Source organism: Streptomyces sp. NPDC051578, assembly GCF_044454045.1.
GTDB lineage: Bacteria > Actinomycetota > Actinomycetes > Streptomycetales > Streptomycetaceae > Streptomyces.
Genome location: NZ_JBITDH010000004.1, coordinates 307,642 through 363,790, shown reverse-complemented (window position 1 = coordinate 363,790; position 56,149 = coordinate 307,642). Strand labels below are relative to the sequence as shown.

50 protein-coding genes, 1 tRNA gene and 2 pseudogenes (2 of these 53 running past the window's edge) are annotated in these 56,149 nt (G+C 72.1%); 26 read left to right on the top strand and 27 right to left on the bottom strand.

The window, feature by feature from the left end; genetic code table 11:
• A protein-coding gene (locus tag ACIA6C_RS20805) for a transposase (RefSeq protein WP_399277786.1) crosses the window boundary here: on the top strand, positions 1–46 show its 3' portion. It extends 1,139 nt beyond the left edge of the window; the window shows 46 of its 1,185 coding nt (coding positions 1,140–1,185); its start codon lies beyond the left edge, outside the window; it ends in the stop codon at positions 44–46.
• Positions 47–133: 87 nt separating this feature from the next.
• Here ACIA6C_RS20805 and ACIA6C_RS20800 read toward each other — a convergent pair whose 3' ends face one another.
• From ACIA6C_RS20800 to ACIA6C_RS20755, 10 genes are all read right to left on the bottom strand, one after another.
• A complete protein-coding gene (locus tag ACIA6C_RS20800) occupies positions 134–2,086 on the bottom strand; it encodes a helix-turn-helix domain-containing protein (RefSeq protein WP_399277784.1) in 1,953 nt (650 codons plus the stop codon).
• Positions 2,087–2,156: 70 nt separating this feature from the next.
• Positions 2,157–2,858, bottom strand: a complete 702-nt coding sequence (locus ACIA6C_RS20795) for a BTAD domain-containing putative transcriptional regulator (protein ID WP_399277782.1) — start codon at positions 2,856–2,858, stop codon at positions 2,157–2,159.
• 124 nt (positions 2,859–2,982) lie between these two features.
• Positions 2,983–3,732, bottom strand: a complete 750-nt coding sequence (locus ACIA6C_RS20790; RefSeq protein ID WP_399277780.1) for a ScbR family autoregulator-binding transcription factor — start codon at positions 3,730–3,732, stop codon at positions 2,983–2,985.
• A 275-nt stretch (positions 3,733–4,007) separates the two neighbouring features.
• Entirely contained in the window at positions 4,008–5,030 is a 1,023-nt protein-coding gene (gene fbaA / locus ACIA6C_RS20785) for a class II fructose-bisphosphate aldolase (RefSeq protein WP_399277778.1), read from the bottom strand.
• A gap of 252 nt (positions 5,031–5,282) precedes the next feature.
• Positions 5,283–5,822, bottom strand: a complete 540-nt coding sequence (gene pyrE, locus ACIA6C_RS20780) for an orotate phosphoribosyltransferase (protein ID WP_361130365.1) — start codon at positions 5,820–5,822, stop codon at positions 5,283–5,285.
• Positions 5,823–5,843: 21 nt separating this feature from the next.
• Positions 5,844–6,632, bottom strand: coding sequence for an aldose 1-epimerase (locus tag ACIA6C_RS20775; RefSeq protein ID WP_399277776.1), 789 nt, complete (start codon positions 6,630–6,632; stop codon positions 5,844–5,846).
• A gap of 91 nt (positions 6,633–6,723) precedes the next feature.
• Positions 6,724–7,602, bottom strand: a complete 879-nt coding sequence (locus ACIA6C_RS20770) for an SRPBCC domain-containing protein (RefSeq protein WP_399277774.1) — start codon at positions 7,600–7,602, stop codon at positions 6,724–6,726.
• Positions 7,603–7,660: 58 nt separating this feature from the next.
• Positions 7,661–9,301: a polyamine aminopropyltransferase gene (locus ACIA6C_RS20765; RefSeq protein ID WP_399277772.1), complete on the bottom strand. Its 1,641-nt coding sequence runs from the start codon at positions 9,299–9,301 to the stop codon at positions 7,661–7,663.
• A gap of 109 nt (positions 9,302–9,410) precedes the next feature.
• The gene (locus ACIA6C_RS20760) at positions 9,411–9,962 is read right to left on the bottom strand and encodes a DUF2617 family protein (protein ID WP_366081555.1); all 552 of its coding nucleotides are present in this window, start codon (positions 9,960–9,962) and stop codon (positions 9,411–9,413) included.
• Positions 9,963–10,273: 311 nt separating this feature from the next.
• Positions 10,274–10,414, bottom strand: a complete 141-nt coding sequence (locus ACIA6C_RS20755) for a hypothetical protein (RefSeq protein ID WP_399277770.1) — start codon at positions 10,412–10,414, stop codon at positions 10,274–10,276.
• Between the two features lie 274 nt (positions 10,415–10,688).
• On the opposite strand from ACIA6C_RS20755, the gene ACIA6C_RS20750 reads away from it, so the two are divergent.
• Positions 10,689–11,873, top strand: coding sequence for a pyridoxal phosphate-dependent aminotransferase (locus ACIA6C_RS20750; protein WP_399277768.1), 1,185 nt, complete (start codon positions 10,689–10,691; stop codon positions 11,871–11,873).
• 303 nt (positions 11,874–12,176) lie between these two features.
• On the top strand, positions 12,177–13,328 hold the full coding sequence (locus ACIA6C_RS20745; RefSeq protein ID WP_399277766.1) for a hypothetical protein: 1,152 nt from the start codon (positions 12,177–12,179) through the stop codon (positions 13,326–13,328).
• A gap of 4 nt (positions 13,329–13,332) precedes the next feature.
• Here ACIA6C_RS20745 and ACIA6C_RS20740 read toward each other — a convergent pair whose 3' ends face one another.
• Entirely contained in the window at positions 13,333–13,875 is a 543-nt protein-coding gene (locus ACIA6C_RS20740; protein WP_361130389.1) for a YbjN domain-containing protein, read from the bottom strand.
• A 232-nt stretch (positions 13,876–14,107) separates the two neighbouring features.
• Positions 14,108–16,723 (bottom strand): ATP-dependent chaperone ClpB, encoded by a 2,616-nt coding sequence (gene clpB / locus ACIA6C_RS20735; RefSeq protein WP_361130392.1) that lies wholly within the window; start codon positions 16,721–16,723, stop codon positions 14,108–14,110.
• A gap of 148 nt (positions 16,724–16,871) precedes the next feature.
• Between clpB and ACIA6C_RS20730 the strand changes: the two genes are divergently transcribed.
• Positions 16,872–17,276: a TIGR03618 family F420-dependent PPOX class oxidoreductase gene (locus tag ACIA6C_RS20730; RefSeq protein ID WP_361130394.1), complete on the top strand. Its 405-nt coding sequence runs from the start codon at positions 16,872–16,874 to the stop codon at positions 17,274–17,276.
• A gap of 160 nt (positions 17,277–17,436) precedes the next feature.
• Here ACIA6C_RS20730 and ACIA6C_RS20725 read toward each other — a convergent pair whose 3' ends face one another.
• The gene (locus ACIA6C_RS20725) at positions 17,437–17,718 is read right to left on the bottom strand and encodes a (2Fe-2S)-binding protein (protein ID WP_136210630.1); all 282 of its coding nucleotides are present in this window, start codon (positions 17,716–17,718) and stop codon (positions 17,437–17,439) included.
• A 342-nt stretch (positions 17,719–18,060) separates the two neighbouring features.
• Between ACIA6C_RS20725 and ACIA6C_RS20720 the strand changes: the two genes are divergently transcribed.
• The gene (locus ACIA6C_RS20720; RefSeq protein ID WP_366081551.1) at positions 18,061–19,095 is read left to right on the top strand and encodes a helix-turn-helix transcriptional regulator; all 1,035 of its coding nucleotides are present in this window, start codon (positions 18,061–18,063) and stop codon (positions 19,093–19,095) included.
• Positions 19,096–19,175: 80 nt separating this feature from the next.
• Here the strand turns inward: ACIA6C_RS20720 and ACIA6C_RS20715 are convergent, their stop codons facing one another.
• From ACIA6C_RS20715 to dnaK, 4 genes are read right to left on the bottom strand one after another with little or no spacing between them, the layout of a single operon-like run.
• Positions 19,176–19,622: a heat shock protein transcriptional repressor HspR gene (locus tag ACIA6C_RS20715; RefSeq protein WP_361130400.1), complete on the bottom strand. Its 447-nt coding sequence runs from the start codon at positions 19,620–19,622 to the stop codon at positions 19,176–19,178.
• A gap of 1 nt (position 19,623) precedes the next feature.
• Positions 19,624–20,808 carry a molecular chaperone DnaJ gene (dnaJ, locus tag ACIA6C_RS20710; protein ID WP_399277762.1) on the bottom strand — a complete coding sequence of 395 codons (1,185 nt, stop codon included), beginning with the start codon at positions 20,806–20,808 and terminating at the stop codon, positions 19,624–19,626.
• A gap of 39 nt (positions 20,809–20,847) precedes the next feature.
• On the bottom strand, positions 20,848–21,531 hold the full coding sequence (grpE, locus tag ACIA6C_RS20705) for a nucleotide exchange factor GrpE (RefSeq protein WP_366081548.1): 684 nt from the start codon (positions 21,529–21,531) through the stop codon (positions 20,848–20,850).
• Complete coding sequence (gene dnaK, locus ACIA6C_RS20700) at positions 21,531–23,390, bottom strand: molecular chaperone DnaK (RefSeq protein ID WP_361130409.1); 1,860 nt, start codon at positions 23,388–23,390, stop codon at positions 21,531–21,533. Before dnaK ends, grpE begins: the two co-directional genes overlap by 1 nt.
• Before the next feature lie 208 nt (positions 23,391–23,598).
• On the opposite strand from dnaK, the gene ACIA6C_RS20695 reads away from it, so the two are divergent.
• The 3 genes and pseudogenes from ACIA6C_RS20695 (at position 23,599) to ACIA6C_RS20685 (ending at position 28,288) form a co-directional block, all read left to right on the top strand.
• Positions 23,599–24,171, top strand: a complete 573-nt coding sequence (locus ACIA6C_RS20695) for a sugar transferase (protein WP_399277760.1) — start codon at positions 23,599–23,601, stop codon at positions 24,169–24,171.
• Positions 24,172–24,281: 110 nt separating this feature from the next.
• Positions 24,282–26,546 (top strand): annotated as a pseudogene (locus ACIA6C_RS20690) ((Fe-S)-binding protein); the annotation flags it as partial.
• Between the two features lie 806 nt (positions 26,547–27,352).
• Complete coding sequence (locus ACIA6C_RS20685) at positions 27,353–28,288, top strand: Yip1 family protein (protein ID WP_399277758.1); 936 nt, start codon at positions 27,353–27,355, stop codon at positions 28,286–28,288.
• Positions 28,289–28,360: 72 nt separating this feature from the next.
• Here the strand turns inward: ACIA6C_RS20685 and ACIA6C_RS20680 are convergent, their stop codons facing one another.
• Together ACIA6C_RS20680 and dcd are read right to left on the bottom strand one after the other, a co-directional pair.
• On the bottom strand, positions 28,361–28,858 hold the full coding sequence (locus tag ACIA6C_RS20680) for a phosphoribosyltransferase (RefSeq protein WP_366082846.1): 498 nt from the start codon (positions 28,856–28,858) through the stop codon (positions 28,361–28,363).
• The gene (dcd, locus tag ACIA6C_RS20675; protein WP_125603638.1) at positions 28,855–29,442 is read right to left on the bottom strand and encodes a dCTP deaminase; all 588 of its coding nucleotides are present in this window, start codon (positions 29,440–29,442) and stop codon (positions 28,855–28,857) included. The genes ACIA6C_RS20680 and dcd overlap by 4 nt, the downstream gene beginning before the upstream one ends.
• 467 nt (positions 29,443–29,909) lie before the next feature.
• On the opposite strand from dcd, the gene ACIA6C_RS20670 reads away from it, so the two are divergent.
• Positions 29,910–29,980, top strand: a tRNA-Gly gene (locus ACIA6C_RS20670).
• Between the two features lie 430 nt (positions 29,981–30,410).
• Positions 30,411–30,614: an alpha/beta fold hydrolase gene (locus ACIA6C_RS20665; RefSeq protein WP_399277755.1), complete on the top strand. Its 204-nt coding sequence runs from the start codon at positions 30,411–30,413 to the stop codon at positions 30,612–30,614.
• Between the two features lie 104 nt (positions 30,615–30,718).
• Here ACIA6C_RS20665 and ACIA6C_RS20660 read toward each other — a convergent pair whose 3' ends face one another.
• The gene (locus tag ACIA6C_RS20660) at positions 30,719–31,342 is read right to left on the bottom strand and encodes a TetR/AcrR family transcriptional regulator (RefSeq protein WP_361130469.1); all 624 of its coding nucleotides are present in this window, start codon (positions 31,340–31,342) and stop codon (positions 30,719–30,721) included.
• Between the two features lie 187 nt (positions 31,343–31,529).
• Here ACIA6C_RS20660 and ACIA6C_RS20655 point away from each other — a divergent pair, with 187 nt between their 5' ends.
• The 3 genes from ACIA6C_RS20655 to ACIA6C_RS20645 all read left to right on the top strand — a co-directional run bounded on the left by ACIA6C_RS20655 (position 31,530) and on the right by ACIA6C_RS20645 (position 34,722).
• Positions 31,530–32,444: an alpha/beta fold hydrolase gene (locus ACIA6C_RS20655; protein ID WP_399277753.1), complete on the top strand. Its 915-nt coding sequence runs from the start codon at positions 31,530–31,532 to the stop codon at positions 32,442–32,444.
• 136 nt (positions 32,445–32,580) lie between these two features.
• Complete coding sequence (locus ACIA6C_RS20650; RefSeq protein ID WP_399277751.1) at positions 32,581–34,116, top strand: alkaline phosphatase; 1,536 nt, start codon at positions 32,581–32,583, stop codon at positions 34,114–34,116.
• Between the two features lie 66 nt (positions 34,117–34,182).
• Positions 34,183–34,722, top strand: a complete 540-nt coding sequence (locus ACIA6C_RS20645) for a hypothetical protein (protein WP_399277749.1) — start codon at positions 34,183–34,185, stop codon at positions 34,720–34,722.
• Positions 34,723–34,783: 61 nt separating this feature from the next.
• On the opposite strand, the gene ACIA6C_RS20640 is transcribed toward ACIA6C_RS20645, so the two are convergent.
• From ACIA6C_RS20640 to ACIA6C_RS20630, 3 genes are all read right to left on the bottom strand, one after another.
• The gene (locus ACIA6C_RS20640; protein WP_399278019.1) at positions 34,784–35,713 is read right to left on the bottom strand and encodes an MASE1 domain-containing protein; all 930 of its coding nucleotides are present in this window, start codon (positions 35,711–35,713) and stop codon (positions 34,784–34,786) included.
• A 94-nt stretch (positions 35,714–35,807) separates the two neighbouring features.
• A complete protein-coding gene (locus ACIA6C_RS20635; protein WP_361130480.1) occupies positions 35,808–36,635 on the bottom strand; it encodes a PP2C family protein-serine/threonine phosphatase in 828 nt (275 codons plus the stop codon).
• A 59-nt stretch (positions 36,636–36,694) separates the two neighbouring features.
• Positions 36,695–38,227: an alpha/beta hydrolase gene (locus ACIA6C_RS20630; protein ID WP_399277746.1), complete on the bottom strand. Its 1,533-nt coding sequence runs from the start codon at positions 38,225–38,227 to the stop codon at positions 36,695–36,697.
• Positions 38,228–38,541: 314 nt separating this feature from the next.
• On the opposite strand from ACIA6C_RS20630, the pseudogene ACIA6C_RS20625 reads away from it, so the two are divergent.
• Positions 38,542–39,333 (top strand): annotated as a pseudogene (locus tag ACIA6C_RS20625) (SigB/SigF/SigG family RNA polymerase sigma factor); the annotation flags it as partial.
• 82 nt (positions 39,334–39,415) lie between these two features.
• On the opposite strand, the gene ACIA6C_RS20620 reads toward ACIA6C_RS20625, so the two are convergent.
• On the bottom strand, positions 39,416–39,760 hold the full coding sequence (locus ACIA6C_RS20620; RefSeq protein WP_399278017.1) for an ATP-binding protein: 345 nt from the start codon (positions 39,758–39,760) through the stop codon (positions 39,416–39,418).
• A gap of 511 nt (positions 39,761–40,271) precedes the next feature.
• Here ACIA6C_RS20620 and ACIA6C_RS20615 point away from each other — a divergent pair.
• A complete protein-coding gene (locus ACIA6C_RS20615; protein WP_399277744.1) occupies positions 40,272–41,633 on the top strand; it encodes an aspartate aminotransferase family protein in 1,362 nt (453 codons plus the stop codon).
• Positions 41,634–41,937: 304 nt separating this feature from the next.
• Positions 41,938–42,855, top strand: coding sequence for a factor-independent urate hydroxylase (gene pucL, locus ACIA6C_RS20610; RefSeq protein ID WP_399277742.1), 918 nt, complete (start codon positions 41,938–41,940; stop codon positions 42,853–42,855).
• A gap of 60 nt (positions 42,856–42,915) precedes the next feature.
• On the opposite strand, the gene ACIA6C_RS20605 is transcribed toward pucL, so the two are convergent.
• A complete protein-coding gene (locus ACIA6C_RS20605) occupies positions 42,916–43,392 on the bottom strand; it encodes a histidine phosphatase family protein (RefSeq protein ID WP_399277740.1) in 477 nt (158 codons plus the stop codon).
• A 243-nt stretch (positions 43,393–43,635) separates the two neighbouring features.
• Here ACIA6C_RS20605 and ACIA6C_RS20600 point away from each other — a divergent pair, with 243 nt between their 5' ends.
• The 6 genes from ACIA6C_RS20600 to ACIA6C_RS20575 all read left to right on the top strand — a co-directional run bounded on the left by ACIA6C_RS20600 (position 43,636) and on the right by ACIA6C_RS20575 (position 46,581).
• Positions 43,636–43,851 (top strand): CbtB-domain containing protein, encoded by a 216-nt coding sequence (locus ACIA6C_RS20600; protein ID WP_190185673.1) that lies wholly within the window; start codon positions 43,636–43,638, stop codon positions 43,849–43,851.
• Positions 43,852–43,869: 18 nt separating this feature from the next.
• Positions 43,870–44,628, top strand: coding sequence for a CbtA family protein (locus ACIA6C_RS20595; protein ID WP_361130495.1), 759 nt, complete (start codon positions 43,870–43,872; stop codon positions 44,626–44,628).
• A gap of 21 nt (positions 44,629–44,649) precedes the next feature.
• The gene (locus ACIA6C_RS20590; protein WP_361130498.1) at positions 44,650–44,895 is read left to right on the top strand and encodes a hypothetical protein; all 246 of its coding nucleotides are present in this window, start codon (positions 44,650–44,652) and stop codon (positions 44,893–44,895) included.
• A gap of 321 nt (positions 44,896–45,216) precedes the next feature.
• A complete protein-coding gene (locus tag ACIA6C_RS20585; protein WP_399277737.1) occupies positions 45,217–45,864 on the top strand; it encodes a hypothetical protein in 648 nt (215 codons plus the stop codon).
• A 111-nt stretch (positions 45,865–45,975) separates the two neighbouring features.
• Positions 45,976–46,326 (top strand): hypothetical protein, encoded by a 351-nt coding sequence (locus tag ACIA6C_RS20580; protein ID WP_399277735.1) that lies wholly within the window; start codon positions 45,976–45,978, stop codon positions 46,324–46,326.
• Between the two features lie 102 nt (positions 46,327–46,428).
• On the top strand, positions 46,429–46,581 hold the full coding sequence (locus ACIA6C_RS20575; protein ID WP_399277733.1) for a hypothetical protein: 153 nt from the start codon (positions 46,429–46,431) through the stop codon (positions 46,579–46,581).
• A gap of 58 nt (positions 46,582–46,639) precedes the next feature.
• On the opposite strand, the gene ACIA6C_RS20570 is transcribed toward ACIA6C_RS20575, so the two are convergent.
• Positions 46,640–47,050, bottom strand: coding sequence for a hypothetical protein (locus ACIA6C_RS20570; protein ID WP_399277731.1), 411 nt, complete (start codon positions 47,048–47,050; stop codon positions 46,640–46,642).
• 156 nt (positions 47,051–47,206) lie between these two features.
• Between ACIA6C_RS20570 and ACIA6C_RS20565 the strand changes: the two genes are divergently transcribed.
• The 3 genes from ACIA6C_RS20565 to ACIA6C_RS20555 all read left to right on the top strand — a co-directional run bounded on the left by ACIA6C_RS20565 (position 47,207) and on the right by ACIA6C_RS20555 (position 51,928).
• Positions 47,207–48,034 carry a hypothetical protein gene (locus ACIA6C_RS20565; protein WP_399277729.1) on the top strand — a complete coding sequence of 276 codons (828 nt, stop codon included), beginning with the start codon at positions 47,207–47,209 and terminating at the stop codon, positions 48,032–48,034.
• Between the two features lie 97 nt (positions 48,035–48,131).
• Complete coding sequence (locus ACIA6C_RS20560; protein WP_399277727.1) at positions 48,132–50,153, top strand: FUSC family protein; 2,022 nt, start codon at positions 48,132–48,134, stop codon at positions 50,151–50,153.
• Between the two features lie 272 nt (positions 50,154–50,425).
• On the top strand, positions 50,426–51,928 hold the full coding sequence (locus ACIA6C_RS20555) for a VWA domain-containing protein (RefSeq protein ID WP_399277725.1): 1,503 nt from the start codon (positions 50,426–50,428) through the stop codon (positions 51,926–51,928).
• Between the two features lie 139 nt (positions 51,929–52,067).
• On the opposite strand, the gene aspS is transcribed toward ACIA6C_RS20555, so the two are convergent.
• Positions 52,068–53,873 (bottom strand): aspartate--tRNA ligase, encoded by a 1,806-nt coding sequence (gene aspS / locus ACIA6C_RS20550; protein ID WP_361130521.1) that lies wholly within the window; start codon positions 53,871–53,873, stop codon positions 52,068–52,070.
• A 158-nt stretch (positions 53,874–54,031) separates the two neighbouring features.
• Between aspS and ACIA6C_RS20545 the strand changes: the two genes are divergently transcribed.
• On the top strand, positions 54,032–56,149 hold the 5' portion of the coding sequence (locus ACIA6C_RS20545; RefSeq protein ID WP_399277723.1) for a SpoIIE family protein phosphatase. 207 nt of this gene lie beyond the right edge of the window; 2,118 of the gene's 2,325 nt are visible here — the first part of the coding sequence; the start codon lies at positions 54,032–54,034; the stop codon falls past the right edge of the window.

The following is a 56,149-nucleotide window of genomic DNA, read 5'->3' as shown; positions in this document are numbered from 1 at the left end:
CGCCCGCCCGAACCGCCGCCCCTCCCCCGCCCTGGTGGGCTGCTGACCCGTACGGTCCCGCAGGCGGCCCCCGCGGCCGGCTGCGCTCCGCGCCCTGTCCGAACCGGGGACCCGCAGGCGGACCGGCGCCGCGTCACGGGGAGTCGGACCGGCGGGGATCCGTGGAGCGGCGGGCGTGGAGGACCGCGCGGGTCTTGCGCAGCCTCAGCGCCATCTGGATCTCCAGGGCCTGCCCCGGCTTCTGCCAGCCCTCGCCCAGCAGGTCCGTGATCCTCTCCAGCCTCCGCGAGACCGTGTTCGGGTGGACGTGCAGCGCCTCCGCCGCGTGCGTGGGGCTGCCGCCCGAGGCGAAGTACGCGTCCAGGGTCCGCGTCAGGTCCGTCAGGCGGTCCGCGTCGTACTCCAGGACCGGGCCGATCGTCGAGGCGATGTAGGCCTCCACGTCGTGGTCCGCGGACAACAGCAGTCCGAGGAAACCCAGTTCGCGCAGCGAAGCCGTCCCCCCTGCACCGTCGAGCGCGGTCAGCGCGTCCAGGCAGCGCACCGCCTCCGCGTACACGCGGGCCACCTCCCCCGGCCCCCCGGCCGGCCCGGCGGCGCCCGTCGAGACCGCGTGGCCCAGCAGCGGCGACAGTTCCCCGGAGGCCCGGTGCGCGGCGTCCGAGGCGTCCGTGCCCGGCAGGAGCAGCACGATGCAGCCGCGGCGGACGCCTTTGAGACCGCCCATGCGGTACGCGTACGAGGACGCCCAGGCCACCGCCCGGCCCAGTTCGCCGCCCTCCGGCCGGGCCACGACCACCACGTGCGGGCGGTCGAGGTCGACGCCGAGCCGCCGGGTGCGCTCCGATAGGCGCAGGTCGAACGAGTGGGGCCGCTCCAGCAGATCGGCCAGCAGTTCGTCGTGGACGGGCCCTTCGGCGGCCGCCGTGCCCCGCTGGATCAGCATCAGCGAGGCCACCGACTGCGCCGCCAGCCGCAGCAGCCGTACGTCCTCCTCCGCGAGCGGCGCGGACGCGCCGAGCAGCAACACCCCGAGGTCCTCGGCGCCCGCCAGCACCGGCGCCAGCCACACCTCCCCGGGCAGTCTGACGGGGCGCCTCCCGGTCAGCGCCTGGAGCGTCGCCTTGGTCACCGACTCCTCGTCCATCTGCGGGAGTTCGCCGGTGACGGCCAGCACCCGCCCGCCGGGGTCCCGGACCTGGAGCACGCCGTCCAGCGCGTCCGCGGTGGCCCGGGCCAAGGTCAGCAGCCCGGCTCCGTCCAGGACCAGTCCGGCCAGCCGCGCGTGGCACTCCCACAGGTAACGGACCCGGGTGAGGGCGGTGTTGGTCCGCGTGCCGAACGCGGCGAGCTCGGTGACCTCGTCGCGGGTCTGCTCCAGCAGCCGGGCCTTCTCCAGGGCGACGGCGGCGAGGTCGGCGAGGGAGAGGAGCAGGCCGATCTCGTCGGGGGTGAACCGGCGCACGCGGCGGTCGGCCCCGTAGAGCGCGCCGAGGGTGCAGTCCCCGCGCCGCAGCGGTACCGCGATGATCGCGTGCAGCCCTTCGGCACGGACGACGGCGTCGATACCGGGCTCGTGCGCGATGGTGTCGTCGTTCAGGTAGTCGGCGGTCCAGACGGGCGAGCGGTGCTCCTGGGCGATACTGCCCAGGCCGTTGCCCGTGCCCAGTTCGAGGCCGATGTTCAGGGCGGTGGTCTCGCCCTCGGAGGTCCGTACGTACGCGGATCCGTCCGGGCGGCTCAGGGACAGCCACGCCATGTCGAAGCCGAGGAGGCGCCGGGCCCGGCGGGTGATCAGGCGCAGCAGGCCGTCGATGTCGTAGGGGGAGGTCAGGTCGTGCGCGGTGTCCACGAGGGCGGTGAGCGCGGCCTCGCGCTGCTCGCGGCGGCTCGCGCTCGCCCGGACGGAACGGGCCAGCGCCACGGCGTGGGTGAGCCCGGCGAGCCGGGTGGGGTCCGCACCCCCGCGGCGGGCTTCGTCCAGCAGGGCTTCGTAGGCGCTCTGCGGTGCTTCCTCCGCGAGCAGTTCCAATACCGCGAGCACGCCGCCGTCGGCGTCCCCGTCCCGCATCCCGCTGTCCCCCATAGGACGTTTCCCCCGTCCGACCTGCTGTTATCAGCCCGGATCGTGAACTTAGGTTCCGCGCGGCGGAGGGTCAAGCGCCGCATGCCACGGGGGTGCCGAGGAGGGGGCGGGCGCAGCGCGGGGCATCGACGCGTTCCTCGGCGCGGCGGACGCCTGCCAGGAAGGCTCCCCCGGCCCGCTCGCCTCCGCCGCCGCGCAGCCCGGCCAGTTCCAGCCGCAGTTCCCGGCGCCGCCCCAGGGCGAGTTCGGCTTCGACCCACTGTTCCAGCACCGAGCACCGGTCGGCGTCGAGCACCGCGAGGCGGGACCGGAGCCAGGGCCCGGCGTCGATGCCGTCCAGGGCCGGGCCGGTCCACAGGGCGAGGGCGCGGCGCAGCCGGCGGGCGGCCTGCTCGAAGTCGCCCCGGCTCATGGCCCGGTAGCCCGCTCCGGCCTCGCGCTCGAACTGCCGCACGTCGGACCGGCCGCCGCCGGTGTCGAGAACATACCCGCCGGGCCTCGCGGAGAGCACGGTTTCGGGAGTCCGTACCGAACCGGCCCCCAGGGCCTCCGCCAGCCGTTCGCGCAGGCGGCGCACCGCGGTGTGCAGGACGGCGTGGTGGTAGCGGGCCGAAGCGCGGTGTGCGAGCTCGTCCGCGAGGACGGCCTCCGGTACGACCCGGTCGGGAGAGACGGCCAGTGCCGCGAGCAGGTGCCCCGCCTCGGGCGTGGGTGCCTTGATGGGTACGCCGTTCTCGGTGACGCGCGGCACGCCGAGCACCTGGATGTCCATAGTCTTCTCCCCCTGACCAGGAGGCTTCGCCCCCAAAAAATAGTACCCGGAAGCATCTTTTTGGGAAGGGGAGGAACGGAAACCGAGTGACTCGTGAGGCAGCTCTGGTACGGATGAAGAGCCGTCAGATCTCCAGCGTTTGACTGAGGTTGACGTCGGGCCGGGTCACCGCACCGTCCTCGGCCGGCGCCACGCCCACCGCACAGCCCTCACGGCACTCGTGGGTTCCCCGCGCGCCGAAGAGCGCCCGCGCGCCCCGCCCCGGTGCGGTGTCCAGGCGGATCGCCACGGCCGGGACGACCACGCTCGGCATGACGTGCGCGTACAGCTCCGAGACCTGCCGGTCCATGTCCAGGCCGAGCGTGTGGGACATCGTGTTGAGGCCCGCGTACGCGCCGACGATCAGCTGTGAGGGGACCGCGGGGTCGACGCCGGGGAGCAGCTCGCCGCGCCGCTTCGCCTCCGCCAGCACTTCGGTGTGCAGGGCGATCCAGGCCTCGTAGGGGGCCGCCTTGTCGAGGGCCTGCCCGGCCCGGTCCAGGGTGAGCCGGACGCTGGCCCGCATGAGCACGTCGTGCCGCAGCTGGTGGCAGAAGATCATTCCCATGTCCAGGAACTCCTGCGCCTTGTACTCCTGCGGTAGGGCCTCCGGCTGCCCCTGGTTCTGGGCGTCGATGACGGCCTGGGCCAAGGCCTCCTTCGAACCGAAGTGGAAGTACAGGGCGCCCTTGGTGACCTTGGCGATGTTGACGATGTCGGAGAGCTTGGCGGAGTCATAGCCGCACTCCTCGAACACCGTCGCGGCCGCCACCAATATGGCCTGCCGGGTTCGTACCGCCCGGTCCTGTTTCACCGGGGGGCGCTCTGTTCTCATGGGTGGGCCTCTCCTGACCCCCGGCTTTACATCCCCGGGAGTACGTTCTTGTGAGGTGATTCCACACCATCGCGCAGCCGCAGTCCACCGGCGTGTGTCACCTCCGGCCATCCGGGCGCGGCGCCGCGGACATGCGGCAGGCGCCGCGGACATGCGGCAGGCGCCGCGGACATGCGGCAGGCGCCGCGGACATGCGGCAGGGGCCTGCCCGTCCCTGATGGACGGGCAGGCCCCTGCCGGGGGCCCGGGTCACGGGCGCAGCCGTGACGGAAGGGCTACTTCAGCCTGGTACCCGTGGAGCGCAGGTTCGCGCAGGCCTCGGTGACGCGCGCGGCCATGCCGGCCTCGGCGGCCTTGCCCCAGGTACGGGGGTCGTACGTGGACTTCGTGCCGACCTCGCCGTCGACCTTGAGGACGCCGTCGTAGTTGCGGAACATGTGGTCCGCGACCGGGCGGGTGAAGGCGTACTGGGTGTCGGTGTCGAGGTTCATCTTCACGACGCCGTTCTCCAGCGCGGTGGCGATCTCCTCGGCCGTGGAGCCCGAGCCGCCGTGGAAGACGAAGTCGAACGGGGAGGGCTTGCCGTACTTCTCGCCGACACCGGCCTGGAGGTCCTTGAGGAGCTCGGGGCGCAGGACCACGTTGCCCGGCTTGTAGACGCCGTGCACGTTGCCGAAGGAAGCGGCCAGCAGGTAGCGGCCCTTTTCACCGAGGCCGAGGGCCTCGGCGGTGCGGATGGCGTCCTCGACGGTGGTGTACAGCTCGTCGTTGATCTCGTGGCTGACACCGTCCTCCTCGCCGCCGGTCGGGGTGATCTCGACCTCAAGGATGATCTTCGCGGCGGCGGCCTTGGCGAGCAGCTCCTGGCCGATGGCCAGGTTGTCGGCCAGGGTCTCGGCGGAACCGTCCCACATGTGCGACTGGAAGAGCGGGTTCAGGCCGCGGCCCACGCGCTCGGCCGAGATGTCCAGGAGCGGACGTACGTAGCCGTCCAGCTTGTCCTTCGGGCAGTGGTCCGTGTGCAGCGCGACCGTGATGTCGTACTTGGCGGCGACGACGTGCGCGAACTCCGCCAGGGCGACGGCGCCGGTAACCATGTCCTTGTTGTGCTGACCGCCCAGGAACTCGGCACCACCGGTGGAAATCTGGATGATGCCGTCGCTCTCGGCCTCCGCGAAGCCGCGAAGCGCAGCGTGCAGGGTCTGGGACGAGGTCACGTTGATGGCCGGGTAGGCGAACTTGCCTGCCTTCGCCCGGTCCAGCATCTCGTTGTAGACCTCGGGGGTTGCGATGGGCATCTGTCCGCTCCTTGGATGTGCGGGGAGTGTGCGATTGCTGGCCCTGACCTGGGGGCGACGTTGCCGTCGCGCCTATCTTTCCAGACTCGGTACCCGCCTCTACCCGGGCCGGGTGGAGGTTTCACGTGAAACATTCCGCCGGGCCCAGGGCCGAGGAGAAAACAGCAGGTCAGCGACTACGGTGGCCGGACGGCCGGATTCCGCCGGGCGTCTCGTCCCGTGGACGCCCGGCTCCCGCCATCGCGACGGCCCTCAGGAAAGGCCCAGGTCCCCGAGCTGGTAGCCGGTGAGGTAGGGCAGGCCCGCCTCGGCGATCGCCTCGGCCGCGCCGCGGTCCACGATCGTCGCCACGGCCACGACCTCGCCGCCGGCCTCGCGGACCGCCTCAACGGCGGTCAGCGGGGAGCCGCCGGTGGTGGAGGTGTCCTCGACCACCAGGCAGCGCTTGCCCTTCACGTCGGTGCCCTCGATGCGGCGCTGCATGCCGTGCGCCTTCTGCGCCTTGCGCACGACGAAGGCATCCAGGCGCGCGCCCCGCGCGGCGGAGGCGTGCAGCATCGAGGTCGCCACCGGGTCGGCGCCCAGGGTGAGACCGCCGACGCAGTCGTAGTCGAGGTCGGCGGTCAGGTCGAGCATGACCTGACCGACCAGCGGAGCGGCCTCGCCGTCGAGGGTGATCCGGCGGAGGTCGATGTAGTAGTCGGCCTCCCGCCCGGAGGAGAGGGTCACCTTGCCGTGCACGACGGCCTTGTCCTTGATCTGCTGCAGAAGCTCATCGCGTACGTCACTCATGGCTCCGAGCTTAAAGGGGGACTAGCCCAGGCGTCGCCAGGCCCAGGTCGTGGAGACCTCCAGCGGGTCCACCGGCGTGACCAGGCGCGGCAGGGTGTTCAGGCCGTTCGGCGGGCCGGACTGGGGCTCCACGCAGACCGCCTGTGGCTCCTCGTCGTAGACGACCACCCACTCGGCCCGGCTGGTGATCTTCAGTTCCAGCGCGCCCGGCCAGGTGAGGGTCACGTCGACCCCTTCGGGCATCCCGAAGCAGTCGTCCCACGGGCCGGGCTTCGGGTCGATGCGGTGGCCGGTGGGGATGTGGTCGGGGCCTCGCTCCTCCTGCCAGGCGGGGGCGAAGTCCAGCTGCGCCTCGGGGCCGCCCGGGGCGAGGCTGCGGTTGAACCAGGGGTGCCAGCCGACCTGGGCCGGGAAGGAGTCCCCGTACGTCTCCACGCCCATCGTGAGCGTCAACGCGTCCTCGCCGAGCTGGAAGACCTGCGTCACGCGGCCCGGGTAAGGCCACGGGTCGGTGAGGTCGTAGGTGAACACGGCCTCGGTGCCGGTGCTGTGGGCCGGGCTCCAGGCCGCCTCGCGGCCGAAGCCGTGGATGGCGTGCGGGGGGTGGTTGAGCGGCAGCTGGTGGACGGTCGCCCCGTCCCGGAATCGGCCGTCCGCGGTGCGCCCGCACCACGGGACCATCGGGAAGGCACCGTACTTGGGGCCCTGTCGCAGGAGCTCCGTCCCGTCGACGCGCAGACTGCTGATCCGGCAGCCGTTCTCCTGGTCGATCGTCAGCTCGGCGCCGCCGGCGCTCAGTCGCGTACTCATACGGCCGACCCTAAACCGCCGCCGGGCTCTTTCCACGACACGGACCAGGGGCGGCGGTCCACGACGCGGACCAGCGGCGGCGGTAGACGGCCTAGCGGCGGCGGCGCAGGACGCGGCCGAGCACGACGGCCGAGGCGACGGCCAGGGCGGCGGCCGGGGCGATCCAGCGCAGGCCGACCCCGGCCGTGGCGGAGGAGGGAGCCGGGACGGGGGCGTAACGCCCGCGCGGGGGTGCGTGGTCGACTTCCTCGGCGCTGCGGCCGATCATCGTGCGGCGGGCGTGGGCGGCTTCGGCGGGCGGCAGCGCGGGGCCGTCGAGCGCACCCGGTTCGCCGAGGCGCTCGAAACCGCCTTCGGCGAAGGGGTCGAGGGACGGGGGCGGGACCTCGGCCTCGAACACGGACTCGGTGATCTCGGTGATGCCGTCCTCGACGTCGTCGAAGTCCGGGCCGGAGCCGGCGCCGTCGTCACCCGCCTCCGCCGCGGCGTCCTCGGCGTCCGCGACGGGATCCGCGACCGGCCCGGCCGCCGGCTCCGGCTCCGCGGCCGCCGCGGCGAGGTTCTCGGCGGTGCGGTCCAGCAGCCGCTGCACGGCCGCGGCGGTGGCCTCCGGCGCGAACCCGGCGGCCCGCCCGTCGGCGGAGCCCCCGCCGGAGACCTCCAGCCGGGTGCCGTCCCCCTCGGAGGTGAGCCGCAGTGTCAGCGCGACCTTGACGGTCCCGCTGCCCCGCACCTCGGCGCCCTCCCCCTCGACGGCGAAGTGCTCGGGGTCCCGCTCGCTGACGGCCAGCGCCCCCCGGTAGGTCACGGTGTGCCCGCCGACCCGCACCTTGAGCCGGCCCGCCAGCGGACCCGACGCCGTGTCGGCGTCCTGCTGGAGCCCGGGTACGCAACGGGCCACCCGGGCGGGGTCGCGCAGCACGGCGCGCAGGTCGTCTGCCGGTACCGGAACGAACACCTGATGCTCCATGCGGACGAGCCTACCGACGAGACCGGTTCCTGTACCCGGTCCTGCGCCGACCCGGGCCCTACGTGTACCTCGGGTGCGGGAGCGTCGACGGCGGCAGCCCCGGCACGCGGGTGCGTTCCGCCTCCCGGGCCGCGTCCTGGAGGGCGGCCGTGGTCACCGAGCGCAGCCCCGGCGTGTCGGCGTCGACCCGCAGCGGCGGTACGGCGTCCCGGGCGGCGAGTACGAAGCCCCAGTCCCGCGGACGCGCGCCGGAGCCGCCCTGGCCGCGGTCGGGGCCGGCGGCGAAGCCGGAGAGGCGGCCGCCCGCGCTGTAGGGCGCGGTCCGCAGGCCGGCCGCCCGGAGGGTGGCCTCGACCGTCCAGTACGTGCGCGGCCGGGTGACGAGCGGCCCCGCGTGCACCGCGATCCGGCCGCCGGGCCGCAGGGCGCGCGCGGCCAGCCCGTAGAACTCCTGCGAGTACAGCTTCGTGCTGGGCGTGATCCCCGGGTCGGGCAGATCGGAGACGATGACGTCGAAGCGGTCCCGGGCGCCCGGGCCCCGCAGCCAGTTGAAGGCGTCCTGCGTGACGACGCCGAGGCGGGGGTCCGCGTACGCCGCGCCGTTCAGCTCGGACAGCATCGGGTCGGTACGGGCGAGCCGGACCACTCCGGGGTCGAGCTCGACGACGGTGACGGAGGCGACGTCCCGGTAGCGCAGCACCTCGCGGGCGGCGAGACCGTCACCGCCGCCGAGGACCAGGACCCGGGAGTGCGGGCCGGTCATCGCGGGGTGGACGAGGGCTTCGTGGTAGCGGTACTCGTCGTAGCCGCTGACCCGCAGCCGCCCGTCGAGGTACAGGTCCAGCGAGCGCGGCGACCCGCCGGCGGGCCCGGTCAGCACCAGTTCCTGCACCTCGCTCTGGACGGCGACCCGCACGTCCCCGCCGTAGACGGCGCTGCGGGCGATCCGCTCGAAGTCGTGGGCCAGCAGCGTCGCCGAGGCGAGGACGGCGAGGACGATCAGGTTCACGGCGATCAGCAGCCGGCGGCAGCGGCGGCTGAGGTCCCGGCGGAACAGCCACAGGACGAGTCCCCCGCCGACAGCGGCGTTGACGGTGCCCGTGAGCACCGCCCCGGTGAGCTGGCCGAGCACCGGCAGGAGCAGGAACGGGAAGGCGAGCCCGCCGACGAGGGCTCCCACGTAGTCGGCGGCGAACAGGTCCGCGACCGCGCCGCCCGCGTCCTGCCGGTGGATCCGCTGGATCAGCACCATAAGCAGCGGGATCTCGGCGCCGATGAGCACGCCGATGGTGAACGAGAACGCGACGAGCGCCGGCCGCGACTCCCCCAGCCAGGCGAAGCTCGCGTACAGGGCCATGGCGGAGAGCCCGCCGAGCAGGGCCAGGGCCGCTTCGACGGCGGCGAAACCGAACGCGGGCCGTCTGCGGAGACGTTTGGCCAGCAGGGAGCCGACGCCCATGGCGAAAACCATGACGGACAGCACCACCGACGCCTGGGTGACGGAGTCCCCGATGAGGTAGGAGCCGAGGGCGAGCAGCTCCAGTTCGTACACGAGACCGCAGGCGGCGCAGACGAAGACGGTGGCCAGCACGAGGAGTCGCCCGGTCCGGGGCCGTACGGGCAGGGCGGCCGGGACGGTCGCCACGCCCCGCGGCCCCGGAGCCGGCAACACCCGGCGCGGTACGGAACGGTCGATCATGCAGCGAACCGTACGTCACCGCCCACGGGCGCCCCGTCACTCACATGGGTGCAAGTGGTGTACCGATCGAGCCAATTGGAGTAACCATGGGACCGCCCGGCACCACCCGTTACAGCGATGCCACGGCCACCGATTCCGGCGTCTGCGCGCCCGCGCCCATCCGTACGCCCACCCGCGTCCGGGTGGCGACCAACTGGCCTTCCTGCGGATACGCGTGCCAGGTCCGCCACCGCACCTGGCCCTCGTGACGCTGCGCCAGCAGCGCGGTGAAGGCGTGCGGGCTGCCCGGGAAGGTCCCGGCGAGCCCGTTCGGGTGATCCGCGACCAGCGCGAGCAGTTCCTGGGCGCGCCCGGCGAACGAGCCGCGCGAGAGGGTCTCGACGCGCGCTGCGAACTCGTACTCCCACTCGCCCCACCGCTCGGCCACGCCCAGCGGCAGCGGAGTGCTGCTGCCGGGCATGCAGGCGACCGTCTCCGAGCAGAGGACCTCGCCTTCCTCCAGGAGCACCTGGTGGGAGGCTCCGAGCAGGCGCAGCTCCACCTTCGCGCCCGCGAGCTGGAGGTTCAGTACGGCGAGGGCGGGCAGCCGGTCCCGTCCCAGGGCCCAGGCGAGATCGGCGGCACGCGTGTCGGTATAGGTGGTCTGGAGGGTCGTGAGCATGAGTCGGCTCCGCAAACGCGCGAGGAAGGTGGGCCGGGGAACCGCCAGCGGTTGGTCAACGGGTGGGGGGACACCGGCACGGGTCCGCAGGGAGTCCAGGGAGGTCCGAGGACTGGTCTACTCAACCGAGGGAATCATGAAAGGCACGGCACTCACAGCGTTTTTACCCAACTTGAAAGGGTTTACATCCCCCCGGGGGCCACCCGGTTCACGTGTTCAACCGCATGCCGCCCGTACGTCGTAACGCGCAGGCGGATGTGGGTGCTAACGAGGTGTCGTCCAAGGGAAGTTGTCCCCGCCGGACACCCCGTTTACGCGGTGCCGGACGTACTGATACTCAACTGGATCCGCACCCGCCGCCACCGCACGAGGACCCGCACGACGACGAGGACCCGCACGACGACGAGGAGCCGCAGGAGGACGAGGACCCGCAGGACGAGCTGCCGGAGCACCCGCCGGAGGAACCGTCCCCTCCCCCGGCCCACCAGCTGCCGCCGCTGCGGCTTCCGCTGCCGCCGCTCGCGCCGGAGGCGGCCTTGACGGCCACGACGACGACCCCGACGACGAAAACGATCAAGAGAACCACGGCAAGAACCATCTCCTCGCCCCTCTCTGAACCCCCGGATCCCCGGGGTGCCGGGACCCCCGTGTCCCGTGTGCGGGGGAGATGCCCGCAGGCCACCCGCGCCAAAGCACACTTGAGCAACTCCAGAGGTTGCCCGCAGGATGGCCGCCATGAACGCACCCGCGGGCGGCAGCCGCCCCTTCCTGAACCGCCGTCTGGCGGCCTTCGGCACCACCATCTTCGCGGAGATGTCGGCGCTGGCCACCGCCACCGGGTCGATCAACCTGGGTCAGGGGTTCCCCGACACCGACGGGCCCGCCGAGATCGCCGAAGCGGCCGTACGGGCGATCCGGGACGGCAGGGGCAACCAGTACCCGCCGGGCCCCGGCGTCCCGGAGCTCCGGCTGGCGATCAGCGAGCACCAGCGGCGCTTCTACGGACTGACGTACGACCCCGACACGGAGGTCCTGGTCACGGCCGGGGCCACGGAGGCCATCGCGGCCAGTCTCCTCGCGCTGCTCGAACCGGGTGACGAGGTCATCGCCCTGGAGCCCTACTACGACTCCTACGCCGCCTGCATCGCCATGGCCGGCGCGGTCCGCGTCCCGCTGACGCTGCGCGCCCCGGACTTCCGCCTCGACGCGGACGCCCTGCGCGCCGCCGTCACCCCCCGCACCCGGCTGCTCCTGCTGAACACCCCGCACAACCCCACGGGCACGGTCCTCACGCCGGCGGAGCTGGCGGCCGTCGCCGAGCTGGCGGTCGAGCGGGACCTGCTGGTGGTCACCGACGAGGTCTACGAGCACCTGGTCTTCGAGGGCTCGCACACCCCGCTGGCCTCCCTGCCCGGCATGCGCGAGCGCACGGTCACCATCTCCTCCGCCGGCAAGACGTTCTCGTTCACCGGGTGGAAGGTCGGCTGGATCACCGCCCCGCCCGCGCTGCTCTCGGCCATCCGCTCGACGAAGCAGTTCCTCACGTACGTCTCCTCGGGCCCCTTCCAGCACGCGATCGCCGAGGCCCTGGCCCTGCCGGACGACTTCTACGAGACCTTCCGCGCCGAGCACCTCGCCAAGCGCGACCTCCTCGCCGACGGCCTGGCGGCGGCGGGCTTCGAGGTGTTCCGCCCGCAGGGCACCTACTTCATCACCACCGACATCACCCCCCTCGGCGAGAAGGACGGCCTCGCCTTCTGCCGCGCCCTGCCCACCCGCTGCGGCGTCGTCGCCATCCCGAACCAGGTCTTCTACGACGACCGATCGGCCGGCGCACCCCAGGTCCGCTGGGCCTTCTGCAAACGCGACGAGGTCCTCCACGAGGCCGTCGCCCGCCTCGGCCGGCTCTAGGCCGGGCGCCTGCGCAGGCCTCGGCCGGCGGTGGGCCGTGGCCTCGCGCAGGCGCCCGAACGGGTGTGTGCGGGTCCCCCGAAAGACTTTGTCGCGGGGATGACCTTCACGGGTGCCACCTGGGGAAACGGTGGTCGGGCGGGTGTCGGGCGCACGCCGGGGCGGGGGCCGGGCTCGTAGGGTTTGCCCCGTCGTGGGGAGGCCGGCCGGGAGCCCGTTCCACCGCGGGCTCCGGGTATCGGCGCCGGAGTGAGGCTGACGAACGCGAACGCGCCGGAAGCGCCGGCGGGAAGACCGGGAGACATGGCTGCGGTTTCTACGGGTCCGACGGTGTCCCTGGAGCCGCCGCAGACGCGCGCGGACGGCCCGTCGCCGGCCCTCCTCGCGCTCGGGGTCTTCGCCGTCGTGCGCGGGGCCGGGGTGCTGGTCATCGCCGCCGGCGCCTGGTGGGCCGGCCGGGACCCGGTGCGGGTGCTCGGCGGGTCCTGGGACTCCGTCTGGTACCTCGGCATCGCCGCCCACGGGTACGGGCGGACCCAGATGTGGGCGAACGGCTCCGTCCAGAGCGACTACGCCTTCTTCCCGCTCTACCCCCTGCTGGTGCGCCTCGCCGGCGGCACCGCCCTCGCCGCACTGGCCGTCGCGTGGGCCGCCGCCGCGGCGGGCGCCCTCGGGGTGCACCGGGTCGGGGAGCGGCTGCTGGGGCCCCGGGGCGGGGTGCTGCTGGTCGCGCTGTGGGCTGCGCTGCCGCACTCCGTGGTGCTGAGCGCCGGCTACACCGAGGCGCTGCTCGCCGCGCTCGCCGCCTGGTCCCTGTACGCGCTGCTGCGGGAGCGCTGGCTGTGGGCAGCCGCCCTGGCGGTCCTGGCCGGGCTGACCCGGCCCACGGGGATCGCCGTCGCCGCCGCGGTGTCGCTGACCGCCCTGCACGCGCTGGCGATACGGGGCTCCCGCGCGCCCGAGGTAGGGGCCGCCGCGCTGCTGGCCCCGGCCGGCTGGGCCGCGTACGTCCTGGCGGTGGGGGCGCGCACGGGGCATCCCGTCGGCGGGTACTTCACCGTCCAGCGGCGGTGGGGGTCCCGCTTCGACTTCGGCGTGGGCACGCTGCGCGACGCGGAGAAGGTGCTGACCGGCAGTCCCGTACCGCTCGCCACCACCGTCACCGTGGCGGTGCTGGTCGTCGCGGCGCTGCTGGCGGTGCCGCTGGTGCTGGACCGGGCCCCGCTGGCGCTGCTCGCCTACACCGGGGTGCTCATGCTGATCACCTACGGCGGGAGCGGCTTCTTCGAGTCGAAGCCACGCTTCCTGCTGCCCGCGTTCCCGCTGCTGCTGGCGCCCGCCGCGGTGATGGCCAGAGCCCGGCCGCGCACCGCGGTCGTGGTGACCGCGGTGCTGGCCGGGCTCTCGTACGGCTATGGGGTGTACCTGCTCCTCGTGGCGCGGGTACCGCTGTGACGGGTCAGTTGTCCTCGTCGCCCTTGTCGTCCCCGCCCTCGGCGGATTCGACGTCCTGCTCCAGGCCGAGCTGCTCGACGAGCCACTTGTCGAACTCGATCGAGGCGCGGACCCAGCTGACGGTGGAGGACACGAAGTGCTCCAGGCTGACGCCGGTGCCGACCAGCATCTGCGCTTCGCCGATCAGGCGGACGGAGCCGTCGTCGTGCGTGTGGCTGTAGACCTTCGGCCACAGGGTGCGGCGGTTCCAGTCGTCGATCGTCTCCAGGAGCTGCGGCTTGTCTTCGATGCCGTGCGGACGGTCGTAGAAGGTCCGCACCGAGAAGACCTGCTGCTCGCCGTCGCCGCGGAACATGAAGTAGGTGCGGAACTCCTCCCACGGCGCCGCGAGGTCACCCTCGTCGTCGACGACGTACTTGAGCTCCATCTGCTCCAGCAGCTGCTTGACCAGGTCCTGGTCGGGGACGACGGGGCCCGCCGGTCCTGTGGCCTGCGGATCGGGCTGCTGCCCTCCGAAATTCGGAATCGAGGCCGGGTCGATGCTCACCGTGTTATTCCCTTCGTGCGGATGGTGTCATCCTCCCCCATCGGTCCTACCCCGTGTCCAGCCCCGCACGTGCGATCCGCTCCGGGCGGACACGAGTAGGGCTCCGGTAAGGGCCGGGGCGGACCGGGGCCCCGGCCACCCGGGGCACCGGTCCGGCCGCACGGCTCCGGCCTCCACCGCGCCGGCCGCACGGCTTCCGGCCTCACACCGCGCCGGCCGCACGGCCCCTGCCTCACATCGCCTTGCCGACCAGCAGGTCCTCACCCGCCACGTCCACCCGTACGGTGTCGCCCTCGCGGACCTCGCCCGCCAGGATCTCCTTGGCGAGGCGGTCGCCGACGGCCGTCTGGATCAGGCGGCGCAGGGGCCGGGCGCCGTACGCCGGGTCGTTGCCCTTGTCCGCCAGCCACGCCAGGGCCTCCGGCGTGACGTCCAGGGTCAGCCGGCGGTCGGCGAGCCGCTTGGCCAGGCGGCCGATCTGCAGTTCGGCGATGTGGGCCAGCTCGTCTCGGGTCAGCGCGGAGAAGACCACCAGGTCGTCCAGGCGGTTGAGGAACTCCGGCTTGAAGGAGGCCCGCACCACTTCCAAAACCTTGGCCTTCCGGTCCTCCGCGGAGGCGGAGGAGTCCGCCGAGCCGGGCCCGCTCAGGAACTGGCTGCCCAGGTTGGAGGTCAGGATCAGGATGGTGTTGCGGAAGTCCACCGTCCGGCCCTGCCCGTCCGTGAGGCGGCCGTCGTCCAGGACCTGGAGCAGCACGTCGAAGACCTCGGGGTGGGCCTTCTCCACCTCGTCCAGCAGGACGACCGAGTAGGGGCGCCGGCGCACGGCCTCGGTGAGCTGGCCGCCCTCCTCGTAACCGACGTAGCCGGGCGGCGCGCCGACCAGCCGGGCCACGGAGTGCTTCTCGCCGTACTCGGACATGTCGATGCGGACCATCGCCCGCTCGTCGTCGAAGAGGAAGTCGGCGAGCGCCTTGGCCAGCTCCGTCTTGCCCACGCCCGTCGGGCCGAGGAAGAGGAACGAGCCGGTCGGGCGGTCGGGGTCCGCGATGCCGGCCCGGGTGCGGCGAACGGCGTCGGAGACGGCCCGTACGGCCTCCTCCTGGCCGATCAGCCGGCGGCCCAGCTCGGCCTCCATGCGCAGCAGTTTCTGCGTCTCGCCTTCGAGGAGGCGGCCCGAGGGGATGCCCGTCCAGGCGCCGACCACGTCCGCGATGTCGTCCGGGCCGACCTCGTCCTTGACCATGGCGTCCTTGGACGGGCCGGCCTGGGTGGCCTCCGCCTCGGCTTCCGTGGCCTCCGCGAGCTCGCGCTCCAGCGCGGGGATCTCCCCGTACAGCAGCTTGGAGGCCGCGTCGAAGTCGCCGTCGCGCTGGGCGCGCTCGGCCTGACCGCGCAGGTCGTCCAGGCGCTCCTTGAGCTCGCCGACGCGGTTGAGGGACTGCTTCTCCTTCTCCCAGCGTGCGGTCAGGCCGCGCAGCTCCTCCTCCTTGTCCGCCAGGTCCTTGCGGATCTTCTCCAGGCGCTCGATGGAGGCCGGGTCGGACTCGTTCCTGAGCGCCAGCTCCTCCATGCGCAGCCGGTCGACCGAGCGCTGGAGCTCGTCGATCTCCACCGGGGAGGAGTCGATCTCCATGCGGAGCCGGGACGCGGCCTCGTCCACCAGGTCGATGGCCTTGTCGGGAAGGAACCGGGAGGTGATGTAGCGGTCCGAGAGGGTCGCCGCGGCGACGAGGGCGCTGTCGTTGATGACGACCTTGTGGTGGGCCTCGTAGCGGCCCTTGAGGCCGCGCAGGATGGCGATGGTGTCCTCGACGGTCGGCTCCGCGACCAGCACCTGCTGGAAGCGGCGCTCCAGCGCCGGGTCCTTCTCGATCCGCTCGCGGTACTCGTCGAGCGTGGTCGCGCCGACCATGCGCAGCTCGCCGCGGGCGAGCATGGGCTTGAGCATGTTGCCCGCGTCCATGGCCGAATCCCCGCCGGCGCCGGCTCCGACGACCGTGTGCAGCTCGTCGATGAAGGTGATGATCTGGCCGTCGCTGGACTTGATCTCGGCGAGGACGGTCTTGAGGCGTTCCTCGAACTCGCCGCGGTACTTCGCGCCGGCGACCATCGCGCCGAGGTCGAGGGCGACGAGCCGCTTGTTCTTGAGGGACTCGGGGACGTCGCCCTTGACGATGCGCTGGGCCAGGCCCTCGACCACGGCCGTCTTGCCGACGCCGGGTTCGCCGATGAGGACCGGGTTGTTCTTCGTACGGCGGGACAGGACCTGTACGACGCGGCGGATCTCGTGGTCGCGGCCGATGACCGGATCGAGCTTGCCCTCGCGGGCGGCCGCCGTGAAGTCGGTGCCGAACTTCTCCAGGGCCTTGTACTGGCCCTCGGGGTCGGGAGTGGTCACCCGCCGCCCTCCTCGTGCGTTCTCGAAGGCGTCCAGCAGCTTGCGCGCCGTCGCGCCCTGGGCGGTCAGGACCTCGCCGGCCGCGCCGCCCTTGGCGGCGAGGGCGATGAGGAGGTGTTCGGTGGAGAGGTACTCGTCGCCGAGCTTGCCGGCCTGTCCGTCGGCCTCGGCGAGGACGGCGAGCAGCTCGCGCGTGGGCTGCGGGGGCGCGACCGTGGAACCGGTGACGCTGGGCAGGGCGGCCAGCAGCCGCTCCGCGCCCGCGCGCACGGCGGCCTGGTCGGCCTCGGTCGCGGCGAGCAGGTCGACGAGGTTCTCGTTGTCCTCGCCGGCGAGGAGGGCCAGCAGCAGGTGGGCGGGGGTCAGGTCCGGGTGGCCGTCCTTCACGGCCCTGCTGGTGGCCGCGTTCAGCGCGTCCCGGCTCTTGTTCGTCAGCTCGGCGTCCACCGCCGCTCTCCTCTCCCTGGCAGTTTCTGATCCAGACCCGTTGGTCTGATAGACACAGCGTGTACAAAGTTGAGTCTATTCCACTCAAGGCGGTTTTTCGACGGGCACCGGCGAAAGACACGGCCGACCGCGGACGTACGCTCGGCCCATGCCCCACGACGTACTCCACCCCACGCCCGAATACCTCGCCTTCTGGCGGGAGCGGCACGTGTGCACCCTCACCACCCCCCGCCCGGACGGCAGCCCGCACGTGGTGCCGGTCGGCGTCACGTACGACCCCGAGGCGGGACTGGCGCGGGTGATCAGCAACAAGCACAGCAAGAAGGTGCGCAACGTGCTGGCCGCGCCGAACGGCGTCGCGAGGGTCGCGGTGTGCCAGATGGAGGGCCGGCGCTGGGCCACCCTGGAGGGGCGCGCCACGGTCCGTACGGACGAGGCGTCGGTGGCCGACGCGGTGGAGCGCTACGCGCAGCGGTACGGGCGGACGCCTTCGCCGAACCCGGACCGGGTCGTCCTGGAGATCACCCTGGACCGGGCGATGGGACGCGCCTGAGGCGCCGGCCGCTCCGTCCGCCGGACGCGGACATCACCCGCGGGACGCGGACATCAGCTGTGGGACGCGGACATCACAACGGCGCCATCGTGGTCAGGTCCACGATGGCGCCGTTGTGTGGGGGTAGCACCTGAGCGATGTGCAACGAGGGGGAATCGCTTCAGGCACTTCGGGGGGTGGCGGCGGTGATATCGGGCTCGAACAGCTGGTGGTCACGCTGGTCGAGGTTGACGAAGACCATTCCGTACCGCACTTCGCAGCGGACGGGCTGCGGTGCGCCCCGGGGGCGGCGCAGACAGCGGTAGGCCCGGACGTCTTCGTCCTCTTCTCGTACTACGACGATCGGCTGGCCGAACAGGGTGACCATCAGCGAGTCGCCGGCGTGGGGGATCGCCGTGGCGAGGTCGATGAACTGCCATCCCGACCGGTACGCCGAAGCCATCTCGCGACGGAAGTCACGGTCGTCGGGGGTCACCGGGAAACCTGCGCAGGCGCGGTGTCCCAGCCGAGGTCTTGGGGAGCCGTGTTCCAGCCGAGATCGTGCTTGCCTACCGACTCGACGGGCGCACCGGCACTGGCCTGAACGCTTCCCGCGTCCCCGTTGACGGCGACGACTGCCCCGAAGACCGCAACGGCGGAGAAAACAACGGCAAGCGCCGAGCGAAGCATTCTCTTATACATGGTCGGCTTCGTCCTCACTTGATGGAATCCTCTCCCCCGCAGTGACAGACGATGGCTCATTCAGGCACGTCAGTGCCACAGGGACGATGCATCATGTTCTTACATGTTCAGGACCCTGGGGGGTGGAGATTTGACAAGAAGCGAGACAAACCCGACACATCCCCACCCCGTCACGGCGATGTGCGCCGAGGGAGCACGGCTTTACGCGGCCGCGCTCAGCAGCGGCCGCGTCGCCCGCGGTGAGGTCAGGAACGCCCCCTGCCTGCTCGAATTCGCTCTACTGAGACCCGACCCCGATGACGCGAACCAGCTCCGCGCGGTTCCCCCGTCCGTCGCACTCGCCCAGCGGCTCCACCCCATCGAACGCGAGATCCAGGACCGCAGGCGCACCGCTGTAGATCTCACCGATGCATTCGAGCCGTTCCTCGCCATCAGCGCGCAGAGCCCCGCCAACACCCACGCCATCACGGTGCTGGAGGGTATCGACCAGATCAACGCCGCCCTGGACCTGGCCACCGCCGAGTGCCACACCGAGGCCCTGACCGTCCAGCCGGGCGGCGCCAGACCCACGTTCATCCTCAGCGAGGCCCTGGAGCGCGCCGCGCCGCTGATAGACCGCGGCGTGAGCATCCGCACGCTCTACCAGCACACGGTGCGGCACAGCCAGGGCACGCTCGCCTACGTGGACCGCATCTCCACGGGGAAGGTGGAGATCCGCACGCTCGAAGAGCTGATCGAGCGCCTCATGATCTTCGACCGCACCGTGGCCTTCATCCCCGCGAGCGACGACCGCCGGGTGGCCCTGGAGCTGCGGCATCCGGGGCTGGTCGACTACCTCATCAAGGTCTTCGAGCAACTCTGGCGCCGAGCCGTGCCGTTGGGCGACGAGGTGACGTACACGCACACGCCGGATGGTATCTCCGGCGTGCAGCGCTCCATAGCCCAGCTGCTCATAGAGGGGCACGTGGACGAGGCGATCGCACGCCGGCTGGGGATGAACGTACGCACCTGCCGCGCGCACATCGCGAAGCTGGCCACCACCCTGGGCAGCGGCAGCCGCGCCCAACTCGGCTTCCTCATCGCCCAGTCGGGCATCCTGCACAGCGCGTCCCCGCCCCTGCCCGCGGGCCACGACTGACGCCGCGCAGCACGAAGGCCCCGCCCGGAACCATCCGGGCGGGGCCTTCCCCGTTGCCGTGCGGCGGGCGCGCGGGGGCGTCAGTCCTTCGGGCGCTTGGGGCGCCAGACGACCAGCGCGTTGCCCGGCTGCGGCGGCTGGTACGGGACCAGGTCGCGCCGGTACGAGGCGTGGACCTGGGCCTCCCTGGCCCGCAGGGCGGCGGCCGCGCCGTCCACGGCGCTGGACAGCTCGGCCACGCGCTGCTGGAGCGCGGCGACCTGGTTCTCCAGTTCGATGATCCGCTTGATACCCGCCAGGTTGATGCCCTCGTCCTGGGACAGCGCCTGCACGGTGCGCAGCAATTCGATGTCCCTGGCCGAATATCGACGCCCGCGCCCGGCCGTCCGGTCGGGTGAGACCAGGCCGAGGCGGTCGTACTGGCGCAGGGTCTGCGGATGCAGGCCCGAGAGCTGGGCGGCCACCGAGATCACGTAGACCGGTGTCTCATCGGTCAGTTGGTACGGGTTCCTGCGGCGGCCGTCCATCTCATGCTCCCTTCGCGGACTCGAACAGCGCGGCACGCGGGTCCTCGGACCCGGTCGCGTCGCGGTACATCTCCAGCGCCTCGCGGGCCTTGTCCGACAGCTCCGCCGGAACGGCCACCTCGATCGTCACCAGCAGGTCGCCGCGGGTGCCGTCCTTGCGGACCGCGCCCTTGCCCCGGGCGCGCATCGTACGGCCGCCCGGCGTGCCCGGCGGCAGTTTCAGCGTGACCGAAGGACCGTTCAGCGTCGGCACCTTGATCTCGGCGCCGAGTGCCGCCTCCGCGAACGTCACCGGAACGGTCACCGTCAGGTTGTCGTCCTTGCGGCCGAACACGGGGTGACTGCCGACATGAACGACCACGTACAGGTCGCCGGCGGGACCGCCGCGCTCGCCCGGGGCGCCCTTGCCGCGCAGCCGGATCCGCTGGCCGTCCGAGACGCCCGCCGGGATCCGCACCTGCATGGTGCGGGAGCTGCGGGCCCGGCCGCTGCCCTTGCAGACGTCGCAGGGGGTCTCGGCGATCAGGCCGCGGCCCTTGCAGTCCGCGCAGGGGTCGGTCAGCGAGAAGCCGCCGCCGCTGCCCCGCGAAACCTGGCCGGTACCGACGCAGGTCGGGCACACCCGGGGGGTGCCGTTCTTGTCGCCGGTGCCCGAACAGGCCTTGCAGGGCGCCTGCGAGGACATCCGCAGCGGGACCGTGGCCCCGTCCACCGCCTCCGTGAAGGAGAGGGTGACCTCCGACTCGATGTCCTGGCCGCGGCGGGGCTGGGTGCGGGTTCCCGCACCGGGGCCCGCGCCGCCGCGGTTGAACAGGCCGCCGAAGACGTCCCCGAGGCCGCCGCCGAAGCCGCCGCCCGCGCCGCCCGGCTGCGCGCCGCCGAAGAGGTCACCGAGGTCGAAGTTGAACGAGCCGCCGGCACCGCCGGGACCGGGGCGGAAGCCGCCGTTCCCGAACAGTGCGCGGGCCTCGTCGTACTCCTTGCGCTTCTTCGCGTCCCCGAGGATGTCGTTCGCCTCGGAGATCTCCTTGAAGCGCTCCTCGGCCGAGGCGTCGCCCTTGTTGGCGTCCGGGTGGAACTCGCGGGCGAGCTTCCGGTACGCCTTCTTGATCTCTGCCTCGGTGGCGTCCTTGGGGACACCGAGGACCTTGTAGTAGTCCTTCTCGACGAAGTCCTTCGTGCTCATCCTCGGTGGCCCTCCTCTCGTACACCTACATGTTCGACGTCAGCCCTTGTCCGCGGCATCCGTGTCCTTGTCAGACGGCGTGTCGCCGTCCGCGGACTCGGACTTCGCGGCGGGCGCCGCGCCCGGCTGGGGCTCGGCCACCGCGACCCGGGCGGGACGGATGGTGCGCTCGCCGATCCGGTAGCCCGGCTGCAGGATCGCCACGCAGGTCGTCTCGGTGACGTCCGGCGCGTACGAGTGCATCAGGGCCTCGTGGACCGTCGGATCGAAGGGCTCGCCCTCCTTGCCGAACTGCTGCAGCCCCATCTTGGCGGCGGCCGTCTCCAGCGATTCGGCCACCGACTTGAACCCGCCGACCAGCTCGCCGTGCTCCCGCGCCCGGCCGATGTCGTCCAGGGTCGGGAGCAGTTCCGTCAGGAGGGACGCGACCGCGATCTCCTTGACGGCGATCCGGTCCCGCTCCACCCGCCGGCGGTAGTTCTGGTACTCCGCCTGGAGCCGCTGGAGGTCCGCGGTGCGCTCACCCAGCGCGGTGCGGGCCTGGTCCAGCTGCGCCAGGAGGGCGCTCTCCTTGCCGAGGGCCTCGGCTGCTGCGTCCCCGGCCGGGGCCGCCTCGTCCTCCTTGGAGGAGTCGGCGGCCTTCGGCTCGGCTGCCGCGTCGTCCGCGCCGGCGCCGGTGGGGACTTCGGGCTCCTCGTCGAAACCCTTGGTCTCCTCCGACATCAGGCAGCGCCACCCTTCGGCTTCTCGTCGTCCACGATCTCGGCGTCGACCACGTCGTCGTCGGCCTTGGCCTGGCCGGCGTCGGCCGCGCCGCCGGCGGCCTGGGCCGCCTGGGCGTCGGCGTAGATCGCCTGGCCGAGCTTCTGGCTGACCGCGGCGACCTTCTCCGTGGCCGTACGGATCTCAGCGGTGTTGTCGCCCTCGGCGGAGTCGCCCTTGAGCTTCTCCTTGAGCTCCGCGACGGCGGCCTCGACCTCGGTCTTGACGTCGGCCGGGACCTTGTCCTCGTTGTCCTTGACGAACTTCTCCGTCTGGTAGACGAGCTGCTCGGCCTGGTTGCGCGTCTCCGCGGCCTCCTTGCGGCGCAGGTCCTCGTCCGCGTACTGCTCCGCCTCCTGGCGCATGCGGTCGACCTCGTCCTTGCCGAGCGAAGAGCCGCCGGTGACGGTCATCTTCTGCTCCTTGCCCGTGCCGAGGTCCTTGGCCGTGACGTGCATGATGCCGTTGGCGTCGATGTCGAAGGAGACCTCGATCTGCGGGACGCCGCGCGGGGCCGGCGGCAGACCGGTCAGCTCGAACATGCCGAGCTTCTTGTTGTACGCCGCGATCTCGCGCTCGCCCTGGTAGACCTGGATCTGCACCGACGGCTGGTTGTCCTCGGCCGTCGTGAAGATCTCCGACCGCTTGGTCGGGATGGTCGTGTTGCGCTCGATGAGCTTGGTCATGATGCCGCCCTTGGTCTCGATGCCGAGGGACAGCGGGGTCACGTCGAGGAGCAGGACGTCCTTGACCTCACCCTTGAGCACACCGGCCTGGAGGGTCGCGCCGATGGCGACGACCTCGTCCGGGTTGACGCCCTTGTTGGCGTCCTGACCGCCGGTGAGCTCCTTGACGAGCTCGGCGACGGCCGGCATGCGGGTGGAGCCGCCGACCAGGACCACGTGGTCGATCTCGGACAGCTGGATGCCGGCGTCCTTGATGACGTTGTGGAACGGGGTCTTGCAGCGGTCGAGCAGGTCCGCGGTCAGCTGCTGGAACTGGGCGCGGGTGAGCTTCTCGTCCAGGTGCAGCGGGCCCTCGGCGGAAGCCGTGATGTAGGGCAGGTTGATCGTGGTCTCCGTGGAGGAGGACAGCTCGATCTTCGCCTTCTCGGCGGCCTCGCGCAGACGCTGGAGCGCCATCTTGTCCTTGGACAGGTCGACGCCGTGGCCGTTCTGGAACTGCTTCACCAGGTAGTCGACGACGCGCTGGTCCCAGTCGTCACCACCGAGGTGGTTGTCACCGTTGGTGGCCTTCACCTCGACGACGCCGTCACCGATCTCCAGGAGGGACACGTCGAAGGTGCCGCCGCCGAGGTCGAAGACGAGAATGGTCTGGTCGTCCTTGTCGAGACCGTAGGCCAGGGCGGCGGCCGTGGGCTCGTTGACGATGCGCAGGACGTTCAGGCCCGCGATCTCGCCGGCCTCCTTCGTCGCCTGACGCTCGGAGTCGTTGAAGTAGGCCGGGACGGTGATGACCGCGTCCGTGACCTTCTCGCCCAGGTACGCCTCGGCGTCGCGCTTCAGCTTCTGCAGGATGAAGGCGCTCATCTGCTGCGGGTTGAAGTCCTTGCCGTCCAGGTTGATCTTCCAGTCAGTGCCCATGTGGCGCTTGACCGAGCGGATCGTACGGTCCACGTTCGTGACCGCCTGGCGCTTGGCGACCTCGCCGACGAGGACCTCGCCGTTCTTGGCGAAGGCGACGACGGACGGCGTGGTCCTGGCGCCCTCGGCGTTGGTGATGACGGTGGGCTCGCCGCCTTCCAGAACGCTGACGACGGAGTTAGTGGTGCCCAGGTCGATGCCGACCGCACGTGCCATTTTGATTCCTCCAGCTGACTTGAGTGGAACAGACTCAACGATGCACGAACTCCCCACCCCGCGTCAACAGAGGTGAGCCGACTCGACTCAACTCTTACGCCAGCCTTACGCTCAACCGCCGCTCTTCGCGCCCCGCGGCGGGGCCGAGCGGGCGACGCCCACAGCGCGCCCCCCGGGGCGCGGGGCGGCCGTGCGGCACGGTGCGTGCATGCCGCTGCCGCCCCTCACGCTCTCCGCGCTCCGGCGTCCCGCCCGGCCGCTCCCGCGGCCCGACCTCTCGGCGAAGCGGGTGCTCGACCTCTGCGGCGCGCTGCTGCTGTCGCTCGTCTTCGCGGTCCCGCTGCTCGCGGCCGGCGCGGTGCTGTACGCGGCCGGGGCCCGGCGGCGCGGGACGCGGGGCGCGGGCGTCCTCGTACGGGAGCCGGCGGCCGGGCTCGGCGGGCGGGCGTTTCGGACCTGGCGGCTGCGGACGGAGGACGCCGGGCGGGCGGGCGCGCTCGTCGAGCGGTGCGCCCTGGACGCGATGCCGCAGCTGCTCAATGTGCTGCGGGGCGAGATGTCACTGGTCGGCCCGCGACCCGGAGCGGACGTGGACAGGGCCGATAGGCTGCTCGTGCGGCCCGGTATGACCGGATTGTGGCAAGTGAGCGCCCGCTCCGACCTGCCCTGGGAAGAGATGGCCCTGCTGGACCGGCACTATGTGGAGAGTCACTGGCTGGGGATGGATCTGGCGATCCTCGCCCGGACCCCTCGGGCGGCCTGCCGACAGAGGGCAGCCTGAGCGACACAGATCACCGCACGCCCACCTACATTGCGGCGCGGGAACTGGGTAACCTCAAGCCTTGACTCAATAAGTTACCGCTTAGTAAGTCCCGCCCGAGGAGCCGTCCCATGCAACTCGCCGCGATCATCGTGTCGCTGGTCCTGACCGTGATCGGCGTCGCGCTCATCGCCCGAGCCGTGGCGCAGATCTACCGCTTCGTGAAGCTGGGCCAGCCGGTGCCGGCGGGCAGCCGCACGGACGAGCCGACGGCCCGCAGCCTCACGCTGGCCAAGGAGTTCGTCGGCCACACCCGGATGAACCGGTGGGGCGTCATCGGCGTCGCCCACTGGTTCGTCGCCGTGGGCTTCCTGACGCTCGGCCTGACGATCGTCACGGCCTACGGCCAGCTCTTCAAGGCCGACTGGGTGCTTCCGATCATCGGCGGTTGGCTGCCCTACGAGCTCTACACCGAGTTCATCGCGCTGTTCACGACCCTCGGCATCCTGACCCTGATCGGCGTCCGCCTGGCGAGCCTGCCCTCGCGGGCGGGCCGCAAGTCCCGCTTCGCGGGCTCCAAGGCGGGCCAGGCGTACTTCGTCGAGTACGTCATCCTCACCATCGGCCTCGCGATCATGACCCTTCGCGGGCTTGAGGGCGCGATCCACGGCGTCGGGCACTACGAGGCCTCGTACTGGGCCTCGTACCCGCTTGTGCTCGCGTTCAAGGGCCTCTCCTACGGCACCCTGCAGAACCTGGTCTACCTGACCGCCATGATCAAGCTCGGCGTCACCATGACCTGGGCCATCACGGTCGGCCTCAACACCAACATGGGTGTCGCCTGGCACCGCTTCCTCGCCTTCCCGAACATCTGGTTCAAGCGGAACGCGGACGGCGCGACCGCGCTGGGCGCGCTCCAGCCGATGACCAGCGGCGGCAAGGAGATCGACTTCGAGGAGCCGGGCGAGGACGACGTCTTCGGCGTCTCCCAGGTCGAGCAGTTCTCCTGGAAGGGCATCCTCGACTTCTCCACCTGCACCGAGTGCGGCCGCTGCCAGTCGCAGTGCCCCGCCTGGAACACCGGCAAGCCGCTGTCCCCGAAGCTCCTGATCATGTCGCTGCGCGACCACGCGCACGCCAAGGCGCCGTACCTGCTCGCGGGTGGCGGCAAGGACATGGAGGGCAACGAGAAGGCGACCGCCGAGCAGTTGAAGGACGTTCCCGCCTCCGCCCTGGCCGAGGCGGAGCGTCCGCTGATCGGCACGGTCGAGGAGAACGGCGTCATCGACCCCGACGTGCTGTGGTCCTGCACCACGTGCGGCGCGTGCGTCGAGCAGTGCCCCGTCGACATCGAGCACATCGACCACATCGTCGACATGCGGCGCTACCAGGTGATGATCGAGAGCGCGTTCCCGTCGGAGGCGGGCACGATGCTCAAGAACCTGGAGAAGAAGGGCAACCCCTGGGGCCTCGCCAAGAAGCAGCGGGTGGAGTGGACCAAGGAGGTCGACTTCGAGGTCCCGATCATCGGCAAGGACGCGGAGGACCTCTCCGAGTTCGACTACCTCTACTGGGTCGGCTGCGCCGGCGCGCTGGAGGACCGGGCGAAGAAGACCACGAAGGCCTTCGCGGAGCTGCTGAACATCGCGGGCGTCAAGTTCGCGATCATGGGCGGCGACGAGAAGTGCACCGGTGACTCGCCGCGCCGTCTGGGCAACGAGCCGCTGTTCCAGCAGCTGGCGCAGGAGAACGTGGCCATGCTCAACATGGCCTTCGGCGAGGACGACGAGGACCCGGAGACGAAGAAGCCGAAGTCGGCGAAGCGGATCGTCTCGACCTGCCCGCACTGCTTCAACACCATCGCGAACGAGTACCCGCAGCTGGGCGGCGAGTACGAGGTCATCCACCACACGCAGCTGCTCCAGCACCTGATCGACGAGGGCCGGCTGACGCCGGTGACGCCGGTCGACGGGCTGATCACGTACCACGACCCCTGCTACCTGGGCCGGCACAACAAGGTCTACACGCCGCCGCGCGAGATCATGTCGGCCGTGCCGGGGCTGCGGCAGCAGGAGATGCACCGCCACAAGGAGCGGGGCTTCTGCTGTGGCGCGGGTGGCGCGCGGATGTGGATGGAGGAGCGGATCGGCAAGCGCATCAACAACGAGCGCGTCGACGAGGCCCTGTCCCTGAACCCGGACATCGTGTCGACGGCGTGCCCGTTCTGCCTGGTGATGCTGACCGACTCGGTGAACGGCAAGAAGAACGACGGCCAGGCCAAGGAGTCCGTCCAGGTGGTGGACGTGGCGCAGCTGCTGCTGGAGTCGGTGAAGGCACCGGAGCCGGACGCGGAGGCGCTGGCCGAGGCGGAGGCGGCGGCTGCGGCCGAGGCCGAAGCGGCGGCTGCCGCTGCCGCCGAGGAGGAGGCCAAGGCCGCCGCGAAGGCGGAGGCGGACGCTGCCGCCAAGGCGGAGGCGGACGGGAACGCGGCGGCCAAGGCGGAGGCTGCTGCCGCCGCCGAAGCGGAAGCGAAGGGTACGGCCGACGCCGAACCGAAGGCCGCCGCCGAAGCTGCCGCGCCCGTGGCCGAAGCCAAGGCCGCGGAGCCCAAGGCGGAAGCCGAGCCGAAGGCCGGCGCCAAGGCAGAGGCCGTCGAGACCAAGGCTGAGGCCGCCGCCCCCGAGGCCAAGGCCGAGCCGAAGGCGGAAGCCGCTCCTGCGGCCGAGCCGAAGGCGGAGGCCAAGGCCGAGGCACCTGCCAAGGCCGAGGCACCTGCGGCGGGCGCCGCCCAGGCCGAGACCGAGGCCAAGGTCGCCGAACCCGCGGCGGAAGCCGAGCCGAAGGCGGAGGCCGCCGACGCCAAGCCGAAGGCGGAGGCCGCCGAGGCCAAGGCCGAGCCGGAGGGCGACGCCAAGGCCGAGGCACCCGCGGCCGGTGCCGACGCCAAGGCCGACGCCGCCCAGGCCGAGACCGAGGCCGAGGGCGTCAAGTAAGTACGCGCAGGCAGACGCCTGGGTAGACGCCGCGACAGTGGCATCGCAACGGCCGGTCCCCGCCCAGGGGGCCGGCCGTTGCGGCTTTCCCCCGAGGGCCACCGCGCCCCCAGGGGCTCCCCCTAGGGGATGTCACAGCTCAGCCGCAAAGGACCCCGGTTCCGGCCGCCCGTCCACCCCCGCCCGCCGGACCAGGTACTTTCGATCACGTGGCTGGATTCAGGATCGGACGCGGCCGGGACAACAACCGCACCCCGCAGCAACCGCAACAACCCTCGCGGCAGCAGCCGTACGGGCGGCAGGCGCCAGGCGCGCCGCAGGCCCCGTACGGCCGGCAGCCCTACCCGCCCGCCGGTCCCCCACCGCAGCAGCAGTGGCCCCAGCAGGCCACCGCCGGCGCCGGGGACCACGGCGAGCCCGAGTACTTCGACCCCTACGGTCAACCGCACCCCCAGGCGTACCAGCAGCCCCCGCACGAGGCCTCGTACGCCGACAACCCCGGCTACACCCAGGCCTTCTCGATCGGCGAGGACCCGTACGGCCAGGCCGCGCCCTACCAGGGCGCGACGTACCAGGCCGGCTCCGCCCCGGCCGGTCCGGCCGGTCCGCGGCTGCCGTGGAAGGAACTCCTGCGCGGCATCGTGATGCGGCCGGGCCCGACGTTCTTCCGGATGCGCGACTACCCCGTCTGGGGCCCGGCGCTGATCGTGACGTTCATCTACGGCATGCTCGCGGTCTTCGGCTTCGACAAGGCCCGCGAGGACGCCATCAAGGCCACCCTCACCCAGGCCGTCCCGATCGTCCTCAGCACCGGTGCCGCCTTCGTCATCTGCGGCCTGATCCTGGGCGGCGTCACCCACACCCTCGCCCGCCAGCTGGGCGGCGACGGCGCGTGGCAGCCGACCGTGGGCCTGTCGATGCTGGTCATGTCCATCACGGACGCGCCCCGCCTGCTGTTCGCGATCTTCCTCGGCGGCGACAACATGGTCGTCCAGGTCCTGGGCTGGGCCACCTGGCTCGCGGCCGGCGCGCTCTTCACCTCGCTGATGAGCAAGTCGCACGACCTGCCCTGGCCGAAGGCGCTCGGCGCGTCCGCGATCCAGCTGGTCGCACTGCTGTCGATCATCAAGCTCGGGACGATCTGAGCCCTCCACACATGACGAAGGGGACCGGCGCCATGCTCGAGCCCGTCCCCTTCCGCATGTCCTCCGCCGTCGTCAGGCGTCGAGGACCTGGCCCTCGCGCTTGACCACGGGCGGCTCGACCGACCACGGGAAGTTGATCCACTCGTCGGTCTTCTTCCACACGTACTCGCACTTCACGAGCGAGTGCGACTTCTCGTAGATGACGGCCGACCGGACCTCCGCCACCGTCCCCAGGCAGAAGTCGTGCACCAGCTTGAGCGTCTTGCCGGTGTCGGCGACGTCGTCGGCGATCAGCACCTTCTTGGCGGTGAAGTCGATCGCCTCGGGGACCGGTGCCAGCATGACCGGCATCTCCAGCGTCGTGCCGACGCCCGTGTAGAACTCCACGTTGACCAGGTGGATGTTCTTGCAGTCCAGCGCGTACGCCAGCCCGCCGGCGACGAAGACCCCGCCGCGGGCGATGCTCAGGATGATGTCGGGCTCGTAGCCGTCGTCGGCGATGGTCTGCGCCAGCTCGCGCACGGCGCGCCCGAACCCGTCGTAGGTCAGGTTCTCGCGTACTTCGCTCATGCCTCGTGCCTCACCTGGGTGCGGTGGAAGTTCTGGAAGGAGCGCGACGCCGTCGGGCCCCGCTGGCCCTGGTACCGCGATCCGTACCGCTCGCTGCCGTACGGGAACTCGGCGGGGGAGCTGAGCCGGAACATGCACAGCTGGCCGATCTTCATCCCCGGCCACAGCTTGATCGGCAGGGTGGCGAGGTTCGACAGCTCCAGGGTCACGTGGCCCGAGAAGCCCGGGTCGATGAAACCGGCGGTCGAGTGCGTGACCAGGCCCAGGCGGCCGAGGCTGGACTTCCCCTCCAGCCGGGAGGCGATGTCCTCGGGCAGCGAGATGACCTCGTAGGTCGAGGCGAGGACGAACTCGCCGGGGTGGAGGATGAACGCCTCGTCCCCCTCGGGCTCGACCATCCGCGTCAGGTCCGGCTGCTCGGTGGCGGGGTCGATGTGGGCGTAGCGGTGGTTCTCGAAGACCCGGAAGAACCGGTCGAGCCGCACATCGATGCTGGAGGGCTGCACCATCGACTCGTCGAACGGGTCGATGCGAACCCGTCCGCTGTCGATCTCGGCCCGGATGTCTTTGTCAGAGAGAAGCACGTCCCGAGGATACGCAGAGCGCCCGGGCCACCCCCAATCGAGAGCGGCGCCCGCGCGCCCCGCCGCTACGCCCCGCCGGCTACCGCTTCGTGCCGCCCACCGGCACGGCGTGCCTCAGCCGCGCACACCGCGGGCACCGCAGCAACCGTCCGGGCCCGATCCGGGCGGCACCGAGCTGCCGCAACGGGAAGGAGGCGGTACTGAAAACGTGCCCTTCGGCACAACGGACGACGGTGTGCTCCATCGAGTCCCTTTCCCCAACGAGCCGTACTGCGACGAATCGCCACATTAGGGGATGACCCAGACCCACTCCAGCCGCCGCTCCGAACCTTAAGCTACCCCCCAACTCCCGCCCCCACGAACCCTCCTGCCGCCCACGGACGACAACGACCCCGCGGCGGATTCACCGGGGGTCGATCATGAGGTAGAGTGGCCAACGATAAGGATCCAGACGACTGGAACCGCATGCGGATGTAGTTTAATGGTAGAACATGAGCTTCCCAAGCTTATAGCGCGGGTTCGATTCCCGTCATCCGCTCTTGAGAGAAGGCCCAGGTCAGAGACCTGGGCCTTCTTCGTTGTCTAGACCTATTGGGGCTCGCGTTCCATTCGCGTGCCATAACTTCCCTAATGGGGCGTCAGGTTGTTGCCGCGCCCCTTGTGAGGATCACCTCGCCCGAGCAGTCGGCCCGGGCGCCGGCGGCGCGGGCACGAACATACACCCGGCCCCAGCCGGGCTGGGCCGCCCGCTCTCGCCGGGCGGCTCCTGGGCGCCGGACGAACGCCATCGCCGGTCACCGCGGCAGCACGACGTGAGGTACCGAGCTCGGCGGCCCCGTCGGCGGGGACCCCGGCCAGGGCGCGCCGGTCCCCGGCGGTCAGCGGGAGGGAACGGTCGTTGGCTTGGTCGACGACGGCTGCCTGGCGGCCCCGACATCCACGAGCCGGTCGAGGGAAACACCACCCCGGTGCTTGTGGTGGCCGGTGCGAGCGACCCGGCGATGGGCCCCGACACCATGCGGTCCACGTGGCTGCAGTGGTATCCGAACGCCGAGCTCGCGGTCTTCGACGACGCCGGTCACTTCGCTCCGGACGGAAGTCCGCAGGCCTTGGCGACGGGGGTCGAGCGCTTCCTCGGCCGCGGGACGGGCCAGGCCGGCCGAACGCTCTGAAGCGGGGTGTGCCGCCGAGCAGCGGGACGTCGAGTCGCTGCCCGCGCGGTGCCGAGCGGTGCGTCGGGTGGCCGGCGCGATGTCGGGGCGGCCGGCCCCGCTTGTCAGCCGGCCGGGGGGTGGGGGGCGGGGCGGAAGATGCGGGTCAGGTGGTGGTCGAGGACCGCGATGGCGGACTGCGGGGTGCGCTGGCCGACCAGGATGCTGGTGCCCATCGTCGCCGTCATCGCCAGCAGGCTGACCGCCTCCGTGCGGGCGTCGGCGGCGGGGTCGGCGAGGCCCTCGGCCTGGGCCCGCTCCAGCAGGCCCGTCAGGGCGTTCTCCGCGGCGTCGGGGTTGTCGATGAAGGGCTGGGCGGCCAGCGCCTCGTCGGTCACCGACAGGATCGAGTAGGAGCTGTAGAGGAGGTGGAAGGTCCGGCTCTCCTCGTCGGTCGGCAGGGAGGCCAGCAGCAGCGCCTCGATGGTCGCACGGGGGCCCGGGTCGGGACCGGCGGCCCGCAGGCGGGCGCTCACGCGGGCGGTGAAACGGTCGGTCAGGTGCTGCAGCCCGTAGAAGAGCAGCTTCTCCTTGGTCTCGAAGTAGTACTGCACGAGCCGAAGTGACACCCCGGCCTCGGCGGCGACGTCGCGCATGCCGACGGCGTGCAGCCCTCGCCGCCCCGCGACCCGGATGAGCGCCTCGGCGATCTGGGCGCGCCGTTCCTCGTGGTCCACGCGTTTCGGCATGTGTGGTGTTCGGCTCTCTGTCCGTCGTTTCCAGTCGGTCGTGGGCAGCTCCGCCGTGGGCGGGTTCGCCCGCTGCCCGGGTCCCTCCGTCCGGGTCGCCCTCCGTCGGGCGCTCTTCATGATACCGCCGTACCAACATCATGATACGGTCGTACCACGAAGACCGGATCTCCCTCGGAGGTGCCCCGTGCCCCAGACCACGACCCGCGTGCGCCGCGACGTCGGCCGCTACGTCAACGACGAGCTGCGCGACCGGTACTTCGCCGCCTGCGAAGCCGTCTACGCGATGGGCGCACCCGCCCGCTCCGAGACGGACGTCGAGACGAGCTTCGGCACCACGCACGTCTACCAGTACGGCCCCGCGGACCCGGCCGGCGAGTCCCGCACCCCGATCGTCCTGATCCACGGCGCGGGCTACTGCTCGGCGATGTGGTACCCCAACACCCCCGCGCTCAGCGCCGAACGGCCCGTCTACGCGCTCGACACCCCCGGTGACGCCGGGCGCAGCGTCCAGCGCGAGCCCATGTGGCAACCCGAGCGCGCCGCCCAGTGGATGGACGAGGCCCTCGACGCCCTCGGCCTCGACCGGGTCCACCTCGTCGGCTCCTCCTACGGCGGCTGGCTCGTCATCAACCAGGCGCACCTGCGGCCCGGGCGGCTCGCCTCGGTCACCGCCCTCGACCCGGGCGGCCTGGAGAAGGTGGGCCTGCGCTTCTTCGCCTGGGTCTTCGTGAGCCTCTTCGCCAGCTTCGCCCCCGAAGCGCTGCGTCCGCGGCTCGCCGCCTGGCTGGAGCAGCCCGTCATCGCCGTTCCCGAGCTGCGCAAGTGGATCCACGCCGGCGCCCGTGCCTTCCGCATACGCCGTCCCGCTCCGCTGCCGCTGTCCGACGCCGAACTGGGTTCGATCCGGACGCCGTTCTACCTGATCATGGGCAAGCGGAGCCTGCTCGTGCACCCGCGCCGGCAGCTGGAGCGCGTACCGCGCCTGATCCCCGGGGCCCGCGCCGAGATCATCGCGGCGACGGGCCACGGACCGCAGATCGACCACCCCGACGTGGTCAACGCCCGGATGCTGGGTTTCATGGCGGACGTCGACGCGTAGAACGGCCGCCCTGCGGCCGGGCGGGGGTGCGGCGTGCTGCGTTCGGGTGGTGGTCACGCGTTGAACAGGGGCCGTTCATGTGACGCTCATAGCTTCGGAGGGACCGAGTAGTCCTTCCGAGGGGATCCCCCAGCAGATGCGCCGCAGACCTGTGAAGACGTTGACCGTTCTGGCCCTCGCGGGGGCCGTGGCCGCCGGGACGGCGGGCGCCGCCAACTCCGCGCCGCAGTACAGCGACCACGACAAGGAAATCCGGAACGTCATCTACCTGCTCGGTGACGGAATGGGCCGTACGCACGTCACGGCCGCCCGTGACCGGTTCTACGGCGCCGGCGGGAAGCTCACCATGGAGACCCTCCCCTTCACGGGCGCGGTCGCCACGTACGCAGTCGAGAAGGGCACCGCCAAGCCCTCCCTCGTCACCGACTCGGCCAGCTCCGCCACCGCCTGGTCCTCGGGCGTCAAGACGTACAACGCCGCGATCGGCGTGGACGCGTACGAGAAGAAGGTCGCCACGCTGATGGAGCAGGCCAAGGCGGCCGGCTTCGCCACGGGCAACGTCTCCACCGCCGAGATCACCGACGCCACGCCGGCCGCGGAGTTCAGCCACGCGCTGCTGCGCGGCTGCCAGGGCCCGGTGTACTCCGACGCCGCCTGCCTCCCCAAGAAGGAGGACGGTACGTACGAGGCCGCGCCCGCCGACAAGACGCTGATCACGCCGATCGCCGAACAGATCGCCCGCAACGGCACCGCCGACGTCGTCTTCGGCGGCGGCCTCGCCCGCTTCGAGCCGGACGACCAGAAGGCCCTCCAGGCCCAGGGCTACCAGGTGCTCGGCAGCTTCGGCGACGCCGCGCTGCCCGCCCAGACCGTCGCCAGCCAGAAGGTCGCCACCAAGGCCGACCTCGACAAGGCCAACGGCAAGAAGGTCATCGGCCTGTTCAACCGCGGCAACCTGACGGTCGAGCAGGCCAAGGCCGCGCTGCCCGCCGACGCCCCGCAGAAGCAGGAGCCGACGCTCGCCGACATGGCCCGCAAGTCGATCGCGCTGCTCTCCGACCGCAAGCAGCAGGAGCGCGGCAAGGGCAAGGGCTTCTTCCTCCAGATCGAGGGCGCCCAGATCGACAAGCGCTCGCACGCCAACGACGCCGCGCAGACGCTCGGCGAGGTCAAGGCGTTCGACGACGCGGTGAAGGCCGCCTACGACTTCGCGAAGAAGGACGGCCACACGCTGGTGATCGTCACGGCCGACCACGAGTGCGCCGGCTTCAACATCATCGAACACGGCACCTACACCAACGCCGAGGCGGTCGCGCCCCCGGCCAACGTCGACGCGGGCAACACGGCCAACAACAGCACCCCGTCGCGCGCCGCTTCGGGAGCCAAGGACACCACCCGCTCGACCGGCATCGTCAACGGCGCGGGCTCGGGTGACGTGAAGAACTTCGCGCCGGCCACCTTCCGCACCCCGGACGACGCGCCGGGCGTGAAGGACGGCAGCCCCGAGGCCAGCCTGTGGCTGACCTACCTGTCCGGCAACCACACGGGCGCCGACGTGCCGATCTTCGCCTACGGCCCGAACGGCAGCGCCTTCGCCGCGAGCCAGAACAACACCGAGCTGTACACGAAGATGTACCGCTCGCTGTTCGGCCGTTCGCCCCAGCACCACTGACCCTCGTGCGGTCGGGGCCGGGGGGGCGCACTCCCCCGGCCCCGCCCCCTTTTCCAGGAGCGTTCGATGAGACACCCCCTGCGCCGCACCGCGGCCGTACTGGCGCCGGCCGTGGCCGTACTCGCCCTCGTCACCGGCTGCTCGGGCGGCGCGGGGCACGCCAGTGCCGCCGGGGAGCCGGCGGCTGCGGCCTCGCCGGTCGTGCTGCCCGCCCCGCGCAGCGCGCCCGCACCGGCCGCCGTCCTCGCGCAGCCGCTCGGGCAGGGCGAAGTCCGTGTGGAGCAAGGGCCGTTCACCGACCGGATGCGGCTGGAGCGGCTCACCCTCACCGAGCGGCAGACCGTCACCGGGCACGCGACCATCACGGCGGACGTCAGCGACACCCTGGCCCTGGAACTGTCGGTGGCCTACTACGACGCCTCCGGCCACCTCGTGGGCACGGGGGCGTTCCAGTACCAGGAAGAGGGCGAGGACGCGCACGGCACCGAGCGCCACGACGGCCCCCGCGCGGCGGGCGGCGGCATCGACTTCACCGTGTCCCCGGGCAAGCTCACCGGCACCCCGGCCGGTGCCGTACTGACCGTTCCGGTGCTGGTCAGCGAGTAGCCGCCGGTCCCGGGCGCTCAGGGCCGGGCGCTCAGGGCCGGGCGCTCAGGGCCCCCGGCGCTCAGCCCCGGGCGCGCGGGGAGAGCCGGTTCACCAGCTCGGCCAGGTCCTCGCAGGCCTGCTGGATCTTCACGCGGACGTTGTTCTGCTCGGTGACCAGCGCCGACAGCAGCAGCGCGGTCAGCGCCACCGAGCCGTTGAGGGCCATCAGGTTGGCCATCACCTCAAGGATGCTGTGGTGCGCGAACGGCCCCGTCCGGTCGGTGGCCGCCCACACCGTCGCCACCGAGACCAGCAGCGCGCACGGCGCCGCCCCCACCAGCTGGAACCTGACGGCGGCCCAGATCAGCAGCGGGAAGACGAGGAAGAGCAGCGAGAGGGTGCTCCGCGTCACCAGCAGGGTGACCAGCACGGCCACGACCAGCAGCGCCAGCCCCTCGGCCGTGCGGTACAGGTCGCTCGGCAGCCGCATCCGGGGCAGGGCCAGCAGCAGCGGCGTGCCCACGAGCACGCCCATCGCGTCCCCGGCCCACCAGGCCGCCCACACCGGCCAGAACCCGCCCCAGGGCAGGCTCCCGGTGAGCGCCAGCACGAGGGCCCCGACGCTCGCGCTGAGCAGCATCGGGAGCAGGCCGCCCAGGAACACCAGCGCCAGCCCGTCGCGCAGCCGGTCCAGCTCGGGGCGGAAGCGGGCCCGGCGGAGCATCGCGTAGGCCGCCAGCGGGGCCAGGGTGTTGCCGGCGATGATGACGATCGCGCTCGGTTGGACGGGGGAGATCATCCGGATGACCAGGTACGTGCCGAGCGCGAGGCCGGGCCAGATCCGCGGGCCCCGCCACAGCAGGGCGGTGACGGCGACCCCGGTGGGCAGCCACAACGGCGTGACCTGCGCTCCCGCGACGACCACGCGCTGGAGCAGGCCCAGCCGGCCCGTCGCGTAGTAGACGGCGGCCACCGCGAGGATCCACAGCGTCTGACGCAGTAGGGACAGGCCGGGGGAGAGACCTCGCCGCCGCTGCCCTCGCTCGGTGCTCACCCCACGTATGAGACAACGGCTCCGCCCCCGCGCGGGTTCCTGACACGCGCTATGGGCCGGGTGGCGCGTCGTGCCTCAGGACCAGGACCGCCGCGTCGTCCGCGTGGCCGGTGGAGTCGGCCACCCGCAGCACCTCCGCCGCCAGTTCCTCCGGATCGGCGGCCGCACCGTCCCGGACCACCCGGGCCACCTGCCCCAGGCCCGTCCCGATCGGGAACGACGGCCCCTCCACCACCCCGTCCGTGATCAGTACGTACGCGCCCGCCCGCGCGAGGGGCCGGGCCGTCACCGGGTAGTCGCCCCCGGCCAGCACGCCCAGCGGGAGGCCACCCTCGTCCTCCGCGATGCCGTACGAGCCGTCCACCGTGGCCCACACCGCCGGGATGTGCCCGGCGCGGGCGCCTTCGATCCGCCAGGTCAGGGGGTCGAAGCGGAGGAAACTGCACGTCGCGAAGAGGTCCCGGCCGACCGACAGCAGCAGGTCGTTGGCCCGGGCCAGGACGTCGCCGGGATCGGTCGCGGCGGCGGCCACCGCGCGCAGGGCTATCCGGATCTGGCCCATGAAGGCCGCCGCTTCCACGTCGTGGCCCTGCACGTCGCCGATGGAGAACGCCAGCGACCCGTCCCCCAGCCGGAAGCCGTCGTACCAGTCTCCGCCGACCTCCAGCCCGCCCCGGGCGGGCGAGTAGCAGGCCGCCGTGCGCAGCCCCGGCACGTCGGGCAGCGACGCCGGGAGCATCTCGCGCTGCAGGGCCTCGGCCAGCTCCACGCGGGCCTGCTGGAACTCGGCCCCCAGCCGCGCCTGCGCGGTGAGCCGTCCGAGCGTGGTCAGGAGGTCGTCGGCGCTCACCGGCCGTGGGGAACGACGCCGGGTCATGGACCGCTCCCTCTGGACGACCGGTTCCCCCTGCTCTGCACCCAGGGTAGGTGCGGGGCTCAGCTCCCGCAGTACGTGTCCTGCCGCGGCCGCTGCCCGGTGGTGAGGAACCGGGTCACCGTCCGGTCACCGCAGGCGTTGCCGTTGCCCAGGTAGGAGCCGTGACCGCCCGCGTCGACGCTGACCAGCCGGGCCCGGGAGCCGAACGCCTCGCGCATCTTGAGGGCGCCGGCGTACGGGGTGGCGGGGTCCCGCAGGTTCTGGACCATCAGGACGTTGGACGGCCCGTCCGGGGTGATCCGGGTGGGCTGCTGCTCCGGGCGGTCCTTCCAGAAGGAGCAGGGAGTGATGTTCGCCGGCATCCCGGCCGTGAGCGGGTGCGCCGTCCGGTCGGCGGCGACGGCACGCTCGTACGCGGCGACGTCCGCGGGCCAGGACACGTCGTTGCAGATGGCCCCGAGGACCGCCGCCGCGCCCGTGTCCGGGAGCGGCCCGGAGACGTCGGGTGGCAGCACCGGCTCGGCCGCCGGGTCCTGGGCGGCCAGCAGGAGCCGGGCGAGGGGGGCGAAGTCGTTGCCGTAGAGGGTGGTCTGGAGCGCCTGGCGCAGCCGGTTGCCGGTCAGCGGCACGCCCGGGACGTCGGACTGCCGCGGCTCCCGGTCCAGCTTCGCCGCGGCCTCCAGGAAGAGGGGGCGTACGTCCTCGGGATGCGCGGCGAGCCGCAGGCCTTCGGCGTCCCGCGCCGGGTCGGCCGCCCAGGCAGCGAAGTCGGGGAAGCGGTCGTCGGCGCCGGCCGCCATGTTCGCGAGCCAGCCGCGCGCCACGCGGGTCGGGTCGGGGTCGCCGCTGCTGTCCAGCACCACGCGGTCGGTGTGCTGCGGGTACCGCTGGGCGTACACCGCGCCCACGTAGGTCCCGTACGAGGTGCCCCACACCGACAGCTTCCGCTCGCCGAGGGCCTGGCGGAGGCGGTCGATGTCGCGCACCTCGTTGGCGGTGGTGAAGCTGCGCAGCTCCGGCCCGCCGTGCTCGGCGCAGGCCTCGGCGATCCTGCGGGAGCGCGCCACGTTCTGGGCGATGTCCCCGTCCGCGCCGGGCCAGGAGCGCAGGGTGACCAGGTGCCGGTCCTCCTCGGCGAGACCGCAGGAGGCGGTGCTGCTGCCGCCGACGCCGCGGGGGTCGAGGGAGACGAGGTCGTAGGCGCCGGCCATCTCCCGGGCGAGGGCCGGGCCCGTCGAGGTCAGCTTCTGGACGCCGGAGCCGCCGGGGCCGCCGGGGATCACCAGCAGCGTCCCGCGCCGGGCCTGCGGGCGGTCGCTGCGCAGCCGGGTCACGGCGACACGGAGCTGTCGCCCGGTGGGGTCGCCGTAGTCGAGGGGGACGGGGAGAGTCGCGCACTGCTGCCCGGGCAGGGCGCCCTTGTGGGTGCAGTCGTGCCAGTCGAGGGCCGGCGCGGCGGCGGCCTGCGGGGCGGCGGCCTGCGGGGCGGTCGTCCCAGGGGTGGCGGCGCCGGCCGGGCCGGTGGTGACGGCCACGGCGGACAGGGCGAGGGCGGTGAGGGCGGCGGCCTTTCGGCGGCGGTGACTGAACATGACGCCATGCTTGTCGAGCGCCGGGCTCCACCCCATCCGGCTGCCGGGACGGCCGTACGGGGGCCAGCCCCACCGCGCCGCCTCGGGGCACCCGTGCGGCCCTGGGGCGGGTGGGGCAGCGCCGGGGGCGGCGCCGCGCGCGCTACCGGTCCGGTGGCGGTGACCCTGCACAGATCCGTGCCGCCGCAACCCGGGGGCGGACCCGGAAGACCAGAAAAAAACTTCGGGTATGGGATGGTTCGGGCGGGTATATCACCCGGGACGGCGCAACGACGGCCCCTACCGGGACCCCTCCGTCGCAGGAGCGCAGAGCAATGGACCGTACAGAGCTCACAGACGTCGCAACCCACGAGGCCAGGGCCCTTTCGGTGGCCCTGTTCCGCAGGCTGGCCGGGCTGGAGGAGGGCACGACCGAGTACTCGTACGTCCGCAACACCCTCGTCGAGCTGAACATCAGCCTGGTGCGGTACGCGGCCCGGCGCTTCCGGGGCCGCAGCGAGCCGATGGAGGACATCGTCCAGGTCGGCACGATCGGCCTGATCAAGGCCATCAACCGGTTCGACCCGGACCGCGGTGTCGAGTTCACCTCCTTCGCCATGCCCACCATCACCGGCGAGATCAAGCGGTTCTTCCGCGACACGAGCTGGGCCGTCAAGGTCCCCCGACGGCTCCAGGAGCTGCGCATCGACACGGCCAAGGCGCACGACGCGCTGGAACAGGACCTCGGCCGCGAACCCACCGACACGGAGCTCGCCGAGCAGCTGCACGTCTCCCCCGAGGAGCTGGTCGAAGGACGCAAGGCGGCGCGCGCCTACTCCGCGCGCTCCCTGGACGCGCCGACGCAGGAGGAGAGCGACCGCGACCCCTACGCCGCGCCGACGGCGCTGGGCGAGGAGGAGGCCGCGTACGACCTCATCGAGTGCCTGGAGTCGCTCAAGCCGATGCTGGCCGGGCTCTCCCCCCGTGAGCGGACGTTGCTGGAGCTGCGCTTCGGTCAGGAACTCACGCAGTCCGAGATCGGCGGGCTGCTGGGGCTGTCGCAGATGCACGTCTCGCGGCTGCTGAACCGCACCCTGACCCGGCTCCGCCAGGAGTTCCTCACGGACGCCGAGGACACGGAGGACGGTCCCGGCACGGCGGGGGCTGCCGGGACGGTTCGGACCACTGGGGCTGCTGGAACGGTTGGGACTACTGGGACGGCTGGGAACCGCGGGCCCCGTCGGGAGCCGCGGGATGCGGCTGAGCGGGCACAGCGGGCGGCGGAACCTCCAGCCAGACCGTCTTCCCGGGAAACGCGCCACCGGACGGCTCGGCGCCCCAGCTCCTCGCGAGCCGTGCCAGCACGATGAGGCCGTGCCCTCCCGGGCGGCTGCGGTCGCCGGGCGGCCGCCTGCGGGGAGGCTCGGGGCTGTCGTCGCTGACCTCGACGCGCAGGCCCCCCGCGCTGTGACGCAGGACGAGTTCCCGGGGGCCTCCGGCATGCAGGCAGGCGTTGGTGACGACCTCGGAGACGAGCAGGAGCACGTCCTCCATCGCCTCGGGGTCACGGCGCCACTGCCAGTCCGTGAGCGCCTGCCGCGTGAAGTCGCGGCAACGGGTGACGACGCCGGTCGTCGCGCCGCCCAGGACCAGCCTCCGAGTCTGCTCGGCCACAGGGCCTCCCGTCTCCGCGCGTACGTGTCCGCACGCCCGTCTCCGCGCGCACTCCTGCGCGCCGCACCTACCCCCGCCCGGGGCAACCAATCCCGATATTCCTTTATGCACCCCTTCCCAACCACCACGGGAACGTCACAGAATCTCGTCAGTTTCTTCCGTTCAACGGAAGTTTGTTTCCACCATGCGATAGATGCGCGCCGCGCGGGCGGTCGGCCGGAACGTTTCCCACCCCCGTGCGGAAACCTCCCGGCCGCCCCGCCCTGTCCCGCCGCCCCGGGGGCGGGCGGCCGACGCTAGTGCGGCCCCGGGGCCACGTCGAAAGCGCGCCACCCGATCCGTCAGGTCCGGCGGCAGGTATGTCCACATAGTGGACAACTACCCTCGGATTATGAACACAGCAGCCGACGCCCCCGCCGCCGTGAAAGACGCCGTGAAGGACGCCGACCGGAAGCACGTCTTCCACTCCTGGTCGGCGCAGGAACTCATCGATCCGCTCGCCGTCGCGGGGGCCGAGGGCTCCTACTTCTGGGACTACGAGGGCAATCGCTTCCTCGACTTCTCCAGCGCGCTCGTCTACACGAACATCGGCTACCAGCACCCCAAGGTCGCCGCCGCCATCGCCGAGCAGGCCGGGAAGCTCTGTACCGTTGCTCCCGGCTTCGCCGTCGACGTCCGCTCCGAGGCGGCCCGCCTCATCGCCGAGCGGACCCCGGGCGACCTGGACAAGATCTTCTTCACCAACGCGGGCGCCGAGGCCGTCGAGAACGCCGTACGGATGGCCCGCGTGCACACCGGGCGCCCCAAGGTGCTGGCCGCGTACCGCTCGTACCACGGCGCCACGTCCGCAGCGATCAACCTGACCGGTGATGCCCGCCGCTTCGGCAACGACTCGGCGACCGCCGGTGTCGTGCACTTCTGGGGCCCCTTCCGCTACCGCTCGCCCTTCCACGCGGCCACCGACGCCGAGGAGAGCGCCCGCGCCCTGCGCCACCTCGAGGACACCATCGTCTTCGAAGGCCCCCAGTCGATCGCCGCGGTCATCCTGGAGACGGTCGGCGGGGCGCCCGGCGTGCTCGTGCCGCCGCCCGGCTACCTGGCCGGGGTGCGCGAGCTGTGCGACCGGTACGGCATCGTCTTCATCCTGGACGAGGTCATGGTCGGCTTCGGCCGCACCGGGAAGTGGTTCGCCTGCGAGCACTGGGACGTCACCCCCGACCTCCTCTGCTTCGCCAAGGGCGTGACCAGCGGGTACGTCCCCCTCGGCGGTGTCGCCATCTCCGCGGCGATCGCCGAGACCTTCGCCCGCCGGCCCTACCCGGGCGGGCTGACGTACTCCGGTCACGTGCTGGCCTGCGCCGCCGCCGTCGCGACGATCAACACGATGGCGGAGGAGGGCGTCGTCGAGCAGTCCGCCCGCACCGGCGCCGAGCTGCTGGGTCCGGGCCTGCGCGCGCTCGCCGAGCGGCACCCGTCGGTCGGCGAGGTCCGGGGCCTGGGCACCTTCTGGGCGCTGGAACTCGTACGGGACGCGGAGACGGGCGAGCCGCTCGTCCCGTACAACGCCTCCGGAGCGGACAACGCGCCGATGGCCGCGTTCGCGGCGGCCTGCAAGAAGGGCGGGCTGTGGCCACTGGTCGCGGGGAACCGGCTCCACGTGGCGCCCCCGTGCACCATCTCGGAGCAGGACGTGGCCAAGGGCCTGGCGATCCTCGACGAGGCACTGTCGGTGGCGGACGCGCACATGGCCTGACCTGCGAGGACAGCCCGCCGCTGTGGGGTCGCCCAAGGAGTGGGTGCGGGTATTCGGATGATCCGTGCGGTGGGGATCGCGCCCTGCGCGTGTTGCAATCCGTGGAGCGGTACGAAGCGCCGCCGAACACCGCGAGCACCACCACCCAGCACCTACGGACCGGGATGCACGTCAGTCCCGGGGCGGCCCCGCAAGGGCCGAACGGCGGGGAGCGGAACGCCTTCTTTCGGGCGGACGCTGGACGCCGGGCGTACGGGATCCAGACCACCGGACTCCGTGTTCCCGAGACCCGAAGGAAGACAGCATGAGCAAGCACGTCCTGGCCCAGAACCAGTACGGCAAGGCCGAGAACCGCATCGTCAAGGTCACCCGCAAGGGCAGCGACGGGTCCTGGCACGAGATCCGCGACCTCAACGTCTCGGTCGCGCTCCGCGGTGAGTTCCGCGACGTCCACCTGACCGGCGACAACGCCAACTGCCTGCCCACGGACACCACGAAGAACACGGTGTACGCCTTCGGCAAGGAGCACGGCATCGCCTCCCCCGAGGCCTTCGGCATCCTCCTCGCCAAGCACTTCGTCTCCTCCCAGCAGCCGATCCGCGAGGCGCAGATCCGCATCGAGGAGTTCGTCTGGGACCGGATCCCGGTGCCGACGCGCAAGGAGCAGCACTCCTTCGTCCGCAAGGGTCAGGAGGTGCGCACCGCGCAGATCACGTACAGCGAGACGACGGGGCTCCAGGTCATATCCGGCCTCAAGGAGCTGACGGTGATGAACTCGACGAACTCCGAGTTCCACGGCTACGTCAAGGACAAGTACACGACCCTCCAGGAGGCGTACGACCGCATCCTGGCGACCAAGGTCACCGCGCGCTGGGCGCACTCGGCGCTCGCCGCCGACGACCCCGCGTACGACTGGGACCGGTCGTACAAGAAGGTGCGCAAGCACATGCTGGACGCTTTCGCGGAGACGTACTCGTACTCGCTCCAGCAGACCCTGAACCAGATGGCCGAGCGGGTGCTGGACAACTGCCCGCGGGTCAACGAGGTCCGGCTGAACCTCCCCAACAAGCACCACTTCCTCGTCGACCTGGAGCCGTTCGGCCTCAAGAACGACAACGAGGTCTACTTCGCGGCGGACCGGATGTACGGCCTGATCGAGGGCACCATCCACCGTGACGGGGTGCAGCCGGTCATCGCGACCAGCGACTGGATCGTCGCCTGACCCTTCGCGCACAGCCCGGTTCGGCCCGGACCGCGTCGCGGGGTCCGGGCCGTTCGCGCGCTACGGGCCGTTCGCGCCGTCCGGGTCGCCCGGGCCGTCCGGGCTGCCCACCAGCAGGTTCCAGCGCCCGGAGCGTCCCGTGAGAGCGGTGACGGTCCCCGGCCGTACGTCGAGCCGCCAGAACGCCACCGCCGGCAGGTCGAGGGCGAACACCACGGCCGCCCGTACGACGGCCTGTTCGACCACCGCGTGGTGCGTGCCGGGGGCGAGACCGGCGAGGTGGGCGCCCGTACGGGCGATCAGGGCCGCCACCGACTCCCCGCCGCCCGGGGGCGCGTAGGACGGGTCCGTGAGCCACCGCCGGACCGCGTCCGGGTCCTCGGCGGCGACCTCGTCCAGGGTCCGGCCCGCCCACTCGCCCATGCCGGTACCGCGCAGGCCTTCGTGGTCCGGGCAGGGTTCCCCGTACCCGAACCGCCCCTGGCGGGCGGCCCGGTCGAGTGGTGGCGTCACCAGACGCAGGCGTACAGCAGGCATGGGAAGAGGGTAGGGCGCGCGCCCGGGGCGTGAGACGGCGACCACACGCCGTGGTGTTCAAGCCATGCGCGCGGTACGGTCGCGGACGACATGACGAAGGTATGACGGAAGTACCGGTGAGAATCCGGCACGGTCGCGCCACTGTGAAACCTCCCGCTCGGGTACGGGGAGGGAAGTCAGACCCGCCACCTTCGCCAAAAGAGCACCACTGACCGGGACGCGTGTTCCCTTGGAGGTTCTGCCATGGCCCACTCCGCCGTGCCCACGACGGCTCCCGCCGCCGTCGCCCCCATTTCCCTCTCCGCGCTGGCCCCTTGGGCCGTCTTCGCGGGCATCGTGACCCTCTTCCTGCTCTACCTCGTCGGCGCCGAGCAGGGCGCGACCGCGCTCTTCGAGGGCAACACCGTCCACGAGTGGATGCACGACGGCCGTCACCTCCTCGGCTTCCCCTGCCACTGATCCGGGGCACCGAACCACATGAACTCCGTATCCCCCCGCGTGTTCCTCGTCCGGGGCATGCTGTCGGGTCTGCTGGCCGGGCTGGCCGCGTTCCTCGTCGCCTATGTCCTGGGCGAGTCCAAGGTGGACGCGGCCATCGCCATCGAGGAGGCGGCCTCGGCCGGTCACGACCACGGTGACGAGGCCGCCGCCCCGGTCAGCCGGGCCTTGCAGGCCACGGCCGGCCTGGGCACCGGCACCCTGCTCTACGGCGTCGCGCTCGGCGGCATCGCCGCTCTCGTCTTCTGCTACGCCCTGGGCCGCATCGGCCGCTTCGGCCCCCGCGCCACCGCGGCGCTGGTGGCCGGGGGCCTGTTCGTCACCGTCAACCTGGTGCCGTTCTTCAAGTACCCCTCCAACCCGCCGGCCGTGGGCGACCCCGAGACGGTGGTCCACCGCACCACCCTCTTCGTACTCATGATCGCGTTGAGCGTGCTCCTCGCGTCGGGTGCGCTGATCCTCGGGCGGCGGCTCGCTCCGCGCATGGGCAACTGGAACGCCTCGGTCGTCGCCGGGCTCGCGTTCGTCGCGGCGGTCGCCGTCGCGTACGTCTTCCTGCCCGGCATCAACGAGGTACCGGCCGACTTCCCGGCTGCGCTGATCTGGCAGTTCCGGATCGCGTCCCTCACCATCCAGGCAGCACTGTGGGCGACTTTCGGCCTGTCCTTCGGATATCTAGCCGAACGCGCACTTGTGCCCGCCACCGCGCCCAAGGAGGCTGTGCAGCCGACAAGTTGACGGTGAAGGGGCCGGTGGTACATGCAGACGGCGATCTGGGAGTGGCGCGGCTGGACGGGCGCCGCACCGTTCTGGCTGGCTTCCGTCCTGCTGCTCCTGGCCCCTTTCACCGCCGTCACCCTGCTGGCCCAGATCGGCGTCATCGTGGCCCTGGCCGGCCTCGGCGGTCTGGCCCGGCAGCTCTGGTTCGGTGACTACGGACACCCGGCGATCCACGTCGCCGCCGCGCTGATGGGCGCCACGGCGGCGGCGCTGGTGGTGGTCTGACCGGCGGTGCGCGCTCCCGCCCCAGCGCTGACCGCTCCCTCCGTCGCGGTGTGCCCCTCCCGGCGGTGGCCGTTCCTTCCAGGCGGGCCCCTCCCGGCGGTGTCGTTTCCCGCCCACTCTTCTCACCCGTACGGGCGCAACGGCGACGTCGGCCGGAAAACGGCGGCCGCACCCGCCTCCAGCTGCGAAGACGCGCCCGGGGTGTTACGACACACCGGTGACATGTCGGCGGTGTCCGGCGCCTCCCGATGTGGGTGGGAGCCCGGAGCGGTCCACTGCTGACAGGATCCGGCCGCCCGAGCCGGACCAGGAGGGAATGCCATGGCCCGCGCCCAGTGGGCCGTCGGTGCGCTGACGGTCACTCTGCTCGGCACCGGCGTAGCGATGTTGCACAGCACCCAGGGCGCCGAGCCCGAACCCGTCGCCGTGAGCGACGCACTGCCGTCGCGGGCGCTGGGGCTGACCGGTCACCGGCGTCTGGTGCGGGAGCTTGAGCACGGCGGTGAGTACGCCGGTCAGGCGGGTCCGCACGCTCCCGGCAACGGCTCCCGGCCTGCCCGGGGCTCCTCGGCCACCGTCCCGCCGATGCGGGCGGCACGCCCCGTGCGGCTGCGGATCCCGAGCCTGGAGGTGGACCTCCACGTCTCCTCCCGGAACCCGGAGGGCAGGGTCCGCTGGGACCGCGACAGCCCGGCCCCGGGGTCGGCCGGTACCGCCGTCGTCACCGGCAAGGAGCTGCGGCTCGCCGGTCTGCGGCGCGGGCGCGTCATCGAGATCGCCCGCGCCGACCACCGTACGGCCGTGTTCACCGTGGACCGGGTCGTTCCGGTGGAGGCCGGCGCGGGCCGGGCGCCGCGACGCGGGGAGCGGACGGAGCGGACCGGACGGCCGGAGCGGGCGGGACTGAAACTCGTCGGCACGGACGCCGTCGTCGTGGCCCGGCTGACGGGACGCCACCACACCCGCTGAACCGCGCGCGGCAGCCCCGTGTCAGCCGACGGGGGTGTCTTCGTCCCTCCATCGGGCGTTTCTCGCGCCACGGCGGCACGCGCCGCGGCGCGTCGGGGCAGACAGCTGGGCATGAACGGTGGGCGGTACGCGCGGGCGATGCTGGCGAAGGCCCTGACGGTGGCCTGCGTCGTGCTGCTGTGCGTGTTCGGCGCCGGTCCCTCGGCGGCCACGGCAGCCGAGTCCCGTCCTGCCACCAGCGCCCCAGCGGAGCCTTCTGACGGCTCGACGGTTCCGGCCCCGGACGTCGAGGCACGTCCGGCCCTGCGGGCCTTCACGCGCGAGACGCCGGAGGTACGGCGGCCGCCGGTGGTCTTGTTTCACGTGAAACGAGCCGCTCATCCGCCCCGCACCGACCCGGACGGGGCGGCCGGGGCGGATGCGTCGCGGCAGGCGGTACGGGGTGTGGTCCTGCGCTGCTGAGCGGGCCCGGGCGTTTCGCCCCGCGAGATCGATCTCGCGGGGACCGATCCGCCTCCACCAGCGCGTCCTGACCACACTCCTGCGACACCGCGAGGTTCCGCCATGCCCATCGACCCGTACGCGGCTCTCAACGCCATGCTCCGCGCCGAAGTCGCCCGCTCCACCCCACCGCCTGCCCGGCGCCCCGAAACCGAGGACACCGACCGCCCGGGAAATCCGCCCGGCCGACGGGCCGAGGCGGCGCCGGAGGAGTGAACTGACGGCGGCGCCGGTCCCCGCGGGGCCGGCGCCGCCCGTGGACGGCGCGCCAGGGTCAGTCCTCGATCGAGTGGTAGTGGTAGAACGCGGCGAGCGTAGTGGCCACGCCCACGGCCAGTCCGATCCCCGCCGAACGGAGCACGGATTCATTGGTCTGGCTGTACAGGTAGCCCAAGGCGATGCCCGCGAAGGCGCCCCAGGCTGCCGCGTGCAGCTCGCGCACGAGGCGGGAGCCGTACCGGGCGAGGGCGAACACACAGCCGGCGAAGACGACGCCGCACAGGATCCCGTAGAAGACGTTGCCGGCGTCGACCGGGCCCATCTGACGGTTGATGAAGGCCGCCCAGACCCCGTAGACGAGGCCCATCAGCAGCGGGACCGTCAATGCGCTCTTGCTGACGTGCCTGATGTCCGCCCCTGTCATCCGATGGTGCCGACGGGGAGCGGTGGGTGCCGCGTGTGCCATGGCGGGCTCCTCTCTGTCCACCCTCCAGGGCACACCCGCCACCCCGGGGCGGCAAGTGGATCACCCCGGCCACCCGGGCGACGCCCCGAGTCCGGGGTCACCCGTACGCAGCAGCCGAGCTGGCCCGGCAGGGCCCCGAGGGCGTTCTCTTGGGACGTGCGCACCTCGCTGTCGGCGGTACTGATCGTGCTCGTGGCCCTCCTGGTGCCCGCGAGCGCCGTCGCGTACTGGGCTGACCGGGAACTGGGTGACGCCGACCGCTACACCGCCGCCATGTCCCCGCTGGCGCGTGATCCGGCCGTGCAGAACGTGGTGGTCACCCAGGGCACCCGCGCACTGGCCGGCCAGATCGACGCCGGGCCCTTCCAGGGCAGCGTCGACACCCTGCTCGGCGAGGCCCTGCGGTCCTTCGTCGGGACACCGGCGTACCGGACGGCGTGGGACGCCGCCAACCGTGCCGCGCACGCTGCCTTCTTCCGGGCGCTGACGAACGGGCACGGAGACGCCGTGACCATCGACCTGGCGCCCGTACTCGCCGAGGTCAAGGGGGAACTCATAGGGGACGGGGTCCCGTTCGCGGACCGCATCCCCGTCACGCACCTGTCCGTGAAGGTCATGGAGTACGACGATCTCGGCGCACTCCGGGAAGGATTCCGCATGCTCCAGATCGCCGGCGTATGGCTTCCCCTGCTGACCGTCGTGCTCGCCGTGGCGGCGGTCGCCGTCGCCGTGCGGCGCAGGCGTGCCGTGCTCGCCACCGGTATCGGGCTCGCCGTCGGGGCGGTGCTGCTGTGGATCGCCGTGGAGGTCTGCCGCCGCCTGACCCTGGACGACCTGCCGCCCGACGTCGACCGCCCGGCCGCAGGAGCCGTGTACGACGCACTCACCTCGTTCCTGCGCACCACGGCGTGGCTGGTACTGGTCATCGGACTCGCCGCCGCGCTGGCCGCCTGGCTGACCGGACGACTGCGCCGCACCCCATAAGCTCGGAACGTACGCAACGTGCCCAGAACTCCACAGATCCCCGTAGAACCTCCACAGCCCAGCAGAACCGATTCGCGAGCGGCGCCACGGAAGCGGAATGACCAGCGAACGACGCACCGAGCACATACCGCCCGGGCAGCCACGGGCCCGGCCCGCCGCCCGACAGATCCCGCTGGCCCCGCCCGCCTGGCTGCTGAGGGGGTTGCGGCCGAGCCGGACCCCCGTGCCCTGGGCAGCCGTCGTGCGCGCCGGGATCGCGATGGCGACCCCGCTCGCCGTGGGCTTCGCCCTGGACGAGCCCGAATACGGTGCGCTCGTTTCAATGGGCGCCTTGTCCGGGGTGATCGGCGACACCGCCGACGCCTACCGGATGCGGATCCTGAACATCGCCGTGCCCCAGCTGTTCGGCGCCGTCGGTGTCGCCCTGGGGACGCTCGTCTTCGGTCACGGCTGGCTCGCGGTGGGCGCCCTCACCCTGATCGCCCTCGTCTCCGGGATGATCTCCTCGATCGGCACCGTGGCGTCCGTCTCCGGACTGCTGCTCCTGCTCAACGCCGCGGTGGGCGCCGGGCTGCCGCTGCCCAAGCCCTGGTGGACGGCGCCCCTGCTGCTCGGCGCCGGCGGGCTGTTCGTACTGGCGCTGACCCTGCTGGGCTGGCCGCTGCGCGGGCGGCAACCCGAACGGGCGGCGGTCGCCGCCTGCTACCGGTCCCTCGCCGATGCGCTCGAAGCCGCGGGCGGACCCGGGTACGAGGAACGCCGCCTGGAAGTCACCCAGGCCCTGAACCAGGCCTATGACCTCATCCTGGGCCGTCGCGCCCGGGTCCACGGGCGCAATCCGTCCCTCGTGCGGATGCTGGCCCAGCTGAACGTGCTGATCCCACTGGTGGACGCGGCGCCGGCCGCGCACCTGAGCGGCCGCCCACTGCCGCCCGAGGTCCCGGCGGCCGTGAGGGAGCTGGCCCGGGCCGTGGAAGAGGGCCGCACCGGGGAGCCCGACCTGGAGCTTCCGGCGCCGTACGGACCGTCCCAGCGGGCCATCGACACGGCTCTGCGGCACGCGGCGGTCATCGTGCACCGGGAGGACGCGGACCCGTACAACGCCGACGACCGGCTCGGCAGGCCCGCCGCACTGCGCGACCGGGCCCGGCGTGCGGTGCGCGACATGGTGCTGTCGGAGGCCTCCTGGCGGTACGGGCTGCGGCTCGCCCTGTGCATCGGGCTGGCACAGGCACTGGTCTCGCTGGTGCCGGTCGAGCGTTCGTACTGGGTCGCCCTGACGGTCACCTTCGTCCTCAAGCCCGACTTCGGCTCGGTGTTCTCCCGGGCGGTACTGCGGGCACTGGGTACGGCGGGCGGGCTGGTCCTGGCCGCCGCCGTGCTCTCCGAGGTACCGCGGGGGTGGTGGGACGTGCCGGTCATGGCGGTGCTCGCCGCGCTGATCCCGGCGTTCACCGTCAAGGGGTACGCCTTCCAGACCGCCGCGATCACCCCGGTGATCCTGCTGCTGTCGGACCAGCTCAACCACCAGGGCTTCGACCTGATCCGGCCCCGGCTGCTGGACAGCCTGATCGGCTGCGCCATCACCCTGGTCGCGGGGTACCTGCTGTGGCCCGAGAGCTGGCACACCCGGATCGGGGACCGGCTGGCCGACGCCGTCGAGGACTCGGCCCGGTACGTGGAGCGGGCGTTCGGCGCCGCCGACGCGACCGATGCCGATGCCGATGAGACGGCGGCGCGGACCGCCAGGCTCCACGCCCGGCGGCGGATCTACCGCGAGCTGTCGGGGGTGCGGAGCGAGTTCCAGCGAGCGCTGACCGAGCCGCCGCCCACGGGGGCGCGGGCCGCAGCGTGGTGGCCGCTGGTCGTGGCCGTCGAACGGATCGTGGACGCCACGACCGCCGCCCGGGTACGGGTCAACCACGGGGCCGAGGCGCCCAGTCCCGAGGAGGTGGCGGCCGTCACCGCCGAACTCCGGGGCTTGGCGGAGGGCGTCCGGACCAGCAGTACCCCGGCGGAGGTCCGCGTCGCCCCACCCCCGCCGGGCATGGAGGACTCCGTCCTCGCCCCGCTCCATCAGGAGATCGCCGCCGCCCGCGCCATCGCCACGGAACACTGACGCCTGCGCTGCCGGGGGCGGTTGTTTCACGTGAAACCCCCTGGGAGGTCGCACGGATGCCGTGGCGGTCAGATGGACGCTTCGTGAATCGGTCGGGGTGAAGGGGGAGTTCCCACAGGCCGCCGCAGTGCGCAGGTGACAGGAACGCCACGATTGGCGCCCCTGCCGACGATCCAGCCAAGGGGCCGATAACCTTACGTGTCCACTCTGGGTAGGGATCTACCGCGCAGCTCGGACAAATGACGCACGCACACATGCGAAAGGCCTGGCCCATGGGTATTCGGAGCTTGTTGCGCAAGGTGTTCGGACGGTCTGCCGAACCCGTTCCGGATTCGGCGGATGTCCCGTCGGCGGCCGTCCCGAGCCAGACCGAACGCACGCCGCTGGACGTGGCGGCCGACCTCGTGGCGGCGTCCTTCGACAACCCGACGGTCCCGCCGCAGTCCGCGCCGCGCGACCGCGAGCCGGGGACCGTGCTGACGGCGCCGACCCAGACGACGGACCCGACGGTGCCCGAAGCCCGCCGGCCGGCGCCCGCGACCACGTCGGAAGGCCCAACCGGTGGCTCGTCCGTGCCGGTTGCGCAGCCGGACCGGCCGGAGCCGAAGACCGAGCCGGTGGCGGAAGCGGAGCCGGAGGCAGCCCCGGCCGCCGCCGAGGCGACCGCCGAAGCGGAACCCGCCCCGACCCCCGAACCGGAGCCCACCGAGGCCCCCGAACCCGTCGCCGCCGTAGCCGAGCCCGCCCCCGAGCCGGTCGCCGCTGCCACCCCCGAGCCCGTCGCCGCCGCCGAGCCCCAGCCGGAGGCCGTCGTGGCGCCGGAGCCGGAGCCGGAGGCCACCCCCGAGCCGGTCGCGGCAGCCACGCCCGAGCCCGAGCCGACCCCCGTCGCCGAACCCACCCCCGAGCCGGTCGCCGTCGCCGCGCCCGAGCCGGAGCCGGAAGCCGCCCCCGAGCCGGTCGCGGCAGCCATCCCCGAGCCCGAGCCGACCCCCACCCCCGAGCCGGTCGCCGCAGCCGAGCCCGTCGCCGAGCCGGTCGCCGCCGAGCCCGAGCCGGTCACCGTCGCCGACGCCGAGGCGGAGCCGCAGGGCGCCGCTCCCGAGGCCGGCCCCGCCGTCGCGCTCGCCGCCGTGAAGCGGCAGGCGCCCGAGGTGGCGGGCGCCTACAAGGCGGCCGGTCAGGTGCTGCGCGGCAAGGGGCAGGCCGGGGCGCGCGCCAAGGTGTACCTCGTCCTCGACCGCTCCGGCTCCATGCGCGGCTTCTACAAGGACGGCAGCGCCCAGTACCTCGCCGACCACGCCCTGGCCCTCGCCGCGCACCTCGACGCGGACGCGACCGTGCACACCGTCTTCTTCTCCACCGAGGTGGACGGCACCGCCGACCTCACCCTGGACGCCCACGACGCCGCCTGGGTCGAGTCCCGTCACGCCGAGCTGGGCCGCATGGGCCGCACCAGCTACCACGCGGCCGTCGAGGCGGTCGTCGAGCGGTACCAGAAGGACGGCGGCGACCACCGCGCGCTCGTGGTGTTCCAGACCGACGGGGCGCCCGACAACCGTCAGCCCGCCAAGCAGGCGATCGCCGACGCGGCCGGCCACGACATCCACTGGCAGTTCGTCGCCTTCGGCGACCACGACTCCAAGGCCTTCGACTTCCTGCGCAAGCTGGACGCTCCGCACACCGGCTTCTTCCACGCCGGGCCCGCCCCGTCCGAGCTGACCTCGTCGGCCCTCCTCAAGGGCGTCCTCGACGGCTTCCTCGACCGTCCCTGACCGGGAGCGTCCCTGACCGGACCGTCCCCGACCGACCGCCGCGCGCACCGCACGGCGCGGTACGGCGCAGTACGGCCGAAGGGCCCGGGATCATCCGATCCCGGGCCCTTCGGCGCATCCGTACCTACCGCAGCGCGGCCTACTGGTGCGGCTTGACCGACTTTTCGACGGGCTCACCGGTCTTGGTCTCCACCGGCTTGCGCAGCGCGATGTTCAGCTCGCGCAGGCGGGACTCCTCCAGCACCGTCGGCGCGCCCATCATCAGGTCCTGCGCGTTGCCGTTCAGCGGGAAGGCGATCGTCTCGCGGATGTTCGGCTCGTCGGCCAGCAGCATCACGATGCGGTCGACGCCGGGGGCGATGCCACCGTGCGGCGGGGCGCCCAGGCGGAACGCGCGCAGCATGCCGGCGAACTCCCGCTCGACGGTCTCGGCGTCGTAACCGGCGATCTCGAAGGCCTTGAGCATGACCTCGGGCTCGTGGTTGCGGATGGCGCCGGAGGACAGCTCGATGCCGTTGCAGACGATGTCGTACTGCCAGGCCAGGATGTCGAGCGGGTCCTTCTCCTCCAGGTCCTTCATGCCGCCCTGCGGCATGGAGAAGGGGTTGTGCGAGAAGTCGATCTTGCCGGTCTCCTCGTCCTTCTCGTACATCGGGAAGTCCACGATCCAGCAGAAGCGGAAGACGTTCTCCTCGAACTGGCCCGCGCGCTTGGCGGCCTCGACCCGGACCGGGCCCATGATCTTGGAGACCTCGTCGAACTCGCCCGCGCCGAAGAACACCGCGTGACCGGCGGCCAGGCCGAGACGCTCGGTGAGGACCTTGATGTTCTCCTCGGTGAGGAACTTGGCGATGGGGCCCGTCAGGGCGCCGTCCTCGCCCACGCGCACCCAGGCCAGGCCCTTGGCGCCCAGCGAGATCGCGTACTCGCCCAGGCCGTCGAAGAACTTGCGCGGCTGCCCGGCGGTGTCCGGGACGGCCAGCGCACGTACGTGCTTGCCGGCGAACGCCTTGAACTCCGAGCCCTCGAAGACGTCGGAGATGTCGACGAGCTCCAGCTTGGCGCGCAGGTCGGGCTTGTCGTTGCCGTACTTGAGCATCGACTCGCGGAACGGGATCCGCGGGAACGGCGAGGTGACCGCGCGGCCGCCGCCGAATTCGGTGAAGAGCTCGGTCATCAGCTTCTCGATGGGCTGGAAGACGTCCTCCTGCTCCACGAAGGACATCTCGACGTCGAGCTGGTAGAACTCGCCCGGCGAGCGGTCGGCGCGGGCGTCCTCGTCGCGGAAGCAGGGCGCGATCTGGAAGTAGCGGTCGAAGCCGGAGATCATCAGCAGCTGCTTGAACTGCTGCGGCGCCTGCGGGAGGGCGTAGAACTTGCCCGGGTTCAGGCGGGAGGGGACGACGAAGTCACGGGCGCCCTCGGGGGAGGTCGCGGTGAGGATCGGGGTCGCCATCTCGTTGAAGCCGAGGGCCACCATCTTGGAGCGGATGGAGGCGATGACGGCCGAGCGCAGCATGATGTTGCGGTGCATGCGCTCGCGGCGCAGGTCGAGGAAGCGGTACTCCAGGCGCCGCTCCTCGTTCACACCGTCGTCGGTGTTGATGGTGAAGGGCAGCGGGCCGGCCGCGCCGAGCACCTCCACCTCGGAGACCTCGATCTCGATCTCGCCGGTGGGCAGCTCCGGGTTGACGTTGTCCGCGCCGCGGGAGACGACCTTGCCGTCGATCCGGACGACGGTCTCCTTGCTGACGCTGCTCAGCGCCTCGTTCGCGGCGGTGCCGGGACGGGCGACGAGCTGCGTGATGCCGTAGTGATCGCGCAGATCGATGAAGAGGATGCCGCCCAGGTCTCGACGATTGTGCACCCAGCCGCTCAGCCGGACGTCAGCGTTGACGTCGGAGGCACGAAGCTCGCCGCACGTGTGGGACCTGTACCGATGCATCAGTCATCCAGTTCTTCGCGATACCAGGGTGGATTCAACCCTCACAAGGTTACCGTCCGGGACGGGTACCGCGCTGGCGCGGCCGTCGAGGGCCCGGCCAGGGCGGCGGGGGCGCCCTGAACAGGCAGCCCGGGCAGGTCACCTGTAAAGATGACCAGGTGCGCACCGAGGACGTCCTGGCCGCCGTCGCGACCGGCCTGTGGCGATGGGACAACGCCTCCGGGACGGTCGCTCTCGACAGCGAGGCCGCCCGGCTGCTCGGGCTGCCCGCCGAGCCGGTCGTGCTGCCCGAGGTGGCCGTGCGGTCGCGGTTCCACCCGGTCGACTGGAACGAGATCAAGGCCATCGTGGACCTGGCGGTCGCCGAGGGCACCCTCGCCGAGGCCCGGCTGCGGATCGTCGACGCGGACGGGCGCGTGCTGCGCACCGTACGCAGCCGCTCCAAGCCGGTGCCGACGGCCACCGCGCACGACAGGATCGACTACGAGCTGATCGGCACGGTCCAGGAGATCGCCGAGCCGCAGCCGGGCACGACCGCCGCGCACACCCCGATCACCGGCGACTGGCGGCGCTCCCGCGAGGCGTTCCTGCTGGACGCGGGCCGGGCACTGGCCGAGGCCCGGTCGACGGCGGAGGTGCTGCGGGTCGCCGCCTCCCTCTCGATGCCCGGGTTCAGCCCCGACGGGCTGGCCGTCTTCGGCGTGGACGGCGACCGGCTGTCGATCATCGGCCACCACGGGCACGGCCCGGGCGACGAGACCCCCTTCACCGAGATGCGGCTGGACACGGCCTACCCGGCAGCGGAGGTGGTCCGCACCGGTCGCGCGGTCTACCTGCCGACCTCCGAGGAGTACAAGCGGCGCTTCCCGGCGACCTGGAAGCTGGCCGAGCCCTTCGGCCGGTCCTCCTGGGCCTTCGTCCCGCTGATCGTGGCCGGGCGGACCATGGGGGCGTGGATGGCGGCCTTCAAGCACCCGGTGTCCTTCTCGCCGGACGAGCGGTCCGTGCTGACCACGGTGGCGCGGATGCTGGCCCAGGCCCTCCAGCGCGCCGGGGTGACGGAGTCCGAGCGGGAACTCACCACCGGCCTGCAACGCTCGATGATGCCGCAGCTGGGCCCCGAGGTCCCGGGCATGCAGATCGCCGCCCGGTACGTCCCGACCGGCGGCGGGCTCCAGGTCGGCGGCGACTGGTACGACATGATCCCGCTGCCCTCCGGCCGCTTCGCCCTGGTCATCGGGGACGTCCAGGGTCACGACGTGCGCGCGGCGGGCCTGATGGGACAGCTGCGCATCGCGGTCCGCGCGTACGCCTCCGAGGGGCACCGCCCGGACGCGGTGCTCTCCCGGGCCTCCCGCTTCCTCGCCGGGCTGTGCTCCTCCCAGGAGAAGGACGGCCCCCGCGGGTACGCCGACGGCTACGGCGGCGGCTACGGCGGCGGCTACGGCGGTGGACACGACGGTGGACACGACGGCAGGTACAGCGGCGGCCATGACGGCGGATCCGCCCACCCGTACGCCGACGGCGGGTACGCCGGCGGCCCCGACCCGGACTACACCAGCCCGCGCTTCGCCACCTGCCTCTACATGGAGTGCGACCCCCGGACCGGCCGGCTGGAGGTGGCCCGCGCCGGCCACCCCGATCCGGTGGTCCGGATGACCGACGGCACGGTCCTGATGCGGCCGACCGCGGGCGGGCTCCCGCTCGGGATCGTCCCCGACACCGACTACCCCACCACCCGTTTCACCCTCGAACCGGGCGAGACGCTGATGCTGTGCACCGACGGCCTCATCGAGACCGGCGGCCACGACCTGGACACCGGCTGGGCGCGCCTGCGGGCCGTCCTCGAAGCCGAGGACCCGGCCGCCGGCGGCCCGGAAGCCGGCGGACCGGACGCGGGACACCTCGAAAAGCTCGCCGACCTGCTGGTCCAGGCCGTCCACGGCCCGTCCTCGCACCACACCACCGGCCCGCTGGCCGACCGACGCGAGGACGACATAGCCGTGGTCCTGCTGTGCCGCGAGGGCGCGGGCTGCGGCTGCGGCGCCTCGGTCTCCCCGCACACCCGCCCGGCCCGGCGCACCGTGCTGACCGTGGCCCAGGCCGAGCCGGAACGGATCTCGGGGGCGCGCCGGCAGGTGCGGGAGCTGCTCCACGACTGGGCGGACCCCGACCAGGTCGACTCGGCGGAGCTGATGGTCTCCGAGATGGTGACCAACGTACTGACGCACACCGACGGCGACGCGCTACTGGTCGCGGAGGCGGTGGGCGAGCTG

Coding starts and splice junctions, on each gene's coding strand:
- ACIA6C_RS20800 (WP_399277784.1), bottom strand. CDS start 2,086: ATGGGGGACAGCGGGATGCGGGACGGGGACGCCGACGGCGGCGTGCTC.
- ACIA6C_RS20795 (WP_399277782.1), bottom strand. CDS start 2,858: ATGGACATCCAGGTGCTCGGCGTGCCGCGCGTCACCGAGAACGGCGTA.
- ACIA6C_RS20790 (WP_399277780.1), bottom strand. CDS start 3,732: ATGAGAACAGAGCGCCCCCCGGTGAAACAGGACCGGGCGGTACGAACC.
- fbaA (WP_399277778.1), bottom strand. CDS start 5,030: ATGCCCATCGCAACCCCCGAGGTCTACAACGAGATGCTGGACCGGGCG.
- pyrE (WP_361130365.1), bottom strand. CDS start 5,822: ATGAGTGACGTACGCGATGAGCTTCTGCAGCAGATCAAGGACAAGGCC.
- ACIA6C_RS20775 (WP_399277776.1), bottom strand. CDS start 6,632: ATGAGTACGCGACTGAGCGCCGGCGGCGCCGAGCTGACGATCGACCAG.
- ACIA6C_RS20770 (WP_399277774.1), bottom strand. CDS start 7,602: ATGGAGCATCAGGTGTTCGTTCCGGTACCGGCAGACGACCTGCGCGCC.
- ACIA6C_RS20765 (WP_399277772.1), bottom strand. CDS start 9,301: ATGATCGACCGTTCCGTACCGCGCCGGGTGTTGCCGGCTCCGGGGCCG.
- ACIA6C_RS20760 (WP_366081555.1), bottom strand. CDS start 9,962: ATGCTCACGACCCTCCAGACCACCTATACCGACACGCGTGCCGCCGAT.
- ACIA6C_RS20750 (WP_399277768.1), top strand. CDS start 10,689: ATGGCCGCCATGAACGCACCCGCGGGCGGCAGCCGCCCCTTCCTGAAC.
- ACIA6C_RS20745 (WP_399277766.1), top strand. CDS start 12,177: ATGGCTGCGGTTTCTACGGGTCCGACGGTGTCCCTGGAGCCGCCGCAG.
- ACIA6C_RS20730 (WP_361130394.1), top strand. CDS start 16,872: ATGCCCCACGACGTACTCCACCCCACGCCCGAATACCTCGCCTTCTGG.
- ACIA6C_RS20725 (WP_136210630.1), bottom strand. CDS start 17,718: ATGGCTTCGGCGTACCGGTCGGGATGGCAGTTCATCGACCTCGCCACG.
- ACIA6C_RS20720 (WP_366081551.1), top strand. CDS start 18,061: ATGTTCAGGACCCTGGGGGGTGGAGATTTGACAAGAAGCGAGACAAAC.
- ACIA6C_RS20715 (WP_361130400.1), bottom strand. CDS start 19,622: ATGGACGGCCGCCGCAGGAACCCGTACCAACTGACCGATGAGACACCG.
- dnaJ (WP_399277762.1), bottom strand. CDS start 20,808: ATGAGCACGAAGGACTTCGTCGAGAAGGACTACTACAAGGTCCTCGGT.
- grpE (WP_366081548.1), bottom strand. CDS start 21,531: ATGTCGGAGGAGACCAAGGGTTTCGACGAGGAGCCCGAAGTCCCCACC.
- dnaK (WP_361130409.1), bottom strand. CDS start 23,390: ATGGCACGTGCGGTCGGCATCGACCTGGGCACCACTAACTCCGTCGTC.
- ACIA6C_RS20695 (WP_399277760.1), top strand. CDS start 23,599: ATGCCGCTGCCGCCCCTCACGCTCTCCGCGCTCCGGCGTCCCGCCCGG.
- ACIA6C_RS20680 (WP_366082846.1), bottom strand. CDS start 28,858: ATGAGCGAAGTACGCGAGAACCTGACCTACGACGGGTTCGGGCGCGCC.
- ACIA6C_RS20660 (WP_361130469.1), bottom strand. CDS start 31,342: ATGCCGAAACGCGTGGACCACGAGGAACGGCGCGCCCAGATCGCCGAG.
- ACIA6C_RS20650 (WP_399277751.1), top strand. CDS start 32,581: ATGCGCCGCAGACCTGTGAAGACGTTGACCGTTCTGGCCCTCGCGGGG.
- ACIA6C_RS20645 (WP_399277749.1), top strand. CDS start 34,183: ATGAGACACCCCCTGCGCCGCACCGCGGCCGTACTGGCGCCGGCCGTG.
- ACIA6C_RS20635 (WP_361130480.1), bottom strand. CDS start 36,635: ATGACCCGGCGTCGTTCCCCACGGCCGGTGAGCGCCGACGACCTCCTG.
- ACIA6C_RS20630 (WP_399277746.1), bottom strand. CDS start 38,227: ATGTTCAGTCACCGCCGCCGAAAGGCCGCCGCCCTCACCGCCCTCGCC.
- ACIA6C_RS20620 (WP_399278017.1), bottom strand. CDS start 39,760: ATGGAGGACGTGCTCCTGCTCGTCTCCGAGGTCGTCACCAACGCCTGC.
- ACIA6C_RS20615 (WP_399277744.1), top strand. CDS start 40,272: ATGAACACAGCAGCCGACGCCCCCGCCGCCGTGAAAGACGCCGTGAAG.
- pucL (WP_399277742.1), top strand. CDS start 41,938: ATGAGCAAGCACGTCCTGGCCCAGAACCAGTACGGCAAGGCCGAGAAC.
- ACIA6C_RS20605 (WP_399277740.1), bottom strand. CDS start 43,392: ATGCCTGCTGTACGCCTGCGTCTGGTGACGCCACCACTCGACCGGGCC.
- ACIA6C_RS20600 (WP_190185673.1), top strand. CDS start 43,636: ATGGCCCACTCCGCCGTGCCCACGACGGCTCCCGCCGCCGTCGCCCCC.
- ACIA6C_RS20595 (WP_361130495.1), top strand. CDS start 43,870: ATGAACTCCGTATCCCCCCGCGTGTTCCTCGTCCGGGGCATGCTGTCG.
- ACIA6C_RS20590 (WP_361130498.1), top strand. CDS start 44,650: ATGCAGACGGCGATCTGGGAGTGGCGCGGCTGGACGGGCGCCGCACCG.
- ACIA6C_RS20585 (WP_399277737.1), top strand. CDS start 45,217: ATGGCCCGCGCCCAGTGGGCCGTCGGTGCGCTGACGGTCACTCTGCTC.
- ACIA6C_RS20580 (WP_399277735.1), top strand. CDS start 45,976: ATGAACGGTGGGCGGTACGCGCGGGCGATGCTGGCGAAGGCCCTGACG.
- ACIA6C_RS20575 (WP_399277733.1), top strand. CDS start 46,429: ATGCCCATCGACCCGTACGCGGCTCTCAACGCCATGCTCCGCGCCGAA.
- ACIA6C_RS20570 (WP_399277731.1), bottom strand. CDS start 47,050: ATGGCACACGCGGCACCCACCGCTCCCCGTCGGCACCATCGGATGACA.
- ACIA6C_RS20560 (WP_399277727.1), top strand. CDS start 48,132: ATGACCAGCGAACGACGCACCGAGCACATACCGCCCGGGCAGCCACGG.
- ACIA6C_RS20555 (WP_399277725.1), top strand. CDS start 50,426: ATGGGTATTCGGAGCTTGTTGCGCAAGGTGTTCGGACGGTCTGCCGAA.
- aspS (WP_361130521.1), bottom strand. CDS start 53,873: ATGCATCGGTACAGGTCCCACACGTGCGGCGAGCTTCGTGCCTCCGAC.